At 51.2% G+C, this 57,671-nt stretch carries 53 protein-coding genes (2 of these 53 only partly in view); 45 read left to right on the forward strand and 8 right to left on the reverse strand.

Features of this window, described 5'->3' with window-relative positions:
• The 34 genes from pnp to MKX70_RS19845 form a co-directional block, all read left to right on the forward strand.
• Nucleotides 1-151, forward strand: partial view of a polyribonucleotide nucleotidyltransferase gene (pnp, locus tag MKX70_RS19680; RefSeq protein WP_042237097.1) — the 3' portion only. The gene continues 1,952 nt to the left of window position 1, outside the view; only the last 151 of its 2,103 coding nucleotides appear in the window; its start codon lies beyond the left edge, outside the window; it ends in the stop codon at nucleotides 149-151.
• A 255-nt stretch (nucleotides 152-406) separates the two neighbouring features.
• Nucleotides 407-1,393, forward strand: coding sequence for a polysaccharide deacetylase family protein (locus MKX70_RS19685; protein WP_340840535.1), 987 nt, complete (start codon nucleotides 407-409; stop codon nucleotides 1,391-1,393).
• 79 nt (nucleotides 1,394-1,472) lie between these two features.
• On the forward strand, nucleotides 1,473-2,738 hold the full coding sequence (locus tag MKX70_RS19690; protein WP_042138111.1) for a M16 family metallopeptidase: 1,266 nt from the start codon (nucleotides 1,473-1,475) through the stop codon (nucleotides 2,736-2,738).
• The gene (gene dut / locus MKX70_RS19695; protein ID WP_197072942.1) at nucleotides 2,716-3,162 is read left to right on the forward strand and encodes a dUTP diphosphatase; all 447 of its coding nucleotides are present in this window, start codon (nucleotides 2,716-2,718) and stop codon (nucleotides 3,160-3,162) included. The genes MKX70_RS19690 and dut overlap by 23 nt, the downstream gene beginning before the upstream one ends.
• Before the next feature lie 431 nt (nucleotides 3,163-3,593).
• The gene (dpsA, locus tag MKX70_RS19700; RefSeq protein ID WP_042237091.1) at nucleotides 3,594-4,490 is read left to right on the forward strand and encodes a dipicolinate synthase subunit DpsA; all 897 of its coding nucleotides are present in this window, start codon (nucleotides 3,594-3,596) and stop codon (nucleotides 4,488-4,490) included.
• Entirely contained in the window at nucleotides 4,491-5,087 is a 597-nt protein-coding gene (locus MKX70_RS19705; protein ID WP_039294817.1) for a dipicolinate synthase subunit B, read from the forward strand.
• Nucleotides 5,088-5,221: 134 nt separating this feature from the next.
• A complete protein-coding gene (gene dpsA / locus MKX70_RS19710) occupies nucleotides 5,222-6,121 on the forward strand; it encodes a dipicolinate synthase subunit DpsA (RefSeq protein ID WP_042237090.1) in 900 nt (299 codons plus the stop codon).
• Nucleotides 6,122-6,261: 140 nt separating this feature from the next.
• A complete protein-coding gene (dapG, locus tag MKX70_RS19715; protein WP_039294812.1) occupies nucleotides 6,262-7,482 on the forward strand; it encodes an aspartate kinase in 1,221 nt (406 codons plus the stop codon).
• 16 nt (nucleotides 7,483-7,498) lie between these two features.
• The gene (dapA, locus tag MKX70_RS19720; RefSeq protein WP_042237088.1) at nucleotides 7,499-8,374 is read left to right on the forward strand and encodes a 4-hydroxy-tetrahydrodipicolinate synthase; all 876 of its coding nucleotides are present in this window, start codon (nucleotides 7,499-7,501) and stop codon (nucleotides 8,372-8,374) included.
• Nucleotides 8,375-8,948: 574 nt separating this feature from the next.
• A complete protein-coding gene (locus tag MKX70_RS19725; RefSeq protein WP_039294807.1) occupies nucleotides 8,949-10,628 on the forward strand; it encodes a ribonuclease J in 1,680 nt (559 codons plus the stop codon).
• A gap of 167 nt (nucleotides 10,629-10,795) precedes the next feature.
• The gene (locus MKX70_RS19730; RefSeq protein ID WP_231637675.1) at nucleotides 10,796-11,293 is read left to right on the forward strand and encodes an RNA polymerase sigma factor; all 498 of its coding nucleotides are present in this window, start codon (nucleotides 10,796-10,798) and stop codon (nucleotides 11,291-11,293) included.
• Nucleotides 11,290-12,309 carry an anti sigma factor C-terminal domain-containing protein gene (locus tag MKX70_RS19735; protein WP_052416492.1) on the forward strand — a complete coding sequence of 340 codons (1,020 nt, stop codon included), beginning with the start codon at nucleotides 11,290-11,292 and terminating at the stop codon, nucleotides 12,307-12,309. The genes MKX70_RS19730 and MKX70_RS19735 overlap by 4 nt, the downstream gene beginning before the upstream one ends.
• 178 nt (nucleotides 12,310-12,487) lie before the next feature.
• Nucleotides 12,488-13,222, forward strand: a complete 735-nt coding sequence (locus MKX70_RS19740) for a ClpP family protease (protein WP_231637907.1) — start codon at nucleotides 12,488-12,490, stop codon at nucleotides 13,220-13,222.
• Nucleotides 13,219-13,434, forward strand: a complete 216-nt coding sequence (locus tag MKX70_RS19745; protein WP_042237086.1) for a YlzJ-like family protein — start codon at nucleotides 13,219-13,221, stop codon at nucleotides 13,432-13,434. The genes MKX70_RS19740 and MKX70_RS19745 overlap by 4 nt, the downstream gene beginning before the upstream one ends.
• A gap of 94 nt (nucleotides 13,435-13,528) precedes the next feature.
• A complete protein-coding gene (locus tag MKX70_RS19750; protein ID WP_042237084.1) occupies nucleotides 13,529-16,207 on the forward strand; it encodes an FtsK/SpoIIIE family DNA translocase in 2,679 nt (892 codons plus the stop codon).
• Between the two features lie 372 nt (nucleotides 16,208-16,579).
• Entirely contained in the window at nucleotides 16,580-17,446 is an 867-nt protein-coding gene (sleB, locus tag MKX70_RS19755; RefSeq protein WP_081956571.1) for a spore cortex-lytic enzyme, read from the forward strand.
• Between the two features lie 182 nt (nucleotides 17,447-17,628).
• Nucleotides 17,629-18,909 carry an EF-P 5-aminopentanol modification-associated protein YfmF gene (yfmF, locus tag MKX70_RS19760; protein ID WP_340840536.1) on the forward strand — a complete coding sequence of 427 codons (1,281 nt, stop codon included), beginning with the start codon at nucleotides 17,629-17,631 and terminating at the stop codon, nucleotides 18,907-18,909.
• Between the two features lie 2 nt (nucleotides 18,910-18,911).
• Nucleotides 18,912-20,192, forward strand: a complete 1,281-nt coding sequence (yfmH, locus tag MKX70_RS19765; RefSeq protein WP_042237079.1) for an EF-P 5-aminopentanol modification-associated protein YfmH — start codon at nucleotides 18,912-18,914, stop codon at nucleotides 20,190-20,192.
• Complete coding sequence (gene ymfI / locus MKX70_RS19770; RefSeq protein WP_340785474.1) at nucleotides 20,192-20,959, forward strand: elongation factor P 5-aminopentanone reductase; 768 nt, start codon at nucleotides 20,192-20,194, stop codon at nucleotides 20,957-20,959. The genes yfmH and ymfI overlap by 1 nt, the downstream gene beginning before the upstream one ends.
• 115 nt (nucleotides 20,960-21,074) lie before the next feature.
• Nucleotides 21,075-21,335, forward strand: a complete 261-nt coding sequence (locus tag MKX70_RS19775; RefSeq protein ID WP_036692667.1) for a DUF3243 domain-containing protein — start codon at nucleotides 21,075-21,077, stop codon at nucleotides 21,333-21,335.
• A 147-nt stretch (nucleotides 21,336-21,482) separates the two neighbouring features.
• Nucleotides 21,483-22,250: a DUF3388 domain-containing protein gene (locus MKX70_RS19780; RefSeq protein ID WP_039294778.1), complete on the forward strand. Its 768-nt coding sequence runs from the start codon at nucleotides 21,483-21,485 to the stop codon at nucleotides 22,248-22,250.
• Nucleotides 22,251-22,279: 29 nt separating this feature from the next.
• Nucleotides 22,280-23,239: a RodZ domain-containing protein gene (locus MKX70_RS19785; RefSeq protein ID WP_340785477.1), complete on the forward strand. Its 960-nt coding sequence runs from the start codon at nucleotides 22,280-22,282 to the stop codon at nucleotides 23,237-23,239.
• A gap of 83 nt (nucleotides 23,240-23,322) precedes the next feature.
• Nucleotides 23,323-23,484 carry a hypothetical protein gene (locus MKX70_RS19790; protein ID WP_167347618.1) on the forward strand — a complete coding sequence of 54 codons (162 nt, stop codon included), beginning with the start codon at nucleotides 23,323-23,325 and terminating at the stop codon, nucleotides 23,482-23,484.
• A 234-nt stretch (nucleotides 23,485-23,718) separates the two neighbouring features.
• Nucleotides 23,719-24,210: a YajQ family cyclic di-GMP-binding protein gene (locus MKX70_RS19795; protein WP_042138080.1), complete on the forward strand. Its 492-nt coding sequence runs from the start codon at nucleotides 23,719-23,721 to the stop codon at nucleotides 24,208-24,210.
• Between the two features lie 150 nt (nucleotides 24,211-24,360).
• Nucleotides 24,361-24,948 (forward strand): CDP-diacylglycerol--glycerol-3-phosphate 3-phosphatidyltransferase, encoded by a 588-nt coding sequence (gene pgsA, locus MKX70_RS19800; RefSeq protein WP_039294770.1) that lies wholly within the window; start codon nucleotides 24,361-24,363, stop codon nucleotides 24,946-24,948.
• A 59-nt stretch (nucleotides 24,949-25,007) separates the two neighbouring features.
• Complete coding sequence (locus tag MKX70_RS19805) at nucleotides 25,008-26,297, forward strand: competence/damage-inducible protein A (RefSeq protein WP_042237073.1); 1,290 nt, start codon at nucleotides 25,008-25,010, stop codon at nucleotides 26,295-26,297.
• A 284-nt stretch (nucleotides 26,298-26,581) separates the two neighbouring features.
• Nucleotides 26,582-27,646, forward strand: coding sequence for a recombinase RecA (gene recA / locus MKX70_RS19810; RefSeq protein ID WP_042138075.1), 1,065 nt, complete (start codon nucleotides 26,582-26,584; stop codon nucleotides 27,644-27,646).
• Nucleotides 27,647-27,780: 134 nt separating this feature from the next.
• Entirely contained in the window at nucleotides 27,781-28,515 is a 735-nt protein-coding gene (locus MKX70_RS19815) for a regulatory protein RecX (protein ID WP_042237070.1), read from the forward strand.
• 308 nt (nucleotides 28,516-28,823) lie between these two features.
• Nucleotides 28,824-30,365 (forward strand): ribonuclease Y, encoded by a 1,542-nt coding sequence (gene rny / locus MKX70_RS19820; protein ID WP_042237068.1) that lies wholly within the window; start codon nucleotides 28,824-28,826, stop codon nucleotides 30,363-30,365.
• A gap of 66 nt (nucleotides 30,366-30,431) precedes the next feature.
• Complete coding sequence (locus tag MKX70_RS19825) at nucleotides 30,432-31,226, forward strand: TIGR00282 family metallophosphoesterase (protein WP_039294761.1); 795 nt, start codon at nucleotides 30,432-30,434, stop codon at nucleotides 31,224-31,226.
• 202 nt (nucleotides 31,227-31,428) lie between these two features.
• A complete protein-coding gene (locus MKX70_RS19830; protein WP_019910496.1) occupies nucleotides 31,429-31,689 on the forward strand; it encodes a stage V sporulation protein S in 261 nt (86 codons plus the stop codon).
• Nucleotides 31,690-31,954: 265 nt separating this feature from the next.
• Complete coding sequence (locus tag MKX70_RS19835; protein ID WP_042237067.1) at nucleotides 31,955-32,953, forward strand: dipeptidase; 999 nt, start codon at nucleotides 31,955-31,957, stop codon at nucleotides 32,951-32,953.
• 157 nt (nucleotides 32,954-33,110) lie between these two features.
• Nucleotides 33,111-33,683 carry a phosphate propanoyltransferase gene (gene pduL, locus MKX70_RS19840; protein ID WP_039294751.1) on the forward strand — a complete coding sequence of 191 codons (573 nt, stop codon included), beginning with the start codon at nucleotides 33,111-33,113 and terminating at the stop codon, nucleotides 33,681-33,683.
• A gap of 275 nt (nucleotides 33,684-33,958) precedes the next feature.
• Nucleotides 33,959-35,527 carry a DEAD/DEAH box helicase gene (locus tag MKX70_RS19845; protein ID WP_042237065.1) on the forward strand — a complete coding sequence of 523 codons (1,569 nt, stop codon included), beginning with the start codon at nucleotides 33,959-33,961 and terminating at the stop codon, nucleotides 35,525-35,527.
• Between the two features lie 278 nt (nucleotides 35,528-35,805).
• Here MKX70_RS19845 and dapA (MKX70_RS19850) read toward each other — a convergent pair whose 3' ends face one another.
• Nucleotides 35,806-36,681 (reverse strand): 4-hydroxy-tetrahydrodipicolinate synthase, encoded by an 876-nt coding sequence (gene dapA / locus MKX70_RS19850; protein WP_042237063.1) that lies wholly within the window; start codon nucleotides 36,679-36,681, stop codon nucleotides 35,806-35,808.
• 120 nt (nucleotides 36,682-36,801) lie between these two features.
• On the opposite strand from dapA (MKX70_RS19850), the gene MKX70_RS19855 reads away from it, so the two are divergent.
• Both MKX70_RS19855 and MKX70_RS19860 read left to right on the forward strand, forming a co-directional pair.
• Complete coding sequence (locus tag MKX70_RS19855; RefSeq protein WP_042237062.1) at nucleotides 36,802-37,698, forward strand: LysR family transcriptional regulator; 897 nt, start codon at nucleotides 36,802-36,804, stop codon at nucleotides 37,696-37,698.
• A gap of 60 nt (nucleotides 37,699-37,758) precedes the next feature.
• Nucleotides 37,759-38,445 carry an MBL fold metallo-hydrolase gene (locus tag MKX70_RS19860; RefSeq protein WP_340840538.1) on the forward strand — a complete coding sequence of 229 codons (687 nt, stop codon included), beginning with the start codon at nucleotides 37,759-37,761 and terminating at the stop codon, nucleotides 38,443-38,445.
• A 1-nt stretch (nucleotide 38,446) separates the two neighbouring features.
• Here the strand turns inward: MKX70_RS19860 and MKX70_RS19865 are convergent, their stop codons facing one another.
• Nucleotides 38,447-38,899 carry an AraC family transcriptional regulator gene (locus MKX70_RS19865; protein WP_042237058.1) on the reverse strand — a complete coding sequence of 151 codons (453 nt, stop codon included), beginning with the start codon at nucleotides 38,897-38,899 and terminating at the stop codon, nucleotides 38,447-38,449.
• Nucleotides 38,900-39,123: 224 nt separating this feature from the next.
• On the opposite strand from MKX70_RS19865, the gene htpG reads away from it, so the two are divergent.
• Complete coding sequence (gene htpG, locus MKX70_RS19870) at nucleotides 39,124-41,007, forward strand: molecular chaperone HtpG (RefSeq protein WP_340840539.1); 1,884 nt, start codon at nucleotides 39,124-39,126, stop codon at nucleotides 41,005-41,007.
• A 468-nt stretch (nucleotides 41,008-41,475) separates the two neighbouring features.
• Here htpG and MKX70_RS19875 read toward each other — a convergent pair whose 3' ends face one another.
• The gene (locus MKX70_RS19875; protein WP_340840540.1) at nucleotides 41,476-42,345 is read right to left on the reverse strand and encodes a LysR family transcriptional regulator; all 870 of its coding nucleotides are present in this window, start codon (nucleotides 42,343-42,345) and stop codon (nucleotides 41,476-41,478) included.
• A gap of 169 nt (nucleotides 42,346-42,514) precedes the next feature.
• Between MKX70_RS19875 and MKX70_RS19880 the strand changes: the two genes are divergently transcribed.
• The 3 genes from MKX70_RS19880 to MKX70_RS19890 all read left to right on the forward strand — a co-directional run bounded on the left by MKX70_RS19880 (nucleotide 42,515) and on the right by MKX70_RS19890 (nucleotide 47,113).
• Nucleotides 42,515-44,254, forward strand: coding sequence for an ABC transporter ATP-binding protein (locus MKX70_RS19880; protein WP_340785504.1), 1,740 nt, complete (start codon nucleotides 42,515-42,517; stop codon nucleotides 44,252-44,254).
• Nucleotides 44,251-45,990 carry an ABC transporter ATP-binding protein gene (locus MKX70_RS19885; RefSeq protein ID WP_340840541.1) on the forward strand — a complete coding sequence of 580 codons (1,740 nt, stop codon included), beginning with the start codon at nucleotides 44,251-44,253 and terminating at the stop codon, nucleotides 45,988-45,990. Before MKX70_RS19880 ends, MKX70_RS19885 begins: the two co-directional genes overlap by 4 nt.
• A gap of 532 nt (nucleotides 45,991-46,522) precedes the next feature.
• Complete coding sequence (locus MKX70_RS19890) at nucleotides 46,523-47,113, forward strand: histidine phosphatase family protein (protein WP_340840542.1); 591 nt, start codon at nucleotides 46,523-46,525, stop codon at nucleotides 47,111-47,113.
• Between the two features lie 133 nt (nucleotides 47,114-47,246).
• On the opposite strand, the gene MKX70_RS19895 is transcribed toward MKX70_RS19890, so the two are convergent.
• Nucleotides 47,247-48,113, reverse strand: coding sequence for an AraC family transcriptional regulator (locus tag MKX70_RS19895; RefSeq protein ID WP_081956570.1), 867 nt, complete (start codon nucleotides 48,111-48,113; stop codon nucleotides 47,247-47,249).
• Between the two features lie 188 nt (nucleotides 48,114-48,301).
• Here MKX70_RS19895 and MKX70_RS19900 point away from each other — a divergent pair, with 188 nt between their 5' ends.
• A complete protein-coding gene (locus MKX70_RS19900; protein WP_340840543.1) occupies nucleotides 48,302-50,380 on the forward strand; it encodes a beta-galactosidase in 2,079 nt (692 codons plus the stop codon).
• A 253-nt stretch (nucleotides 50,381-50,633) separates the two neighbouring features.
• On the opposite strand, the gene MKX70_RS19905 is transcribed toward MKX70_RS19900, so the two are convergent.
• Complete coding sequence (locus tag MKX70_RS19905; protein ID WP_042237046.1) at nucleotides 50,634-51,263, reverse strand: NUDIX hydrolase; 630 nt, start codon at nucleotides 51,261-51,263, stop codon at nucleotides 50,634-50,636.
• A 152-nt stretch (nucleotides 51,264-51,415) separates the two neighbouring features.
• Between MKX70_RS19905 and MKX70_RS19910 the strand changes: the two genes are divergently transcribed.
• Both MKX70_RS19910 and MKX70_RS19915 read left to right on the forward strand, forming a co-directional pair.
• Nucleotides 51,416-51,841 (forward strand): hypothetical protein, encoded by a 426-nt coding sequence (locus MKX70_RS19910; protein ID WP_042237045.1) that lies wholly within the window; start codon nucleotides 51,416-51,418, stop codon nucleotides 51,839-51,841.
• Nucleotides 51,841-52,209 carry a hypothetical protein gene (locus tag MKX70_RS19915; RefSeq protein WP_340840544.1) on the forward strand — a complete coding sequence of 123 codons (369 nt, stop codon included), beginning with the start codon at nucleotides 51,841-51,843 and terminating at the stop codon, nucleotides 52,207-52,209. The genes MKX70_RS19910 and MKX70_RS19915 overlap by 1 nt, the downstream gene beginning before the upstream one ends.
• Before the next feature lie 212 nt (nucleotides 52,210-52,421).
• Here the strand turns inward: MKX70_RS19915 and kduD are convergent, their stop codons facing one another.
• From kduD to kduI, 3 genes are all read right to left on the reverse strand, one after another.
• On the reverse strand, nucleotides 52,422-53,177 hold the full coding sequence (gene kduD, locus MKX70_RS19920) for a 2-dehydro-3-deoxy-D-gluconate 5-dehydrogenase KduD (protein WP_042138045.1): 756 nt from the start codon (nucleotides 53,175-53,177) through the stop codon (nucleotides 52,422-52,424).
• A gap of 65 nt (nucleotides 53,178-53,242) precedes the next feature.
• Nucleotides 53,243-53,998: a DeoR/GlpR family DNA-binding transcription regulator gene (locus MKX70_RS19925; protein ID WP_340840545.1), complete on the reverse strand. Its 756-nt coding sequence runs from the start codon at nucleotides 53,996-53,998 to the stop codon at nucleotides 53,243-53,245.
• Between the two features lie 34 nt (nucleotides 53,999-54,032).
• A complete protein-coding gene (gene kduI, locus MKX70_RS19930) occupies nucleotides 54,033-54,866 on the reverse strand; it encodes a 5-dehydro-4-deoxy-D-glucuronate isomerase (RefSeq protein ID WP_042237039.1) in 834 nt (277 codons plus the stop codon).
• A gap of 294 nt (nucleotides 54,867-55,160) precedes the next feature.
• Here kduI and MKX70_RS19935 point away from each other — a divergent pair, with 294 nt between their 5' ends.
• On the forward strand, nucleotides 55,161-56,834 hold the full coding sequence (locus MKX70_RS19935; RefSeq protein WP_340840547.1) for a hypothetical protein: 1,674 nt from the start codon (nucleotides 55,161-55,163) through the stop codon (nucleotides 56,832-56,834).
• Nucleotides 56,835-57,041: 207 nt separating this feature from the next.
• Nucleotides 57,042-57,671: the beginning of an aspartate ammonia-lyase gene (aspA, locus tag MKX70_RS19940; protein WP_340840548.1), read on the forward strand. It continues 795 nt past the right edge of the window; only the first 630 of its 1,425 coding nucleotides appear in the window; it begins with the start codon at nucleotides 57,042-57,044; the stop codon falls past the right edge of the window.

The following is a 57,671-nucleotide window of genomic DNA, read 5'->3' on the forward strand; positions in this document are numbered from 1 at the left end:
CCAGCTGTCTACAGAACGTGTAGCTAAAGTGGAAGATGTTGTTGCCATCGGCGATACCATTACCGTAAAGGTAACCGAAATCGACCAGCAGGGCCGCGTCAATCTGTCGCGCAAAGCTGTGCTGACTTCGGAAAGCGGAGCGAAGGCGTAAGGATAACCTCGCCTGCGGTTTTCCGGAAATCTAATTAAATGAATGAAGAAGAGACAGAAGCAGTACCGTTCTGGCTCTTTTTTTCTAGCAATGAACCGACAGTACTCAGGTGCGGATAGTATATGGCAGTGGGCTGCACTCTTTGCGTTATGCATATTCGGCCCTTTTCATACATAGGCTGGGACAAAGCGTCCCTGCACTTCTACCCTTGTGCCGGGATGGATCAGACCGTTTCTGCCGGGGAGGAAAGACGTCATGAAGACGGACAAAGCAGCGCTTGTGCTGGCCTGCATTGCAGTAGTAATCGGGATTGGCAGCACGAATGGGCCGGTCAAAGAGATGATCGCCGGGCTTAAGCCGCAGGCCGATACGGCCGTGATGAGCTATGCGCCAAAGCAAACCAACGATGAATTGCGCGCCCAGATTGCCGGCAAGGCAGCGGAGCTGAATGCGCAGCCTGTCGATGCTGTCGTTGACCGGGTATGGAAAGCCATACCGGGGTACAATGGACTTGAAGTGGATGTGGAGGCAACCTACCGGAACGCGCTTTTGCGGGGCCCGGCGGACAGCCTCAAACTGGTGTACCGCCAGACAGAGCCGAAGGTATCGCTGAGTGATCTGGGGGCGCAGCCGATCTACCGGGGCAATCCGGCCAAGCCGATGGTGTCGCTGATGATTAATGTGGCGTGGGGGAACGAGTATATTGTGCCGATGCTGGATATTCTGGACGAGGAGAAGGTCAAGGTGACCTTTTTTCTGGATGGAAGCTGGCTTAGTCATAACAAGGAGCTTGCCGCCGAAATGCTGAAGCGGGGACATGAAGTAGAGAACCATGCCTACACACATCCCAACATGAGTACACTCAGCCGCGCGCGTGCAACGGCCGAGATTGAGAAGACACAGAAGCTGCTGAAGAATACCCTGGGGGTAACCAACCAATGGTTTGCTCCGCCTTCAGGAGATTTTAATCAGCAGACGGTGGAGATTGCAGCCTCACTGGGACTAAAAACGGTATTATGGACGCTGGATACAGTCGATTGGCGCCATCCTTCTCCGGATTCGGTTATTGCCAAGATCAGCAGCAAAGTGGAGCCCGGAACCCTGGTACTGATGCATCCTACAGACTCCTCTTCCCAGGCGCTGAGGGGAATGATCCGTGGGATTAGAGCCAAGGGCTTGCAGCTGGGAACCGTCAGTCAGACACTCTCAACAGAGCGTATTACACCTCCGGAAGTTGAGTGAACAGACTATTTCTGATAGGATAAGAGGCGCGAATAATAAATACAGACAGATACAGGGGCTGTGCCAGGAGGATTTTACATTGGACAAAATATTATTATCGAACGGACTTCGGGTGGTTACCGAGAAGATCCCTACCGGAAGATCCGTATCCTTCGGAATCTGGGTCAAGACGGGCTCACGCAATGAGAACCCGCTGAACAACGGGATTTCTCATTTCATCGAGCATATGCTCTTCAAGGGAACTGACCGGTACAGCGCGAAGGAGATCGCCGAACAGTTTGATGCGATTGGCGGTAATGTCAACGCGTTTACCTCGAAGGAATATACATGCTATTATGCCAAAGTGCTGGATGAGCATCTGCCGATTGCTGTGGATGTGCTGGCGGATATGTTTTTCCGTTCACGGATGGATGCCGAGGAGCTGGCTAAAGAGAAGAATGTCATTCTGGAGGAAATCTCCATGTGCGAGGATACGCCGGATGATCTGGTCCATGAGCTGATGTGTGCAGCTGCATACGGCGAACACCCGCTGGCTTACACGATACTCGGACTCAAGGAACGTCTGCTGGAAATGACGCCGGATGACCTGCGTGCATACATGAAAGAGCAGTATACGATCGAGAATACGGTAATCAGCGTAGCCGGAAATATTAATGACGGGCTGATTGAACTGCTGGAGCAGCATTTTGGCTCGTTCGCGAACCACGGTGAATCGCCTTCGCTGACTGAACCGGATTATCAGGGGGAGCTGGTCTTCCACAAGAAGAAAACAGAGCAGAATCACATCTGCATTTCCTTGCCCGGTGTGAAGAGCGGCGGCCCGCTGCAGTATCCTATGGCTCTGCTGAACAATGCCTTTGGCGGCGGAATGAGCTCGCGGCTGTTCCAGGAAATCCGTGAGAAGCGCGGTCTGGCGTACTCAGTATTTTCGTATCATAGTGCCCAGGCCGACAGTGGCTTGTTCACCGTATATGCCGGCACAGCGCCGAAGCAGACCAAAGAGGTTACCGAGCTGATCAAAGAAATGCTGCACGATCTTGCTGTGAACGGCCTGAGTGAGGATGAACTCCGCAAAGGCAAGGAGCAGCTGAAAGGCAGTCTGATCCTGAGTCTGGAAAGCACCAGCAGCCGGATGAACCGGATGGGCAAAAATGAGCTGATGCTCGGCAGGCAGGATACCCTCGATGAGATGATTGCCAAAATAGGGGCCGTGACCATGGAGGATATCAATGCGCTGCTGGATTTTATGTTCGCACAGCCGTTGTCTCTGGCTATGGTAGGCTCAACAGATAAAGCGATAGCCAATGTTAGGAGAGATGATCTTGTCTTATTACGTTCAAATTAACAAGCTTCCCGGGAATGAGGATGTGCTGCTGCCCTGCAAAATGTCCGAACAGGCCTCTGGGTATGACCTGTATGCCGCTGTAGCAGAGGCTGTGGTGCTTGCTCCGGGCGAGCGCACATTAATCCCCACAGGAATCTCACTCGCCATGCCGGACGGGCTGGAGGCGCAGATCCGTCCGCGCAGCGGCCTGGCCCTTAAGCACGGTATCACCTGCCTGAATACCCCGGGTACCATCGATGCGGATTACCGTGGTGAGATTAAGGTGCTGCTGATCAACCTGGGTCAGGAGCCGTTTGCGATTGCCCGCAATGAGCGGATTGCCCAAATGGTGTTCCAGGCTGTGCCATCTGTAACGCTGGTGGAAGTCGGTGAGCTCTCTGAAACGGAGCGCGGCGTCGGAGGCTTTGGACATACGGGTAAATAAGCAGCAAATTCGTATAGGATCTTATAGAAATTAGACTAAAGCTTGCGGAAACCGCACCTTCATGGTGCGTAACCGCAAGCTTTTTTATGTTTGGCATATGCGTAAATACGTTAGCCTTCTATTTGGCTGTGCCCTTAGCCTGTTTATGCCCGACTACCTCATAGAGCTTCTCCATCTGGGCATCCCGGCGGTCGATAATATCCTGAGCCGTTGTATAGACTTCGATATCAGGCATAACTGCATTGGCCGGATCACGGCTGGGATCGGGGCGGGTGAATTTACTTTTATAGCTGATTGTAGAATGAATAACACTTATTATCAGTGATTTATCTCAGCTTCACCGGAATTCATCTCCGCTCTTCACCCATCCGCACCACACGGCATAAGATGCTCTATAGTCGAATGTGTATGTTGAAAGGAGCGTCATCCCTATGCTTACTGGCATCAGGATCGTGTTCCTGGGCGGGGACGCGAGACAAATTGAAGTGATTCGGAAATGTGTGGAAATGGATGGGACGGTAAGCGCTGCCGGGTTCGACAAGTGGGATGCCCCAAGCCCGGGGGTAAACCTGGAACAAATGTCGGCAGAATTACTCAGCAGCGCAGATGTGCTGGTGCTGCCGGCTGTCGGCTGCGATGATGAGGGTTATATTAATGCGGTATTTGCTTCAGAACGCCTGCAACTGCTGGAAGAGCATATAGCTGCGCTGCCGTCCCGGGCTATCGTGTATACCGGCATGGCCAAAAGCTATTTGCGCGGCCTGTGTGTCAGACATTCACTCAAGCTGGTGGAGCTGCTGAACCGGGATGATGTGGCCATTTACAATTCTATCCCGACTGCTGAGGGTGCACTGGTTATGGCTATACAGAATACCGATTTCACCATCCATGGTTCTACCTCAATGGTACTCGGAATGGGCAGGACGGGATTCACCATGGCCAGGGCACTGCAAGGCATGGGTGCAACTGTAAAAGTAGGCGTAAGGAAACAGGAGCATTATGCAAGGGCAGAGGAAATGGGCTGGAAGCCGTTTATGACCGGAGATCTGCTGCTTCACGTACCGGAAGCGGATCTGATCTTCAATACCATTCCAAGCATGATTATTAACGCACAGGTTCTATCGCGTCTTCAGCTGCACTGCGTGATCATCGATCTGGCTTCCGCACCGGGCGGGTGTGATTTCCGCTATGCCGAGAAGCGCGGGATCAAGGCGATGCTGGCACCGGGACTTCCCGGTATTGTGGCCCCCAAGAGCGCCGGAATCATTATGGCTAATGCGCTGGTACAGTCGTTATCAGGCGAGACTTCAATCAGGGGGGACGAATAAATGGATTGGCATGGTAAAACAGTTGGTTATGCAATTACCGGCTCTCACTGCACCTTTGCTGAGGTAATGCCGCAGATTCAGCGGTTTATGGATGGCGGCGCCAACGTGGTGCCGATTGTATCGGCATCTGTGCTGAACACGGATACGCGCTTTGGCACATCGGAAAATTGGTTAAAACAGTTGAAAGATATAACGGGGAATGATATCATTTCTACAATTGTTGAAGCGGAACCGCTGGGTCCTTCGAAGCTGCTGGATGTACTTACGATTGCTCCCTGCACAGGGAACACAACAAGCAAACTGGCGAATGCCATGACGGATAGTCCGGTGCTGATGGCTGCCAAATCGCAGATGCGCAATGGGCGTCCGCTGGTGCTGGCGATCTCCACCAACGATGGCCTGGGCCTGAATGCGGCGAATATTGCTAAGCTGCTGGTAACTAAAAATATTTATTTTGTGCCATTCGGCCAGGATAATCCGGTTGCTAAGCCTAACTCACTTGTGGCCCGGATGGACCTTATTCCTGAGGCTTGTTATGCAGCCCTGCAAGGCAGCCAGCTGCAGCCTATGATTATCGAACGGTTTCATTCAGCATAGCATTACGGCTCTTCACAGCAGCCAAGCACATATGTAACCTAACTGCCGTCCTCATTCTGAGGGCGGTTCAACAATTTATTCAGCAGGGTAAGGTTGGAGCATTTTTCAGGGTGGAGGAAAGGGGCATTTTCCTTATGCTTACTGGCATCAGGATCGTATTCCTGGGCGGGGACGCAAGACAACTCGAAGTGATCCGCAGATGCGTAGAGATGAATGCGGCAGTAAGTGCCGCGGGGTTCGACCAGTGGAAGACTCCGGTTCCGGGGGTGTCTCTGGAACTGATGTCCGCAGAACTGCTTGGCACAGCTGATGTGCTAGTGCTGCCCGTGGCAGGATGCGATGAGGAAGGGAAGCTTAACGCGATGTATTCCTCCGGTCCGCTGCAACTGCTGGACGAACATATCGCGGCGCTGCGGGCAGATTGTATAGTATATACTGGTATAGCCAAAGATTATTTGCGTGCCTTGTGTACCAGGCATTCACTGAAGCTCGTGGAGCTGCTGGACAGGGATGATGTGGCGATATACAATTCCATTCCTACAGCGGAAGGCGCGCTGGTTATAGCCATTCAGAACACCGATTTCACCATACATGGCTCCAATTCAATGGTGCTGGGCATGGGAAGAACCGGCTTCACGATGGCCTGGACCCTGCAAGGCCTTGGAGCCAGGGTGTCTGTGGGGGTCAGGAAGCAGGAGCATTACGCCCGTGCGGAAGAAATGGGGTGGAAGCCTTTTATGACCGGAGCCCTGCAGCTTCATGTGGATGATGTTGACCTTATCTTCAATACCGTTCCCGGCATGTTGCTTACGGCAGAGGTTCTTTCGCGTGTGCCCCGGCAGTGTGTAATTATCGATCTGGCTTCGGCTCCGGGCGGCTGTGATTTCCGTTACGCGGAGAAGCGGGGGATCAAGGCGATTCTCGCCCCGGGCCTTCCCGGGATTGTCGCCCCGGCAAGCGCAGGGAGGATTATGGCTGGTGCATTGCTGCAGTCGATTTCGGACGAGGTTTCGCACACGCCGGGGGAAGAATGAACTGTCAGAGATTTGATTAACACATGATTCAGTATTTCAAGGTATGCACCCAGCGCAGCAAGAGCTGTTTTCTATGAAAGTAACAGCTATTCTGCGTATTTATCAGCGCTTGCTTAGAGAAGTAATTGGAGGAATTATAAATGGGTATTTTGGTGCAAAAATTCGGCGGAACCTCGCTCTCCACACCGGTGGCCAGAGAACATGTAATCCGTCATGTCAAACGGGAGCTGGCCAGCGGGTTCAGCCTGGTGGTTGTAGTCTCGGCAATGGGCCGCAAAGGTGAGCCTTATGCTACAGATACACTGCTGGATCTGGCGGCTCAAAGCGGGAACTCGCTGCCCGACCGCGAGCGTGATCTGCTGATGTGCTGCGGGGAGATTATCTCGGCGGCCAATCTGTGCGGACTGCTGGAGCAGGAAGGGATCCGTTCTACCGTGCTTACGGGGGCGCAGGCGGGATTTGTAACAGACAGCAGCTACGGCAATGCAAGAATTCTGGATGTGCGGACAGAACGCATTCTACGCGAACTGCGTGAGCATAAAGTAGTAATAGTAACAGGGTTCCAGGGCCAAACTGAGGCTGGCGACTTCACAACCCTTGGCCGCGGAGGAAGCGATACTTCGGCTACAGCGCTCGGAGCCGCACTGCGTGCGGACATGGTCGATATATATACCGATGTCGACGGCATTCTGACCGCTGATCCGCGGATTGTCGAAGATGCCAAGCAGCTTACTTATGTCAGTTATACGGAAATCTGCAATATGGCCTATCAGGGAGCCAAGGTAATTCATCCCCGGGCTGTGGAAATCGCCATGCAGGCTCAGATTCCGGTACGTGTACGGTCAACGTTCTCCGAAGCGGAAGGGACGCTTGTTACCCATCCTGAAGGCTTTAGCGATGTTTCGCACGGAGTCGTTGACCGTTTTGTCACGGGCGTTGCGTACGTCAGCAACATTACACAGATCTCCGTAGAATGTCCGGACGGCAACGGAACCGGTGTACAGCTGCAGATTTTCAAAAGCATGGCGGATAATGGAATCAGCGTAGACTTCATCAATGTGACTCCATCCGAGGCTCTGTACACTGTATTCGATGACAAATCGGAGAAGGCAATCTCTGTGCTACAGGAGCTGGGGCTGCGACCTAGGAGCTTGTCTGGCTGTGCGAAGGTATCCGTTATCGGCGGAGGCATCAACGGGGTGCCGGGAATCATGGCCCGTATTGTTGAAGCGCTCAGCTCGCAAAATATTCAGATTCTGCAATCCGCAGACTCCAATACAACCATTTGGGTTCTGGTGAAGAAGGAAGATATGGTGCAGTCGGTTCGCGCCCTGCATGCCAAGTTTGAATTGCACCGCTGACAAGGAGGAATTCAAAGTGGATTTCGGAAGACTAATAACCGCAATGGTAACCCCGTTTGACGGGGACGGAGAAATCAACTGGGAAGCAACTTCAAGGCTTGTCGATTACTTGATAGAAGAACAGAAATCCGCTGCGCTGGTAGTCTGCGGAACAACGGGTGAATCGCCTACCTTAACCGATGATGAGAAGCTGAAGCTCTTTTCTTTTGTCAAAAAGCAGGCAGGCGGACGCTGCAAAATCATCGCCGGAACCGGCAGCAACAGCACTAGACATTCCATCGAGCTCACGAAGGAAGCCGAGAAACTCGGCGTGGACGGTGTGCTTCTGGTCGTCCCTTATTACAACAAACCTAATCAGGAAGGGCTCTACCGGCATTTCTCGTCCATTGCCGCTGAGACTTCGCTGCCTTGCATTTTATACAATGTACCAAGCCGCACTACGGTGAGCCTTAGCGTCGCAACGACATTGCGTCTGGCCGCACTTCCGAACATTGTCGCTACGAAGGAATGCGTCTCGGTGGATCAGATCACCCTGATTGCCTCGGCCTGCCCGGATGATTTCCATGTCTACTCGGGGGATGATTCTGCGGGTCTGGCCACGCTTGCTGTGGGTGGCCATGGCATTATCAGCGTAGCCAGCCACATTGTCGGGGCGCAGATGCTGGAGATGATCGAAGCTTTCACTTCCGGGAACGTCCAGCGTGCCGGTGAGCTCCACCGGACGCTGTTTCCTGTGTTCAAAGGGTTGTTCGAATGCCCGCAGCCGCTGCCGAATCCTTCGGCGGTGAAATATGCGCTGGGTCTGCGCGGGATCGACGTAGGTTCCGTCCGTCTGCCGCTGGTTTCTCCGACGGAAGAGGAAGCGGCTTTCATTGCAGCTTTACTGAAATAGGCATTGCCGCTATATTTCAAGCAGATTTATACCTTTAACCGGCCGCTCTAGAGAGCGCCCGGTTTTTTAGTTTGTCAGATCGGGATAAAGACTATGTAAAAAAACGCAAGCCATAACCACTTTTTTGCTTGTCTTTTCCTCAAATAATGGCTGTTTGTTAAGGAAAGAATAGGACTGGGATCAGGATGACTTGTCTTTTGCCAAAAAAATCATGTATAATGTCCTTAAGTGATTCGGTGCGGTTAAAATAAAATATGCGGTAATCTTCCGTCAATGTGATTTTACATTGTGAGACAGGATAGGTCCTTGGATAAGTCTGTGCTAAAACTGCCGGATTTTCGCGCGAGGGGCGCGGTGGTGAAATTTTGACGGCGTTTGCCCGCTTCAAGACGATATTACTGCCCGGTTCGGGAGTTTCGCCTTGCGCAATTATACAGACTTATCGGAATTTCATTGTCGAATAAGGAAAGTTAACAGCAATTTGAAGAAAGTCTACAGCGCCGCTGAAATAATTGAAGCTCATTGTTTACAAATAAAAGTATGACGTCCAACATCATAGGAGGGTTAGATTCATTTGTCGAAAAAAAACAACAACGATAAATTGTCGATATTCGCATTAGGCGGAGTCGGCGAGATCGGAAAAAACATGTACGTTATTCAGTACGGCAATGACATTGTAGTCGTGGATGCCGGCCTGAAATTCCCGGAAGAAGATATGCTCGGTATTGATATTGTAATACCTGACATCTCGTACCTGACTGAGAACCGTGACAAAGTAAGAGGGATTGTGCTTACCCACGGACATGAGGATCACATTGGCGGATTGTCTTATGTGCTCAAGAACCTGAATGTTCCAGTCTATGGAACAAGACTTACACTTGGCCTTGTGGATAACAAGCTCAAGGAAGCGAACCTGTTGGGTGAAACCAAACGGATTCTGATCAACGAAGATTCGGAAATTGAACTGGGCACCTCGCTTAAGGTAACATTCTTCAGAACTAACCACAGTATTCCTGATTCCGTGGGTGTATGCATCGAGACTCCGGAAGGCAACGTTGTCCACACAGGTGACTTCAAATTCGACCACACGCCAGTTAACGGTCAATTTGCGAATCTGCACCGGATGGCCGAAATCGGATCGAAGGGTGTGCTTGCACTGCTGTCGGACAGTACCAATGCCGAGAAGCCGGGCTTTACACCTTCGGAGAAGAATGTCGGTATTGTTCTGGAAGATATTTTCCGTAAAGCTGAACAGCGTGTAGTTGTAGCAACCTTTGCTTCCAACGTGCACCGTATCCAGCAGGTGGTGAATGCAGCAGAATCGACAGGCCGCAAGATTACTGTCATCGGACGCAGTATGGTTAACGTAGTTTCCATTGCTTCCGAGCTCGGTTATCTGTACATTCCTGACGGTATGCTGATTGAACCGGAAGAAATGAACAGAATGGCCGGCAACCGTGTAGTTGTGCTTTGTACAGGCAGCCAGGGCGAACCTATGTCCGCGTTAACGCGTATGGCACGCTCCAGTCACCGCAAGGTTGACATTATGCCGGGCGATACCGTTATTATTGCAGCTACACCGGTACCGGGTAATGAGAAGTATGTAGGCCGTACCATTGATGAACTGTTCCGTCTTGGCGCCAATGTAATTTACAGCGGCTCCAACTCCGGTGTTCACGTATCCGGTCACGGCAGCCAGGAAGAGCTGAAGCTGATGCTCAACCTGATGAAGCCGAAATTCTTCATTCCAATTCACGGTGAGTTCCGGATGCAGCGCAGACATGCAATTCTTGCAGAGTCCGTCGGTGTAGAACCAAGTAATATCTTCATCACGGAGCTTGGCGAAGTGATTGAAATTTCCGGAGGTGCAGCACGCAGAGCCGGTAAGGTTACTGCAGGCAACGTGCTCATTGACGGACTTGGTGTCGGCGATGTCGGCAATATCGTACTGCGTGACCGTAAGCTCTTGTCCCAGGACGGAATTCTGGTTGTAGTGGTAACACTCAGCAAGCAGAATGGAGCTATTGTCTCCGGACCGGACATCATTTCCCGCGGATTTGTCTACGTGCGGGAGTCTGAAGGTCTCCTGGACGAAGCTAACCGGATTGTATCCGGTACGCTGCAGCGCCTGATGAGCGAGAAGGTCAATGAGTGGGCTTCTCTGAAGACCAGTGTCAAAGATTCGCTCGGCCGTTTCCTTTACGAGCAGACACGCCGCAGACCGATGATCCTGCCGATCATCATGGAAGTATAATTCAAAGCGTTATTTAAGAATATATGCAGGGCAATAGCCCCTTCTCCCCGGAAATATTGGACGGTTTCCTGGGGAGGAGGGGCTTTTTGTGCAGCTATAAGATTTTTTTCGACAGCGGACACAACATTTAAGGAGCTCAATCGTTATACTGCCAAGGGGGTGCGAAAGTGGGGGCTGGAAACAGAGAGCAGCTGCTCCAATCCAAAATGGCGGAAATACGCAGATATTTAATCCGGCTTGGCGCCGGCAATGCGGATGCTGAAGATATTGTGCAGGATACAGTCTACAAAGCCTTGCTGTATATTGACGGAATTGAGGAGCATAAGTTCAGTGCCTGGCTCTACAAGGTAGCGATTAACAGCTATTATGATCTATGCCGGAGGCAGACACGGTTCCGGTATTCTGATGAAATGGAGGATTATGAAGCGCCGGAGAGCGAACTTCCGGAGTCCATGCTGCTGCAGCAGGAGCAAAAAATACTTATTGAGAAGATCCTTGGCCGAATGAATCCGGCGAACCGCCAGCTAATTCTGCTGAAGTATGAAATGGATTTCTCCTATAAACAAATTGCTGCGCTTCTGGGAGTCACAGAAGGGATAGTAAAGGCTTCTCTATATCGTGCCAGACAGCAGTTTCAACATATTTATGGAGGTAAGGCTAAATGACAGCCCCATGGGAAGGACAAGAGGATCAGAATCTGGCCCTGACACTAAAAAAAGCTAAACGTAAAAGCTTAATCCGCAGTATTGTTATTTCACTGCTCGTTACCCTTCTAACATTGACCGCGATATTCTTCGGTGCGGCACAGCTGGTGGCCCACCGCTCCGCTGAGACAAAGATGAGTGAATGGAAATATCTGATGATCAGCAGTCCCAATGAATATACGTCCAGCTATAGAGACAACCGCGGATTCTTGTCAGGAGTGCTGGAAATGAACACATACAAGATCATTGAAGGCGTACCTGTTCCGTGGAATGAGAAATGGTTCAATTATAACGAGTGGTGGTTTCCGTTTGCTACCGGAGCTTACGGGGGAACATCGAATCTGGAGGAAATCCGGCCGCCGGGGAGCACAGACAGCAATGCATACAGAAGGCAGTATAACCCGCACAATGGGCAAAAGGAGATGGCCTATTACATCCCGGGCGTGGAATACGACAGTTCAATCCTCAATGACCTTAACCTGCTTACCGCGATGGAACCGGATGAATTGGCAGAGATGGCGCTGTCTTTTGATCAACCCTATTCCTTCGAGGAGGTAAACAGAATGCTTCCCAAAGAGGCCAGACCTGTATGGTATTGGGTGGATACGTATGACGATAGCTCCGGATTCTATCTGAAACCCCACGAGAGTAGGGATGGCGTAATGATAAGCCCGCAGCCTGTGTCATCTTCCTCGAGCATCTATGGATTCGGCACCGGACCCAATGACAATGGCGGTGAGGTGTCGCCGGAGGATTTTCTCGGATTGCTTCAATCCGGGTTGGAGCACAAAGACAATTATTATAGCGAATACAGCCGGATCAGCCGGTACCTAAAAAAGGATAAGGCTGAGCCTGACGCCGCAGATGTCCGGATTCTGGGAGTTGTTGTCACCGGCTCTGCCGCAGGTCTGAAAAGCTTGAATGGACAAACCTATATCCGGGGGGCTGTGCTTGGTGCCGTAGCAGATCCCTATTAACTTGAACAAACACAGACTGATATTTTATAACCGGATTTGCATAAGGGAGTCCCCCGGAATGTCATACTACCAGGAGATAGTATGGCTGCAGCGGATGGGTGCTGTAAGCAGAAAGGGAGAGCTGCGCACAATGGACTTCACAGAAGCAAGCATGAACAGCGGCAAGAACGAAGAGATTATGCCTGGAGAGATCAAACCCGGGGTCAGTGAACCTGTGCTGCCCGGACCGGTGGGGGTTCTGAAGGAGCTGGGGCAAACGGCGGTGCCTACAGGGGAGCCGGATATTTTCTGCATGACGATTATTGGCCAGATCGAAGGACATTTCGTATTGCCGCCGCATAATAAAACTACGAAATATGAACACATCATTCCCCAACTGGTTGCCGCCGAGCAGAATAAGAATATTAAAGGGCTGCTGATTATCCTGAACACCGTCGGAGGGGATGTGGAGGCCGGGCTGGCTATTGCCGAGATGATTGCCTCCTTATCCAAGCCAACTGTGACTGTGGTAATCGGCGGCGGCCATAGCATTGGCGTCCCGATCGCGGTATCCTCCAGCTACTCCATCATTGCTGAGAGTGCAACGATGACGATCCATCCAATCCGGATGAACGGTCTTGTGATCGGAGTGCCGCAAACCTTTGAATATATGGAACGGATGCAGGAACGGATGGTTAAATTTGTAACTTCGCATTCTCGCATCACTGAGTCGCAATTTAAAGATCTGATGTTCAAAACCGGAGAGCTGAACCGTGACATCGGTACCGCTGTCGGCGGACAGGATGCCGTGAAATATGGTCTTATGGATGAGGTGGGCGGTATAGGAGCCGCTCTGGCCCATTTGAACCAAATGATTGCGGGAAACGTTTCGCTTTCGCCTGATCATCTGCCGCCGGGAGGGCTGCCGCAATGACCTTTTATACGATTCTGCCGATGGAGCAGGTGTTTGAGGGGGCTTTTCATTATGCGCTGCCGGTGCAGGAGGTCAGCTATCAGGGGATGCTGATGCAGGTCGAACCGCTTGAAGGCGGTCAGGCGCGGATTGTCAGGCTGCTTCAGTGTCCGCTCCACAGGTATCTGGACGCAGCTCTGTCCCCCGGATCGGTCATTCAATTAGACAAATAAATGCGAACATACTGCCTATAGATGCATTTTCTGACAAAAGAGAACATAGGTACGCCACGCCATTATATGGTATAATATTGTGGGGGTGGCTGGCGTGGCTAAAAAAAGAAAAAAGAAAAAGAAAAAAGCGCTGCTGGGCAGCGTTTTAAAATATGAAATCTATGGAATTCTGCTAATTACCATCTCCGTCATTGCTTTGTCAGGTGAAGCGGCTGTAGGGCGCTCTCTTTCAAGTATGGCGGGATACTTACTCGGCAGATTCTATTTTGTGCTGCCGCTGGCCGGCATTTTCTATGGACTGATGGTCATGATTCACCGTAAATGGCCGTCAACCTGGAACAGCCGGTATACCGGCGGGCTGTTGCTGCTGCTGTCCATGTGCCTAATGAGTACGATTTCGGCTATGCAGCAGAAGCTGGGACCGATCGGGATGCTGCATCCGGGCAATGTGCTGGCCCAAATACATAATGACCTTTCAGGTTCACTGTCTCCGGGTGCTGGTGAGAGCAGTGTGTACATGCTCGGCAAGGACATCAGCGGAGGGTACATCGGAGCGCTGGAGTATGCAGCTCTCCTGTGGCTGTTTGGCAATCTGGGTGCGAAGCTGCTTATGATAGTTCTGCTGGCGATCAGCTTCATGCTGATTACCAATCTGTCGTATGTGGAGCTGTTTACGCTGCTCCGGGTAAGAGCGGTTAAGCTGGTGGAAGGAATTAAGCTCAGATCAGCCAACCGCCCTGCAGCGGTTCCGGTAGTGCCCAGGGCTGCAAGAAACAGCACACCTGCTGCACCACAGCCGGCAGATGATGATGACTACTACGAGGACGATGAAGAAGAGAATAATAATCAGCTGCCTAGACGTGCACAGCCGAACCTGCTGGGAAGAGTGGCCGGCTGGTTCAGCGGCTCTGCCCGTAATCAGCAGCAACCCGGGACGGAAGAATATGATGACGGGGAAATGCCGGATGTAATCCTGACAGAACCGCGGAACGGTCCGATAATATCAGGGCTTGCGGCAGGCAGGGGAATGCCGCCGGAGGATTTCTGCGAGGATGAATTCCCCGAAGAAGATCTGGAGCCGGTTACGCCTATCATCCGCGACTTCTTCGAGCACATCCGCTCGGAAGGTCTGAACGCGGAGGACCGGGAGGAGTGGAGCGAGTTCTCGCCGGCTGCACGCGGCGGTGCTGTTACAGGTGTGGGCGATGAAGCTCTCCCTGCTGCTGCCGGACATCCTGCAGCGGCGGATAAAGCTGCAGAGGACGGACTTCCTGTAGAACTGGAAGGGCTGCTGGGAACGGCAGAGAATGGTGAAGTGGTTCCGGCAATTCCGCCACCTCCGCCTCCCAAGCCGTACAAGCTTCCATCCTTCCGGCTTTTGGCCAAGCCTAATAACGGAGCTAAGGCTGGAGACCAGAATGACTACATGCAGACGGCCCGTAAGCTGGAAGCTACACTTGAGAGCTTCGGTGTCAGGGCGAAGGTGCTTGAGGTGGTCCGTGGACCGGCTGTTACCCGGTATGAGATTCAGCCGGATATCGGCGTCAAGGTCAGCCGGATTGTCAATCTTACCGATGATATCGCGCTGGCGCTGGCAGCCAAGGACATCCGGATGGAGGCGCCGATTCCGGGCAAGTCCGCCATCGGTATTGAAGTACCGAACTCCGAGGTCTCAATTGTAACCATGCGGGAAGTGATGGAAACGCAGATTTTTCAGGAGGCGGAGTCACGGTTGTCGATTGCGTTCGGGCGGGATATCTCCGGCCAGACGATTATAGGCAATCTGGCCAAGATGCCCCATCTGCTGGTAGCGGGGGCTACCGGTTCCGGTAAATCCGTCTGCATTAACGGCATTATCACCAGTATCCTGTATAAGGCGAAGCCTAATGAAGTGAAGTTCCTCATGGTTGACCCCAAGATGGTCGAGCTGAATGTATATAACGGCATTCCGCATCTGCTTGCACCGGTGGTTACCGATCCCAAGCGAGCCAGTCTTGCTTTGAAGAAGATAGTAGTGGAGATGGAGAAGCGCTATGAGCTGTTCTCCAAGTCAGGCACACGTAATATGGAAGGCTATAATACATTAATGAAAGATAATCCGGCTGCGATATTGCCCTACATTGTAGTAATTGTGGACGAGCTTGCCGATCTGATGATGGTGGCGGCGAATGATGTCGAGGATGCGATCTGCCGGCTTGCCCAGATGGCGCGGGCGGCGGGAATTCATCTGATCATCGCCACACAGCGTCCTTCCGTGGACGTCATTACCGGACTGATTAAGGCGAATATTCCTTCGCGGATTGCATTTGGAGTATCCTCGAATGTGGATTCACGGACCATTCTGGATATGCCGGGTGCAGAGAAACTGCTGGGACGCGGGGATATGCTGTTCCTGCCAATGGGGGCTTCCAAGCCGATCCGTGTTCAGGGGGCCTTCATGAGTGATCAGGAGGTCGAAACGATTGTGCATTATGTAAGCAGCCAGGGTGAAGCAAATTATGATGAATCCCTTGTTCCTGAAGTGGATGATACCCTATCGGAAGATCAGGATCCGCAGGATGAATTATATGAACAAGCTGTCCAGATTGTGCTTGAAGCCAAGCAAGCCTCGGTGTCGCTGCTTCAGCGGCGCATGCGGGTCGGTTACACCCGTGCTGCACGCTTAATCGATGCCATGGAGGCTAGAAGCGTGATCGGGCCTTACGAGGGCAGCAAGCCGCGTGAGGTGCTGATGTCACTCGAACAGTATCAGCATAACAGAATCAGTTCATAACCCCAAAAAGATGACCCGTAGAAGTAATACGGGTCATCTTTTTAAGTTAGGAAATTTGTGGTTAATCTACATTTACTATATGTACTGGCTGGAAGGCGGTACAGCAACGGAGGTTCTCCCGAAGTGAAAGGGTCTTGCGGATATCAATAACTTCTATTAAAGCGTGGTTCCACATTACAATGTGGTCCTTCAGATTCATGATTCTTCTCAACTCCTGCTGGTTCATAACCCAAGTATAGTTGATAATTGTTCTCAGTTGCAATGGATTTGGTCTTGCCAGTCTTACGGTAATGCATAGGATGTCTTGTCAGTCGTCATAATAACTTTAGCCATTCATGCAGAACTTACAAGAGAAAGGTAGAGCGAACCCCTATGACAAAACATAAGCAGTGGATCTTGGCCGTACTAACCCTTGGCTTGGCCGCCGCACCGTTTGCCGGCGTATTCTTTGAAGATCGCGGCGTGACTTACGCCCAATCGTATGCTGCAGCGCCAGTTATAACGGAAACTCCTGACGAAGGGGAAGAAGCATTGCCCGCATTTGGAACAACGCCGCTGAAGCTTGGATCTTCCGGGCAGGATGTGTATGAGCTCCAGGGGAGACTTAAGCATCTGGGCTATTATGCCGGTGCTATTGACAGCCAGTTCGGGGCCAAAACGAAAAATGCCGTCACCTGGTTCCAGTGGAAATTCGGCTTGAAGTCCGACGGAGTCGTTGGTGCCAAAACAAAGCTCAAACTGTACAATGCAACAACAGCCTGGAAACCTACCGCCTCCAAGACATCAACCGCCACAAAGGATACACCATCCGGCACAGCGGCAAAAAAGAATGATACAGCAAAAACGAATACAGCAGAGCTGTCTTCCGGCAATACGATGGGGCTATCCGAAAATGATCTGAAAATCATGGCTAATGCCGTATACGGTGAATCACGCGGGGAACCGTTTGAAGGACAGGTAGCCGTAGCGGCGGTCATTCTCAACCGGGTGAAATCACCAAGCTTTCCCAATACGCCTTCGGGGGTGATTTTTCAACCGGGGGCCTTCACGGCTGTTGCTGACGGGCAAATTTATCTGGAGCCTAATGAACAGGCGCGAAAAGCTGTACAACAGGCGCTGAATGGCTGGGACCCCTCCGGTGGCTGCATCTATTATTTCAATCCCAAGACGGCCACCTCCAAGTGGATCTGGAGCCGGCCGCAGGTGAAGACGATCGGTGAGCATATTTTCTGTATGTAGCTGTAGGAATGTTTTTGCACCAAGGCATTAAAGGCAGCATGACAGCGTCCGTATAAATCTTTTCTGAGAGCAACCGGTACGCTGTCTTCCGGTTGCTTCCTTACTTTGGAATGGTTTAGAATGGATAATACTTCATAAAGTTGTTGTATAGCATCTACCCTCGCCGCAAAGGAGTTTTGGACTTGACAAATAATGGATTTCAACATGGCAGTGCCGCAGGCATGCGCATACACGTTCTGCCTACCAAGGCGTTCAAGACGTTCGCCATCTCACTTTATGCCGGCGTTCCGCTTGACGAAAGTACCGTCACCTCTACAGCGCTGGTTCCTTTTGTGCTCCGCCGGGGCACAGCCTCCTACCCTGAAACCACACAGTTCCGCGAACGCCTTGAAGAGCTTTATGGTGCCGGTTTCGGCTTCGATATTTATAAACGCGGCGATTATCAGATTGTGCAATTCCGGATGGACACGATCAATGACGCCTTCGTTCAGAGCAAGGAGAGCCTGCTTGGAGAATCTTTTGCTTTTCTCGGAGAAGTATTGACCCGGCCTTTGCTAGAGGATGGAAGCTTCCGCGCATCTTATGTGGCGACTGAACGCGAGACCGTCCGCAAGAAGCTGGAAGCGATTGTGAACGATAAAATCCGTTACGCGGCAGAACGCTGCATTGAGGAAATGTGCCGCCTTGAACCCTACCGTCTGCATCCGCTCGGACAAAGAGCCGATCTGGATACCATCACCCCTGAATCGCTGTACCAGTCCTATAATTCCTGGCTGAATGGAGCGACCCTTGATCTGTACGTGGTAGGTGATACTACACCGGAAGAAGTAGAGAAGCTGATCATTGCCAATTTCGGACGTGCCCATCATTCCGAATCTGCGCCGTACACCTCAGACTTCACCCCGGTAACGGTTACGGAAGTGCGGACGGTGGAGGAGAAGCTGGATGTCAATCAAGGCAAGCTGAATATGGGTCTGCGCACCTCAATCACGTACAAGGATGACAGATACGCTTCTGCGCTCATGTACAACGGCATTCTGGGCGGATATCCGCATTCGAAGCTGTTCGTCAACGTGCGCGAGAAAGAGAGCCTGGCCTATTATGCTTCCTCACGCTACGACGGGCATAAGGGCATCGGGACGATTCAATCGGGAATCGAAACCCAGAATTACGGTAAGGCCGTTGATATTATCCGCAAGCAGCTGGATGAGCTGAAGGCCGGGAATATCAGTGATCTGGAGCTGAGCCAGACCAAAGCGATGATCCGCAACCTTTTGTCCGAAATTCAAGATTCAGCATTTGAGATGATTTCGTTTGATTTCAACCGCCAGTTATCCGGCAAAGACCGTTCTGCACAGGAACTGATGGACCAGGTTGACCACATCGGGGCGGAAGAAGTGAAGGCAGCGGCAGACACCTTCCAGCTTGATACGATTTATTTCCTGACAGGGAAGGAGGAATAGCGGTGGAAAAGCTTCATTACGAAAGGCTTCAAGAAACACTCTATCATGAGGTTATGGATAACGGTCTGCAGGTGTATGTGCTGCCGAAGCCGTCTTTTCTCAAAACCTACGCTACCTTTGCGACCAAATATGGTTCGGTAGACAATCACTTTAAGGTAGCTGGCGGAGAAGAAACCACAGTGCCTGACGGTATCGCTCACTTCCTGGAGCACAAAATGTTCGAAGAGCCGGAAGGCGATATCTTTGCCACCTTTGCTTCAAACGGCGCTTCTGCGAATGCATTCACCAGCTTTGACCAGACGGTATACCTTTTCTCAGCGACGGAGAATATTGAGCAGAATCTCAGTACCCTCGTTGATTTTGTGCAGCGTCCTTATTTCACGGATGAGAATGTGGAGAAGGAAAAAGGAATCATCGGCCAGGAGATTAACATGTATGCGGATAACCCGGACTGGCGTGTGTATTTCGGGCTCATTGAAGCGATGTATGCCAAACATCCGGTTCATATTGACATTGCCGGAACCATTGAGTCGATCGCTACCATTACCAAAGAAACGTTGTATACCTGTTACAACTCCTTCTACCATCCCAGTAACATGCTGCTGTTCATTGTCGGCGGTGTCGATCCTGAGCAGGTAATTGAACTGATCCGCAACAATCAAAAGGGTAAAAACTATGAGAAACAGGGTGAAATCACCCGTATCTTCGAGCAGGAGCCGCATGAGGTGGCATCGAAGCATGTGGAGAGCCGCCTCGCGGTCTCCATTCCCAAAATGATGTTCGGGTTCAAGGAAAAGGTAGATGGCCTCACAGGTGAGGCGGCAGTTCGCCGTGATCTGACCACCAGACTGATGCTGGATCTGCTGCTCGGCAGCAGTACGGCGCTGTATCAGAAGCTCTATGATGAGGAGTTGATCTCGGACAGCTTCGGCCATGAATTCAACAGCTCCCCGCAGTATGCGTTCTCGGCAATCGGTGGCGATACCAAAGATCCGGGCCTGCTGCTTGACCGGATCAAAGAAGAGATTGGACATATCCAGGAGACGGGCTTCGCCGAGAAGGATTTCGAGCGTGCCCGCAAAAAGAAAATCGGCGGCTATCTGCGTATGCTGAATTCGCCGGAGAGCATTGCCCATGAGTTCACCCGCTACCAGTTCCGCGGCGGAGATCTGTTCGAAGTGCTTCCCCTATATGAATCGATCACACTGGAGGAAGTGAATGACCGGCTGCGTAATCATGTGGACTGGGAGCAGTTGGCCGTATCGCTTGTGGTGAGTCCTTAATGGCATTACCGGGAGAGGACAGCAAAGCGATTGGAGAAATGACAGTGCTTATTACCGGAGGCAGCGGGGGAATCGGCGGAGCCATCGCCGAGCGATTTGCTTCGGTAGGCATGAACATTGTGATTCATTATATGAATTCGCATGAAGCGGCGAATGATGTTGCCCGGCGGTGCATGGCGCTGGGGGCAAAGGTGATGACTGTGGCTGCGGACATGAAGGACCGCAGCCAGCTTGTGCGTATGGCCGAGCGGCTTGAGGCCAGCGGCATGATGCCGGATATCCTTGTCAACAATGCCGGGAAGGCGCATTATGGCATGCTGGCCGATGTAACGGAGGAAGAGTGGGACGATATTATGGCGGTGAATCTGAAGGGCACCTTTTTGTGTAGCCAGATTTTTATGCCTTATATGGTCTCCCAGCGTTACGGGCGGATTATTAATGTATCTTCCGTATGGGGGATTTCGGGCGCCTCCTGTGAAGTGGCGTATTCGGCCAGCAAGGGCGGAGTAAATGCCTTTACCAAGGCGCTGGCGAAGGAGCTGGCACCTTCCAAGGTCACAGTGAATGCTGTTGCACCGGGAGCGGTCCACACGGCCATGCTAGCCAATCTGCAGGCGGATGAGGTAAAGATGCTGGAGGATGAGATCCCTGCGGGGAGGCTTGCATCTCCTGAAGATATTTCATCGCTGGTTTATTTTCTTGCGCTGCCTGAATCGGGCTATATTACCGGCCAGATCATCAGTCCGAACGGCGGCTGGATTACTTAAGGCCAGGCAGCATGAGTTCTGGAGAAATGCTCCAGCATAAGAACTTCCGGCTTGAGACATATTATAACTGTTGCTTTTAAATCTCAATATCATTACAACTTGAGGAGGATTTAAGATGTCAACAGATTCCGTAGTGAAGAACTTTGATACCTGGAAAAGCTTTTTGGGAGACCGGGTCATTCAGGCTGAAAAAATGGGGATGAGCGACGAGACCATCACCAAGCTGGCTTTTGAAATCGGGGAATTCCTCGATAAGAAGGTCGATCCGGGCAACTATTCCAACCGGGCCATCAAAGAGCTCTGGGATGTCGGAACGGATGATGAGAAGCATACCATTGCTGGACTCATGGTCAAACTGGCAAAGAAAAACGCATAAGCACGCGGAAGAAGCTCCCCTTGCGGGAGCTTTTCTGCAATTATTACAACAGTGTCCTTGCCTTTCAAAATTTTTTTATATATCATTAACATGACCCGTGTAGCGAAAGTGACATGCAGGGAAAAGGAATCTATGAGGTGCGCAAAAGTGGAATATAAACAATGGTATATGGAGTACAAGATACATAAGAACAGACCCGGTCTCCTTGGAGATATCGCTTCAATGCTGGGAATGCTGGAAGTCAATATCCTGACGATTAACGGTGTTGAAGGCAAAACCCGCGGGATGCTGCTGGAAACAAGTGACGATGAGAAGATTATGCTGATGGGCGAGATGCTCAAAAAAGTTGATAATATAACGGTTACGGCACTGCGTTCTCCGCGCCTTGTGGATAAGCTTGCCGTCCGTCATGGACGATATATTGACCGCGATTCGGATGACCGTAAGACCTTCCGCTTCACCCGAGATGAGCTCGGACTGCTGGTGGATTTCCTCGGGGAATTGTTTAAGCGGGAAGGGAATCAGGTTATAGGTCTACGAGGCATGCCGCGTGTAGGGAAGACGGAATCTATTATTGCCGGAAGTGTATGTGCCATGAAGCGCTGGACCTTTGTCTCGTCCACGCTGCTGCGGCAGACGGTACGGAGCCAATTGGCGGATGATGAGCTGAACCCGAATAATGTGTTCATCATTGACGGAATTGTCAGCACCATACGTTCGAATGAGAAGCATTATAACCTGCTGCAGAATGTTATGAGTATGCCGAGCACCAAGGTGATTGAACATCCGGATATTTTTGTGCGGGAATCCGAGTACACCTTTGATGATTTCGATATCATTATCGAGCTGCGCAATATGCCGAACGAAGAGATATTGTACGAGTCGTTTACGACAAGCTACAGTGATGATCTTTAATATATACTATATTTTTAGGGGGTGATGGTATGTCGGAACTGGGCCGGCATTTGAAGGAGGCGCGTCTGCAAAAAGGGATGAGTCTTGATGATGTCCAGGAAGTAACAAAGATCCGCAAAAAATATTTGGAAGCCATCGAAGCTGGTGATTATAAAGTGCTTCCGGGAAGTTTCTATGTCCGGGCCTTTATCAAAACCTATGCTGAAGCAGTCGGGGTAAACCCGGATGAACTGATGGAGGAGCACGGCAATGTGCCTGCGGCTCCGGTTGATACCACCATGGAGACAGTGATCCAGAAGCGGAGCCGCAAGCCTGAAACGGAACGGAATGCCAAGTGGCTGCCTACCTTGCTGATGTGGACCTTTCCAGTCTTAATCCTAGTGGTCATTTATCTGTATGCATCTTCAACGATGAATAAAGAAGATGCGGACAAAACGGATTCGGGGAGTTTGACTACCGCTACGCAAGACCCGGCGAAGGTTCAGCCTTCGGCCACAGCGGCCGGCGGCGGTGCAGCAGCTACAGCTACTACGGATACTGGAGCAACTGCGACTGTTGCACCTACTGCAACTCCGGTGCCATCCCCGACTCCATCCACGCAGTCCATAACGGTTACAGAGGACCGCAAGTCGGGCAAAACGACAATCTATAAGGTTACGGCACCTGCGGGAAGCTCGGTTCAGGTAGAGATTGCCGCAACGGGAGTCAGCTGGCTTGAAGTCTACCAGGGCGAGAACTCCAAGGGGGAGAAGCTAAGCTTCGGGAACACTAAGGCTGGCGATAATATGAGCTTTACACTCGGAAGTGCAGGAATGTACATCAAATCCGGATATTCCCCGGCCACCACAATTTCAGTGAACGGACAAGTTATTACCGATGGCAAAACATCGTCCCGGCTGCTACTGGAGCTGGATGACGGAACTTCTGTCTCCGGCAGTGATGGTGCAGATAATGCGACTGCTGACGGTGAGAGTACCACTACCGAATAGCAAATCCAATGTATAGGTTTCGGCGGATTGGAGAACCTAGGAATGATTTACAGTTCATACTCCAAAGTGAGGTGTATTCTCTCATGACCGTCAGCTGGATCGTAACAGGGCTTGGCATTATTGTCAGTCTCCTCGGATATTATCTGACACCGAGTGCCTGGGGCTATGGTATTCTGGGCTTCGGACTGGCACATATTGTGCTCGGGATTCTGGATATGTTCCGGGCTCCTGCACGTAGCAGATAATGCCTGGATTGAGCGTCTCCCGGAGTTTGCTTCGGGAGACGTGTTTTTTATTATGTAATCCTTAATACATAGTTATACGCTCTGTCTCTTATATGTTCTATCTCTGGAAGCCAAGGCCCCACATTGTGGGGTTATTTTGTAATGCCGGCGCTGCTTTTCTTTCCAGTATTAGACTTAAGAGTCCCTTTCTCATATAATAGGAACAGACTAAATGTAAGCAAAGGACGTGGAATCATGAGTTCGGAAAGTTCATTCGACATTGTATCCAAAATGGATATGCAGGAATTGACCAATGCGGTTCACCAGACGGAGAAGGAAATTGATAACCGCTTCGATTTCAAGAACAGCAAAAGCAGTCTAAAGCTGGAAAAAGATGCGTTGATCATTGCTTCAGAGGATGAATACAAGCTTAATGCGGTTATCGATATCCTGCAGTCGAAAATGGTTAAGCGCGGAATTACATTGAAAAATATGGATTTCGGCAAAGTAGAACCCGCCTCACTGGGCACTGTACGCCAGCGTCTGGGCCTGAAGCAGGGAATTGATCAGGAGAACGCGAAGAAGATTAACATCTTGATCCGCGACTCCAAGCTGAAGGTGAAGAGCACCATTCAGGGTGATCAGATCCGTGTTACCGGCAAAAGCCGCGATGATCTCCAGCAAATTATCCAGCTCCTGCGCAAAGCTGATTTGCCGCTCGATCTGCAGTTTAACAATTTAAAGTAAGCTTACGTACCCCGCAGTGTATACGCATCTTACTTTGCGGGGTGTTTTATGTTTTTTTGACACTTATTTATGGCTATAATATACTAGCTAAAGCAGTTTTGAAGGAAATTGTGGAATATCGGATTCGTATGGATCAGGGGAGGAACTTCAGTGAATTTGCCCAACCGCATCACGCTTGCACGTATTTGTCTTATCCCGATTATGATGTTTTTTCTGCTGGTGGATTTCAGCTTCTATCCGGAACCGATACATTGGGGCTCATTTCAGCTTTCAATTAATCATTTGATTGCAGCTGTTATTTTCCTGCTTGCCGCCAGTACAGATGGAATAGACGGGTACATAGCCAGAAAGTATAACATGGTCACCAATCTCGGCAAACTGCTGGACCCGCTTGCAGACAAGCTGCTGGTCTCTGCAGTATTGATCTCGCTGGTTGAGCTGGGAAGATGCGATTCCTGGATTGCCATTGTCATCATCAGCCGCGAATTTGCCGTGACCGGCCTGCGCCAGGTGGCACTGCTTGAAGGCAAAGTAGTGGCCGCTAGCAAATGGGGCAAGATAAAGACTGTCACTCAGATTGTCGCAATATCGCTGCTTCTGCTCAACAATTTCCCGTTCCAGTTCGTCAGCATCCCGGTGGATGATATTGCAATTTGGGCTGCAGCGATTATCACCATCTATTCGGGGATTGATTATTTTGTGAAGAACAAGGACTTGCTGCAGCTACATAATGCCTGAAGTTTGCCGAGCTGCTTGATTTTTGCATGATTTCTACAATCAGGAGGAGAACGCCAGCTATGAAAGCGGAAATTATTGCCGTTGGAACAGAACTTTTGCTTGGACAGATTGTAAACAGCAATGCCCAGTTTCTTTCAATAGAGCTGGCTGCGTTAGGGATTGATGTATATTTTCAGACCGTAGTTGGTGACAACAAGAACCGTCTTCTGGAAGCGATTGAGATTGCACAGAACCGTGCGGATATTATATTGTTCACCGGTGGAATCGGACCGACAGAAGATGATCTGACCAAAGATGCACTGGCTGCGGCGCTTGGCCGTACCCTTCATATCGACCAGCTTGCTATGGATCATGTGCAGCGCTTCTTCGATGACCGCAAGATTATCATGACTGAGAATAACCGCAAGCAGGCGCTGGTGATTGAAGGGACGACACCGTTGTCTAATGAAATCGGCCTTGCGGTAGGTATTGCTTTTGCAGAAGATAACAAGTATTACATCGTGCTGCCGGGTCCTCCCCGGGAGATGAAGCCGATGTTCACAGATAAAGCCAAGCCTTGGCTGCAGCAGCATGCACTGACCAGCGAAATGCCGATCTACTCCAAGATGCTTAAGTTTGCAGGCATTGGCGAATCGCTGCTGGAGGACAAGCTGATTGACCTGATCCGCGGCCAGAGCGATCCTACGATTGCTCCTTACGCCAAGGAAGGCGAGGTGACAGTGCGTATTTCCACCAAAGCCCCGTCCGAGCGTGAGGCTATGGTTAAGCTTGATGTGCTGGAGAAGAAGATTGCCGAAATTCTGCCAGAGAATCTGTATGCCAATATTGATGTGCCGCTGGAACAGCTGATTGTCGACTGGATGGCGGATGCAGGCCTGACGCTTAGTGCTGCTGAGAGCTGCACGGGCGGACTGCTTATGGAGAGCATTACGAACATCCCGGGCAGTGCATCCATGTTCGCCGGGGGAATCGTCTGTTATTCGAACGATTTGAAGAAGAAGCTGCTGAATGTGCCTTCAGCTATGCTGGAGGGTCCTGATGCACCCGGAGCGGTCAGCCGTGAGGTAGCCGAAGTGCTGGCAGAGCAGGTGCGGATGATCGGGGATTGTGACTTTGGCTTGTCTGTTACCGGTGTAGCCGGGCCGGGCTATTCCGAACGGAAGCCTGTGGGGCTTGTGTTCGTCGGACTGGCCGAACGCGGCCGGAAGACGGAAGTATACGAGCTGAATCTCAAGGGAACCCGTGAGAACATCCGCCTGCGTACAGTCAAGGCTTTGCTGTACCGCCTCTGGCGCCGGCTGGAGGAACGCAAAGTGGCAACCCCGCTTGAAGGATCGGCCTTGCAATAATCAACCGGGCCGGTATATAATTTGTTCATACGGAAGAACCGTGGCATAGAAATTCTCTGCTGCGGTTCTTTGTTTATATTCCCCGCTGGCGTGACCTCTATGATCCACCGCGTGAGACCTTTTGAGGATTAAGCTTGTGTGTCTATCATCCGGAAGGAGGCTTACAATAAAAGGGAGTATTAACCCGGGAGACAAAAAAAACGAATGTATGTTCGAAAAAAAGCTTGGCAAGACCTCCAAAACACGTTATTATAATACTATAAACAGTGAAGGAAGTGGTCTGATTGTCAGATCGTCGTGCAGCGCTTGATATGGCGCTTCGTCAAATAGAAAAACAATTCGGTAAAGGTTCGATCATGAAACTGGGAGAATCCACTCACATGAAAGTGGAAGTAGTACCTAGCGGATCTTTGGCACTTGATATTGCACTAGGTATTGGCGGACTTCCCAAAGGACGCATTATTGAAGTATACGGACCGGAATCATCCGGTAAGACGACCGTTGCACTTCATGCTATCGCAGAAGTACAAAAGCTTGGCGGACAAGCTGCTTTCATCGATGCGGAGCATGCCCTTGACCCTAAGTATGCGAATGCGCTTGGCGTTAACATTGATGAATTGCTGCTATCCCAGCCGGATACGGGCGAACAGGCACTGGAAATTGCTGAAGCACTCGTTCGCAGTGGGGCTGTAGACATCATCGTTGTGGACTCCGTTGCCGCATTGGTACCGAAGGCCGAAATCGAAGGCGACATGGGAGATTCCCATGTAGGTTTGCAGGCACGTCTGATGTCCCAGGCCTTGCGTAAGCTTTCGGGTGCCATTAACAAATCCAACACGATTGCCATCTTCATTAACCAGCTTCGTGAGAAGATCGGAGTTATGTTCGGTAACCCTGAGACCACTCCGGGTGGACGCGCTCTGAAATTCTACTCCTCCGTTCGTCTCGACGTACGCCGGGTAGAGAGCATTAAGATGGGGAACGATGTTGTGGGTAACCGCACCAAGATCAAAGTCGTGAAGAACAAGGTGGCGCCTCCGTTTAAGCAAGCGGATGTGGATATCATGTACGGCGAAGGGATTTCCAGAGAGGGAAGCCTTGTGGATATCGGTACTGAGATGGATATCGTTAACAAGAGCGGTGCCTGGTATTCTTATGAAGGTGAGCGTCTTGGCCAAGGTCGTGAGAACTCCAAGCAGTTCCTGAAAGAACATCAGGATATTGCCCTGTTGATCGAGAATAAGATCCGCGAAGCAAGTAACTTATCTACTCTGGTAGCTGCACCAACAGAAGCTGATGTGGTTGCAGAACAAGAGGAAGAAGAGAAATTGCTGCTTGAGATTGAATAAGGTAAGTTGCAGGTCCTTAGCAATTTAATTTTAATAATGAAGATAAGATATAAGGCGCCCTGTGATGAATGAGCAGGGCGCTTTTTCGTAAATTAAACGGCATTATGTCTATGTTAACGAGGTGAATGACAATTATGGTGATACAATTGGATTCTGAGCCGGATGAACAGGATGTACAGATTCTGGCCGATTTTCCCGAAGATGAAGAGCTCATAATCACGCGCGTAGAGCGGCTGAAGAAGTCGAACTACCGTTATTTGATTCATTTCGGTGCCTATAAGATGACTGTTCATGAAGATGTCATGATTAAATACCGGATGATTTCCGGAAGCTCGTTTGTGAAGGCGGATCTGGAGGAAATTGTTGCTGCTGATGAACGCCAGCGGGCCTACGTAGAAGGTCTGAGATATCTGGAACGTAAGCCCAGAACGGCACAGGAAATGGCCCGCCGTTTACGGGAGAAGGAAATAGGGGAGACTGTTATTGCCGAAGTTCTGCTGCGGCTGCAGGAGGAGCGGCTTCTGGATGACCCCCTGTATGCCAAGCAGTGGGCGGAACAGCGCATAACGAACCAGCGCAAGGGCAAAATGTGGATCCGCCAGGAGCTCCGCGAGAAGGGGATTGATAAATCGCTGATCTCTGAAGCACTCGATCAGATCACCCCTGAGCAGGAAATGGAGGGCGCACTGCAGACCGGGCGGAAGAAATGGAATTTGCTCCGCGGAGATATAAATGAGAAGCGGCGCAAGACGGGCGCCTTTCTGATGCGCAGAGGTTTCTCCGGTGAAATGGTACGCCAGGTGATCCAGATTCTACGTGCGGAAGAGGATTCTGCGGGGGAAGAAGAGGAGATTTTCGATCTGGATTGATTCTCTTGACTTTAATGCGTTTATCGACTCTCTTGACAATGTCTTTTTATAAATAATAAAATATAACATGAATCGGCATAAACTAAGAATCCTTTTTCCTTCCCAAAAAGCAGACTCTTATGTTCCGGTTCGCGTACAACTCATATGAAATGTAATCGCCGGATAAGGCGGGCAGTGTGCATGTGCAGCATGTGCAGTATGGCAATCGGTGTATTACCGGTTTTTTGTATGGTGATGAACGGATAGTTTAACAACTGCACAAATACCCAAGGGTAAGCCTTGGAGGATATCAACGAGGAGGTGAACAGATGGAAACAGTGATCTGGGTCATTATCGTTCTCGTTGTAGCTGCAGCATTCTTTGGATTCGGTTATTTTATTCGTAAATCCCTTGCAGAAGCTAAGATTTCAAGCGCAGAGAAAGAAGCCGTAGTCATCGTGGAGAACGCGAAGAAAGAGGCGGAGGCGCTGAAGAAGGAAACGGTACTCGAGGCTAAGGACGAAGTTCATAGAATCCGTACCGAAGCTGAGAAAGAAACTCGTGAACGTCGGAATGAAATCCAACGGCAAGAGAGACGTTTGCTGCAAAAGGAAGAATCGCTGGATAAAAAAATGGAATCGCTTGAACGAAAAGAAGAACAAGTAGCTAACAAAGAGAAACGAATTGATGAAACCCAACAGCAGATTGATGTTATTTACAAGAATCAGGTTACTGAGCTGGAACGTATCTCCAATCTGAGCATCGATGATGCCAGAAGTATCATTCTCAGCAATGTTGAACAGGAAGTTCGCCATGAAACTGCTCAGATGATTAAGGAAATAGAACAGCAGGCCAAGGAAGAAGCGGACAAGAAAGCCCGCGAGATTATTACACTGGCTATTCAACGCTGTGCAGCTGATCATGTGGCAGAAACCACGGTTTCTGTTGTTACATTGCCGAATGAAGAGATGAAAGGCCGGATTATTGGCCGCGAAGGCCGTAACATCCGCGCCCTGGAAACTCTTACGGGGATTGATCTTATTATTGATGATACGCCGGAAGCGGTTATACTGTCAGGATTTGATCCGATCCGCCGTGAGGTGGCCCGTACAGCACTTGAGAAACTGGTAGCTGATGGACGTATCCATCCGGCACGGATTGAAGAAATGGTGGAGAAATCCCGTAAAGAAGTGGATGAGCGGATTCGTGAATACGGTGAACAAGCTACCTTCGAGGTTGGCGTTCACGGCTTGCATCCGGATCTGATCAAAATTCTGGGCCGTCTGAAATTCCGTACGAGCTACGGTCAAAACGTACTTAAGCACTCCATGGAGGTTGCTTATTTGACTGGACTTATGGCCGGTGAGCTTGGGGAAGACATCGTGCTTGCAAAACGTGCCGGACTGCTGCATGATATCGGCAAAGCGCTTGATCATGAAGTAGAAGGCTCGCATGTTGAAATCGGCGTCGAACTGGCGAAGAAGTACAAAGAACATCCGGTGGTTATCAACAGTATCGCGTCCCATCACGGAGATTGCGAAGCTACCTCGGTGATTGCTATGCTGGTCGGAGCTGCTGATGCATTGTCAGCTGCACGTCCCGGCGCACGCCGCGAAACCCTGGAAACGTACATCAAACGTCTGGAGAAGCTGGAGGAGATCTCGGAGTCCTTCGAAGGCGTTGAGAAATCCTACGCTATCCAAGCAGGCCGCGAGGTCCGCGTAATGGTACAGCCAGAGAAGATTGATGATGCGGAAGCATTCCGTCTGGCTCGTGACATTACGAAGATGATCGAGAGTGAGCTGGATTATCCGGGTCATATCAAGGTTACCGTTATTCGTGAGACACGTGCTGTAGAATATGCTAAATAAGCAAGGAAATCGGCCCCCCTGCGGGGCCTTTTTTCTTTCATACAAAACTTTTAGGAGGAGAAAATCATTAAAGTTTTATTTATCGGTGACATCGTTGGCAATACGGGCAGAAAGGCACTGCGTGAAATGCTGCCATCTCTGAAAAGTAAATATCAGCCGCATATTATTATTGCCAATGGTGAGAATGCAGCAGCCGGAAGAGGCATCACAGCGGCTATTGCCAATGAATTCTTCAACTGGGGTGTGCACGGGATTACGATGGGCAATCACACCTGGGACAACAAGGATATCTTTGAGTTCATTGATGACGAGCCGCGGATCATCCGTCCGGCTAATTTTCCGCCGGGGACTCCGGGCAGAGGGTACACAGTCGTTAAAGGCAACGGCAAACAGCTGGCAATTGTGAACCTGCAGGGCCGCACCTTCCTTCCGGCAATTGATGATCCTTTCCGCATTGGCGAGGAGATTGTGGAAGAGCTGCGCAGAGAGCATAAATGTATTCTGGTTGATTTCCATGCTGAAGCTACCTCCGAAAAAATTGCAATGGGCTATTTCATGGACGGCCTCGCCTCGATCGTTGTTGGTACGCACACTCATGTACAGAGCAATGATGATGTAATCCTGCCTGGAGGCACGGCTTATTTAACAGATGCGGGCATGGTTGGTTCAAGAGAAGGAATTCTGGGTATGGAAAAGGATGCGATCATCTATAAATTTACAACTCAGCTTCCCTCCCGGTTTGTAGTCGACGAAGGCAAATGGCAGCTGCACGGTTTATTTGCAGAACTTGATGAAGCTACAGGTAAGGCGACACGACTGGAGAAGATCCGGCTGCGTGAAGATGAATGGGTGATGAGCTAGAGGATTTACAAAAAATCAGGGTTTTCGGGAAAAGTCGCTTGTTTTGGGTGAAGTGTGATATTTATTATATCGAAAAAGAGTATCTTTTGAACTAATTTCTCCAGAGAGGTCCGCAAAAAGAAGGAATTAAATCTTCTCTCGCGAATAACATCTACTGTAGTGGAAGAAGAACACCATCATTTTCCCAGGGGAGGTACTTACTATGGATGTATTAAAAGTATCAGCTAAATCCAATCCGAATTCCGTTGCTGGCGCACTAGCAGGTGTTCTTCGCGAACGTGGATCGGCCGAGCTACAAGCTATTGGAGCAGGAGCACTGAACCAGGCAGTCAAAGCAGTTGCCATCGCCCGGGGATTTGTCGCACCTAGCGGAGTCGACTTGATCTGTATCCCGGCTTTTACGGATATAGTGATTGATGGGGAAGACCGGACGGCGATCAAACTTATTGTTGAACCCAGATAATTATATGACCTTTTTAGATTGAGCCTGTTTACACTGTAAACAGGTTTTTGTATTTTTGGGGTGCCCCACTTTGTGGGGTTATTTTGATATATAGAATTTATAAGCTCTGCCTGATAACTTATCCTTCTATTTCTCGCTTAGACACCCCGTTCCTTGAAGGATGGCGTAGCCGTGTTCACTTACTGTCCCGTCTCTTCCCTGATGCTGTGGCATACACTTATAAATAAGAGATTCCACCGTTATTCTGTTCTTCAAGAGAAGGGAGATGATCTTTACAGTGAGTGTCAAGAAGCTGAGAGTGGCGGATTTCCACTGCGATGCTTTAAGCAAGCTGCAGGCCAGTCCGGAGATAGATTTCAAGAATGACCCTCGTCTGGACGTGACGGCAGAACGGCTGGTGGAGGGGAATGTCGAACTTCAGGTTTTTGCGGTTTATTTGTCGGCGGACCGCGGAAGAGCGAAGTTTGAGGATGTTCTCGGGCAAATTGAATTATTCCGGCAGAAGGTAGTTGGTCCAGGGGGCCTGCAGTGGCTCCGCTGGAAGGAAGAGGCAGATGAACAGATACTTACAGCCCCTGCCTTCGGGATGCTCTCTCTGGAGGGTGTGGACGGTCTGGAGGGCAATCTGTTCTATGCACAGCTATGCTTTGAGTTGGGAGTGCGTTTCCTGGGGGTAACCTGGAATTACGCCAACTGGGCTGCGGATGGTGTGCTGGAGCAGCGCAATGGCGGTTTCACGGAGAAGGGGAGGAGGCTGATCGAGTGGTGCAACGGAAGCGGCATGCTGCTGGATGTGTCCCATCTGGCACCGGCAGGCTTCTGGGAGCTGGCGGAGCGCAGTAAGCGCCCGTTCATAGCTTCACATTCCAATAGCGCGGCCATCTGCGGCCATCCGCGGAATTTGAGTGACGGGCAGATTCAGGCGCTGATTGCGATGGACGGGCGGATGGGATTAACCTTTGTCCCCTGGTTTGTACGCGACGGGGGAGGGGCGAAGGTGGATGATGTGCGGAGGCATATTGAACATGTCTGCGCGCTGGGAGGCTCGAAGCAGCTCATGTTCGGCTCAGATTTTGACGGCATTGAGATGTGGGTCGAGGGCCTTGAGCATCCGGGGAAATATGCGGAGTTTACCGACTTGCTGCTGAGGTACTACCCTGAGGATGAGGTGAAAGGCTGGTTGTGCGGGAATGCGCTGACTTTCCTAAGAACGCATCTGCCTTCTTCTGCGGGAGCGAATCCGCTGTCCCCACCAGAGGGATAATAAAATGGCAAAACTATGACAATCCATTTATCGAATCGTAAAATGTCGAAAAAAAGGCGCTCATTGTGATGAGGGTCTTTTTTTTTATGAGTAATAAGATGTATAATGTTCAGTGGCTTGTACAGATACTAGAGAAAATACAAGGAGTGACTTAAAAATGAGCAAGACTGTATCCGTAGGTGTGTCGGCCCGACATATTCACCTTACGCAGGAGCATGTGGAAGCATTGTTTGGAGCAGGTTACCAATTGACTGAGTTCAAACCCCTTTCCCAACCAGGACAATTCGCAGCAAATGAGCAAGTAGCAGTAATCGGTACCAAAGGTAAGTTCGACAAAGTGAGAATTCTCGGCCCGGCCCGTCCGGCTTCCCAGCTGGAAGTATCGCGCACAGACGCATTCAGCCTCGGCGTGAAGGCACCTGTACGTGAATCCGGCCATATTGAAGGAACACCAGGCATTACTATCAAAGGTCCAGCCGGTGAAGTTGAACTGGAGACTGGTGTCATCGTGGCTGCCCGTCACATCCACTTCCACACTTCTGAAGCAGAAGCTTGGGGCATTGCCGACAAGCAGCTCCTGAAGGTACGCCTTGGCGGCGAACGCGGCCTTGTGCTGGAGAACGTAATCGCCCGTGTATCCGACAATTTCAAGCTTGATATGCATATCGACACCGACGAAGCTAACGCTGCAGGTGCCAATAACGGCGATACTGCTGAAATCGTAGATTAGTCTTATAATAGTATTGCAAGGCAACGGGCAGGGGAGAAATCCTCTGCTTTTTTTCTTGTTTTTTCGAAAAGCATTAAAGAACAACTGAAAAAAGTCCGGCGTATATTGGTTTTGAAGAGGGGAGATGAAAGTATCGCTTCTTTTTAATGGCAAAACGTGTTATCATTATGTGTTATGACTTTGACGAGCGCTATGTGGAGACGCCGCAGAAGGTATATACAGTGATTGTGATTAATGACTTACTAAATATATGTACTCAAAATTAAGGAGATAAAATGACATTTAACGATTTGAACTTGATTCCCCCGATTCTCAAGGCACTGAGCCTGGAAAACTATACATCCCCGACTCCAATTCAGGAGGAATCCATCCCTGCGGCCTTGGCCGGCAGAGATATTCTGGGCTGCGCCCAGACGGGTACCGGAAAAACCGCAGCTTTTTCATTGCCGATTATTCAGCTGCTCAGCCAGCAGCCGGCCAGAACCGGCGGAGCGAAACGTATCCGTTCCCTGATTCTGACCCCGACCAGAGAGCTAGCTCTGCAGATCTCCGAGAATATTCAGGCGTACAGCAAGTTCACAACGATCCGCTCGACAGCGATTGTCGGAGGGGTATCCCAGAAGGCCCAGGAACGGGCGCTTAGCCAGGGTGCAGATATTCTGATTGCTACACCGGGCAGATTGATCGATCTGATCAGCCAGAGACATGTGGATCTGCAGCATGTGCAGATTCTCGTGCTGGATGAAGCGGACCGCATGCTGGACATGGGCTTCATTCATGACGTGAAGCGGATTATTGCCAAAATGCCGGCCAAGAAGCAAACGCTGTTCTTCTCGGCAACGATGCCGGCGGAGATCTCACAGCTGGTGAAGACATTGCTAGTGGACCCGGTGAAAATTGAGATTACTCCGGTATCTTCGACCGTAGACAGAATTGAGCAATCGATTTATTTGCTGGAGAATGGTAATAAGCAGAATCAGCTGAACCGTTTGCTGCAGGATCCTTCGATCGTGTCAGCGCTCGTCTTCACCCGCACCAAGCGCGGAGCTGACCGGGTAACCCGCGATTTGACCCGAATTAATATTACCGCCCAGGCTATTCACGGCAACAAATCGCAGAATGACCGCCAGAATGCGCTGAGAAACTTCAAGAGCGGCGCGACACGTGTGCTGGTAGCTACAGATATCGCCGCCCGCGGGATTGATATTGATGAGCTATCCCATGTCATCAACTTCAACCTGCCGAATATTCCGGAAACCTACGTTCACCGTATTGGCCGGACCGGCCGTGCGGGAATGAGCGGAGTTGCCATCTCGCTGTGCGAAGCTGAGGAAATTCCATACCTGAAGGATATCCAGAAGCTGATCGGCAAGGTGATTCCGGAAGTGAAGGATCATGCTTATCCGATGTCCAAGAGCAATCTGGCATTGCTGGCAGACCGTCCAGGCAAAGCACCGGCCAAACCGTCGCAGAAAGCTAAAACGAATCCGGCACGCAAGCCGAAATCGGAATGGTTCACGCAAGGCAAGCAAGGCGCCGGTAACGGCGGAGCGAAAAGCGCGTCGGGCAGTGGCTATGCAGGCAACGGAGCGAAAAGCGCATCGGGCAGTAGCTATGCGGGCAGCGGGGCTGGCAGCAGCCGGCCTGCTGGCGAGTCCGGCAACAGAGCAGGCTCCGGCAGCAGGCCGGGCGAAAAATCTGCGTCCCGTCCAGGGGGCGGTTCAAACAATAAACCGGGTGGTGGACAGTTTAACCGGTCCAGCCAATCTGGCAGCAGACCCGGCAGCAGCCAGAACGTACGCCCCAGCAGCCGTCCTGCGGCCAAAGCAGGCAGATCTCAATAACTCTTTGAGATGAATAATGTAAGATAAACTGCAGCCTTCCCTTGGGAGGCTGCTTTATTTGATTTGAGGTAGAACCTTTGCGGATGTATTCGGTTTATCGCATACAATGGGCTCTTATGCTTGTGAGAAATGTAAGGAAGCGTCTAGTCAAACATCATTTACTCGTCAAACATTACTTGGTAGAAGAACAAGCAAAAACCGCCGCTTTCCAGTCCCTGACTGAGAAGCGGCGGTTTCGCCGATGTTACCTTTATCGTTACCATTCTGAGTAGAAGAAGTTACCCGGCGAGATAAGCACCCAGCTCTTCGCGCAGCGCAGCGCTGATGGAGGTCATCGGCAGGCGGAGCGTGTCGGAGGAGATCTCACCTCGTGCGCTGAGCAGCCATTTGATCGGCGCCGGATTGGATTCCTTGAACAGCAGCTTCATCAGCGGCACGAGCTGATCAAAGGCAGCCTGTGCGGCGTCAACCTGGCCGGCTCTGTACTGTTCGTAGATGCTGAGATAGGAGGCAGTATATACATTGGCCGAGGCCAGCATACCACCGGCGGCTCCGCAGCCCAGCATATCGAAGAAGTTCAAGTCATCGCCGCAGAGAACCGGCTTGGAGCCGTGGCGGGACAGCTCGGAGACCAGCACCGGAGAGCCTGAGCAGTCTTTTAACCCGACAACGTTGTTCATCTCCAGGATCGTACGGGCGGTGTCTACGGACATGCCGACACCGGCGCGGCCGGGAATATCATACGCGATGACCGGGAGACCGACCTCAGCCGCTTTGCGGAAATGGGCGATGATGCCTTCCTGTGAAGGACGGCTGTAATAAGGGACAACAACCAGTGCGGCATCGGCACCGGAGTTCGCGGCAAGCTCTGTGCGGGCTACAGTAGAAGCGGTATCGTTCGTACCCGTACCTACCACGAGCGGGATCGGACTGGACTTCAAAAGCTCGCGTGATGCATCCACGAGTGTCTGCAATTCCTGTATGTTGACTGTCGGCGATTCTCCAGTGGTTCCATTAACGACCAGACCATGAATACTGTTCTTGATGATGTTGTTCACATACCGCTGATACGACTCCAGATCAATCTCGCCGGCGGCATGGAACGGGGTTACCACGGGAACATAGATTCCATAAATCTGTTCTTCTGTTAACATGAATATCGTCCTCCAAAATTGTAAAATCCTTTTATCCTACTGTACCATGGATTATTGCATCGTCGTTAGCTATAATAAATGATGTAGGTTATCAATAATATTGATGTTAGGGTGGATGATATGGACTTAACCTATATGCGGACCTTCCGCGAGGTTGCTAAGCGGCAGAGCTTCACCCGTGCGGCTGAAGAACTGGGCTATGCCCAGTCCAGTGTAACGATGCAGATTCAGAAGATCGAGAAGGAATACGGCGTACCGCTGATAGAGCGGCATGGCCGGGCCTTGCGTCTGACTCCGCCGGGGGAAGAGCTGCTGAAGCTGTTCGTGGAGATTCTTGATCTGTACGACCGCTCCAAAGAAACAATTGCCCAGCAGATTGGCGGCACACTGACGATCGGGACGATTGATTCACTTGCCGCCTTTTATTTGCCGCCGTTCCTGCAGCAGCTGCGGACCATGTTCCCCGGGCTGAACATTCATCTGCAAACGGAGCAGGAGGCCAATCTGGTCTCCAAAATCAGGGACGGCGAGGTCGATATTGGCCTCCTCCTGGACCGCAGCACAGCGGATACCCTGCTTGAGCGTACAATCATCCGGGAGGAGCCGCTCGTTCTCGTGGCGCCTGCCAGTCATCCGCTGGCAAGCCTGGCGCGGGTTACGCTGCAGGATCTCAACAACTGTGAGCTGATTGTCTCGGAGGAGAGCTGTATCTACCGCAGCCTGTTCGAGAACCTGCTCCGGGAGCACGGGATTGTGTTCCGGATCGGTTTTGAGCTGTCGAATCTGGAAGCGATCAAGCGCTGTGTGCGGAACGGCTTGGGCATTGCGCTGCTGCCGAGAATTGTGGCTGAGGAGGAGATCGAGCGGGGGAATCTCGCCGAGCTGTCTTTTGCCCATCCGGAGATTCATTTCGATCTGCAGCTCCTGCTCCATCCAAAGAAGTGGAAGTCGCTGCCGCTCCAGTCACTGATCCAGATGCTGCGTGAGGATGCGAAGGCTAAAGCCGCTGTACTGTGAGGGTGGAAGCCTGAGCAAGCGAAGTATGCAATGTTCTAATATAGACATGCGGAGGATCATATGAATATCATTGAGCTACCTATTCAGTTTGAGTATGAAGGACAGCCATATTACATTTACCCGAGCCTCATTGTATCCGGGGAAGAGTTAACCCTGGTCGATACCGGTTATCCCGCTTTCATGCCTTTGATAGAGAAGGAGATCCTGAGGCTGGGGTACGACCCCTTGAATCTGAAGAATATCATTATTACCCATTACGACGATGACCATATCGGCGCCTTGTATGAGTTCGTGGAGAAATACCCGTCCGTTACGGTCATCGCGAGCGAAGTGGAGAGCCCATCGATCTTAGGCCTGATGAAATCTGAGCGGCTGATCCAGGCAGAAGCTCTGCTAGTGGAGATGCCTGAAGAAGAACAGGCGTCCGGTGAAGAGTTTGTACAGCTATTGAAGAATTTGCGGCATGTTCCGGTGAATCAGACGGTCCGGGATGGCGAGTGCATTCTGGATGGTAAGTGTCAGGTCCTTGCCACCCCGGGGCATACGTCTGGTCATATTTCTTTGTATTTTCCGGCACTGGGCGTTGTCATAACCGGGGATGCGGCAGTGAATGAGGGGAGTGCATTGGCTGTTGCGAATCCGCAGTATTGTATCGACTTGGAGAGTGCAGAGCAGTCGTTGAACCGATTAAAAGCTCTTAACGCACAATCCTACTACTGCTACCATGGCGGAAAACTCAGCTTCTAACTTAGTGCACAGGAAAACACAACTGGCAAAGATGATTGCTGATCATATCACCTGTATATCTCTCCATGACTGGCCGCTGGTAATCGAGCAGATGTCCGCTGCTGTAGAGGGCGGGGAGGATCTCCGTCCATGCTTTTTGAACAGCCTCTGCGGTATGTTGTATAGTAACAACCGCATAGGTCCCGCCGGGAATTTCACCGTAGTGAATAGACTTATCCGCTGGGGCGTTCTCTGGCACGCTGATACAGGCATCATATCTGCAGTGTTCAGGCAGGGTGGTGTCCGGGTTGTCCTGGGGAATCCCGAAGAGGATGGCTGATCCGGTAAGCAGCTGGTGTGCACGTGCCCATTCCTTTAAGGCCTCCATAGCCTTACTGTTACCGGGACCATAGGGGCCTGTCTGGCGCATATAAGCAATACGTGTTGCTGGAAGCGTTTCGAGCTGGATTTTCATCGTTTCATTGTCCTTTCTTTCGCTGTAATGAGTACATTCCGAATGCTAACATGGACTAAAATAGAATTCATTTCTTTTTTGAGCGGAGCTCTATATGCAGCAAGATATTGACATCAAAAACGAGAATATGTTATATAAAAGGTAGTGTTAGCACTCAGGTGAGTGGAGTGCTAAACGATGATCCGCAATCCGAAGGTTATTTTTGAAAGGAGATTTATTTATTCATGGCCAAAAAAGAGTTTAAAGCCGAATCCAAAAGACTGCTGGAAATGATGATTAACTCCATTTATACGCAGCGGGAGATTTTTCTGCGGGAACTGATCTCCAATGCAAGCGATGCCATCGACAAAATCTATTACAAGGCACTGGCCGATGAAGGCATGGTGTTCAATAAAGAGGATTACTACATTAAAGTGACCGCCGATAAGGCAAGCCGTACGTTAACCATTTCCGATACCGGAATCGGGATGACGCAGGAAGAGCTGGAGAACAATCTGGGGATTATCGCGAACAGCGGCTCGTTTGCTTTTAAGAAGGATAATGAAGCCAAGGACGGACACAACATCATCGGACAATTCGGGGTAGGTTTCTATTCCGCGTTCATGGTGGCTGACGATGTTACAGTGATCAGTAAAGCGCTGGGCAGCGACCAGGCGTTCAAATGGGAATCCCAGGGTGCGGACGGTTACACGATTGAGCCTTGTGAGAAGGATGCTGTCGGAACCGAAATCACGCTGAAGATCAAAGAGAACACCGAAGACGATAACTACGATGAGTTCCTGGAAGAGTACCGCCTGAAGTCGATCATCAAGAAATATTCGGACTTCATCCGCTTCCCGATCAAGATGGACATTACCGGCAGACAGCCCAAAGAAGGCGCTGAGAATGAGTTCGTCGATGTAACGGAAGAGCAGACGGTGAACAGCATGGTGCCGATCTGGCGCAAGAACAAAAACGAGCTGACGGAAGAAGACTACAACAACTTCTATGCGGAGAAACGCTACGGCTTCGACAAGCCGCTGAAGCATATCCATATCAGTGCCGACGGCGCTGTGGTCTATAACGCAATCCTGTTCATTCCGGAGAATACGCCATTCGATTACTACACCAAGGAATATGAAAAAGGCCTGGAGCTCTACTCCAACGGCGTGCTGATTATGAACAAATGCGGGGATCTGCTGCCGGATTATTTCAGCTTCGTCAAGGGGATGGTGGATTCCGAGGATCTGTCGCTGAACATCTCCCGTGAGCTGCTGCAGCATGACCGCCAGCTGACGCTGATTGCGAAGAACATCAAGAGCAAGATCAAGAGCCAGCTCCTGAGCCTGCTGAAGGATGAGCGTGAGAAGTATGAGACGTTCTATAAATCTTTTGGCAGACAGCTGAAGTTCGGGGTCTACAATGACTATGGCATGGAAAAAGAAACGCTGCAGGACCTCCTGATGTTCCACTCCTCCAAGGAGAAGAAGCTGGTTACACTGGCTGAATATGTGGAAAGAATGCCGGAAGACCAGAAGTATATCTACTATGCCTCCGGTGAATCGGTGGAACGCATCGAGAAGCTGCCGCAGACAGAAATGGTGCTGGACAAGGGGTACGAAATCCTCTACTTCACCGACGATATCGATGAATTCGCAATCAAGATGATCATGTCCTACAAAGAGAAGGAATTCAAGAACGTCTCCAGCGGTGACTTAGGGATTGAAGAAAGTGCTGAGGATAAGCCTTCTGAAGCGGAAGAGAATGAGAACAAGGGATTGTTCGAAGCGATGCAGGGCATCCTGTCCGGCAAAGTAAAGGCAGTCAAAGCCTCGAAGCGGCTGAAATCCCATCCGGTCTGCCTGTCTACTGAAGGCGAGCTGACCATCGAGATGGAGAAAATCCTAAAGGCTATGCCTAATGGCGGCCAAGATGTACAAGCTGACAAGGTGCTGGAAATCAACATTCACCATGATGTCTTCAAATCGCTGAAGGCTGCTGCTGAAGGGGACAAGGAGAAGCTGGGTCTTTACACTAACCTCTTGTATAACCAGGCGCTCTTGATTGAAGGTCTGCAGGTTAACGATCCGGTGCAGTTCACGAACGATATTTGCAAAATCATGGTCTAAACCGGCGTTCGCACCGGCCAGAGGACCTGCGATACAAGAATACCCCGCTACTGGTGCAGACCAGTGCGGGGTATTTTTTTGTTGAAGGGTAGAGTTTATATAAAATCCTGCCCAAAATACAACAATTTCACTATAATCCCGGCTATATTTCAAGATTGTTGTATAAAGGCAGCATTTTTACTCCTCCGGGCCGATTAGCGGGACAAATCTTGTATTGCATACAACAATCTGTCTGAACACCCAGGTATCCAGGTAATCAAGTTGTAAGATGTACAACATTTAGTCCATGCGGTGTTGAAACGTCAGAATCTTGGGTTCTTCCAGCGTGATGGCAGGGTTAGAGGCGGCCTGAAGGACAGGGTGAAGGAAGCAGAGATTGGACATCCTTCAGAATGTCCGGGCCGGATAACTGCACTGCTGCCGGGAGCCGGAATGGTATGTTCTTGTTCAGGGTTCAGCGTTTGGCGTTTAGCGTACCTGGAAAGTCTCGATAAACTTGGTAGCTAGCGACGACAAATACTTGTCCTTGATCCAGACGGCGGCTACACGGGTATGCAATGCTTCGCACCGGATCTCCTTATAGATCAGATGCCCGTGATTCGCCAGCTCAAAAGCAGATTTGGGAATTATCCCGATGCCAAGACCGGCGTTGGCCCAGAGCAGGGTCGTCCGCGCATCATCGTTCATGCAGAAAATTTGGGGTTCGAAGCCATGCTCCAGGCAGGTCTCACGAATAAGCTGCTCAAAGCGGCGGTAAATGATAAGCGGCTTATGCTGAAGCTCCCCGAGTGAAATAGCCGCCTCGCCGGAATTCCAATCATAATAAGAGGTCATAACGGCAATCATCGGCTCCGAATTGAGATACAGACATTCCAGATTGCTGGTATTAAAAGGAGTGCGGATAATGCCGATTTCGACGATGCCTTTGTTCAGCAGATCGATGATCATAAACGTATTGCCTTCATGGATTTCAAAAGTAACCCCCAGATAGTTCTTGTGGAATTCGCCCAGCCGGTCATGCAGCAGGGTGGCTCCGGAAGAGGAGACGGTGCCGATCGAGAGGCTGCCCTTCAGTCCTTTGGCAAAATCATTGATTTCTCTCGTGGTCGAATCCGTTAATTCAAGAATTTGCTGTGCCCGGTTACGCAAAATAATTCCTGCATCGGTTAACTGGATGCTGCGCGGACCGCGTTCAACCAGCTTGACCCCGAGCTCCTCCTCCAGCAGCTTCAGCTGCTGGCTGAGCGGGGGCTGGGCCATTTGCAGTTTCCTGGCAGCTGAGGTGATTTGACCTTCCTCGGCAATCGCAAGGAAATATTTCAATTGTCGGATATCCAAGTTATTACAGCCTCCCGTCCCGCGTCTTCAATCATATCCATATGAAGATCATATGGCAAAGATACGAAACCAATATTATTAATATGTAAGCAGGTATGACATAATCATAACGGGTCTTTTGTTTTTTTCAAGAGTGAATACATACTACGTAGGTTAGGTGAGGATTACTGTGTTCAAAATTGCTGTTTTTCTAAAGCCATACAGGAAAGAAGTGATCATCGGGCCGATCTTCAAGCTGCTGGAGGCAATTCTGGAGCTGCTGCTGCCGACGATTGTGGCCCTGATTATCAACAACGGGATTGGCAGGCAGGACAGTGCCTATGTCTACCGTATGGGCTCCCTGATGGTGCTGATGGCCATCCTCGGCTTCGGCTGCTCCATGATCTGCCAGTATTATGCAGCCAGGGCATCACAGGGCTTCGGCACATCGCTGCGCAACAAAATGTTCAAGCATATTTCATCGTTATCCTACGCAGAGCTTGATATTATAGGCACGCCATCACTGATCAACCGGATCACGAATGATGTCAATCAGCTCCAACTGGCCGTAGCCATGCTGATCCGGCTGGTTATCCGTGCGCCATTCATCTGCATCGGGGCGATCATCATGTCGATGATTCTGGATTTCCGGCTGTCGCTGATCCTGATTGCGGCTACACCGGTATTCGGAGTCATTCTGTATTTCATCATTACGCGCAGCTCGCCGCTCTACCGCAAATATCAGGTCAAGCTGGACCGTCTGGCGCTGGTGCTTAGCGAGAATCTGTCCGGTATCCGGGTCATCCGCGCTTTTGCCGAGAGCCGCCGCGAGAAGCAGCGCTTCAATGAAGCTTCTGAGGATTTGACGCAGACCGCAATCCGGGTCGGACGGATATCCGCCTGGCTGGGCCCGATAACCACGCTGGTGGTTAACGCGGCGATTATCGCCATTCTGTGGGCAGGCGGCATTCATATCGATGCCGGGCGGCTGTCACAGGGGGAGATCATTGCATTCATCAACTATGTGACACAGATCCTGCTGGCGCTGATTGTGGTATCCAATCTCGTTATTCTGTTCACCAAAGCCTCGTCATCTGCCAACCGTGTCAACGAGGTACTGGCAATGACGGCAACGGTTGCCGAGGTTGCGGCAGACGCGCCGGCGGCCAAGCGTGATGATTCAGCGCCGGTGATTTCCTTCCGCAATGTTTCGTTCGGGTATAACACAACCGGTGAGCTTGCGCTGGAGAATATCACGGTCGACATTCACCGGGGGGAGACGGTCGGACTAATCGGCAGTACCGGCTCCGGTAAATCGACCTTCGTGAACCTCATTCCGCGGTTCTATGATGCAGTAGAGGGTGAAATTCTGGTGGAAGGTGTAAATGTGCGGCAGTACCGGCTGGAGCAGCTGCGGAGCAGGATTGGCATTGTGCCGCAGAAGGCCATGTTGTTCACCGGATCAATTGCCGATAACATCCGCTGGGGCAAGGCCTCTGCAACCCGGGATGAGATTATGTCTGCAGCAGCGGTGGCTCAGGCGGAAGAGTTCATTGCCAAGCTGCCGCAGGGACTGGATACTCTTGTCGCACGCGGAGGGCATAATTTGTCCGGAGGACAGAAGCAGCGGCTGACAATTGCCCGGGCGGTTGTAGGGCGTCCGCCTATACTCATCCTGGATGATTCCTCCAGTGCGCTGGATTTTGCCACGGATGCAGCTTTGCGCCGTGCACTGAACAAGAACAGCGGAGATAGGACGGTTCTGCTTGTATCCCAGCGGGTGAGTACCGTAAGACAGGCGGATCAGATTATTGTATTCGATGAAGGGCGGATTGCCGGTATCGGCAGGCATGAAGAATTGCTGAAGAGCTGCGGGGTCTATCAGGAAATCTGCATGTCCCAGCTCTCGAGCGAGGAGGCTGTACAATGAATAGCAGGGCGACCTGGAAACGGCTGTTTAGATATACAAGCCAATACCGGAAGATTACTATCGGGGCAGTCATCTGCGCCATTCTGAGTGTGATTGCCAGCCTGATCGGACCGCTGCTGATCGGCCGCGCGGTTGACCGTATGATCGGGCCGGATCAGGTGGACTTCCCGGGGATTTTACGCCTGCTGCTGATCCTGGGAGCCATATATCTGATTGGCAGCTTCTTCGGCTGGCTGCTCACTTACTATACGAACAAGCTGGCCTACCGGACAGTTTACGATCTCCGCCGCGAGCTGTTTGACAAGCTGGACGCACTGCCGCTGAAGTTTCATGATAATCATCCGCAAGGCGACAGCATCAGCCGGTTCGTGAACGATATGGATGCTGTCTCTGACGGGCTGCTGCAGGGCTTCTCCACGCTGCTGACGGGGATTGTGACCATTGCCGGGGCTATCGGGCTAATGCTCTATATCAGCCCTGTGATGACGCTGGTGGTGCTGTTGTCTGCACCGGCGACCTTCTTCGTCGCCCGTTTCATTACAATGCGTTCACAGCAGATGTTCCGGGAGCAGGCCAAAATCCTCGGCGGGCTGAACGGTTATGTGGAAGAACTCGTCGGCGGACAAAAGGTAGTGCAGGCCTATCACTACGAGGACCGTTCTTTTGCAGGCTTCGCGGAGCGGAATAATGAGCTGTACAAGACAGGGATCAAATCACAGTTCTACGGCTCTCTGTCTAATCCGACTACACGTCTGGTGAACAACATCACCTTCTCGGTGATCGCGATGATAGGCAGTGCACTTGTGATCGGCGGACACTTCTCCGTCGGGGATCTGTCCAGCTTCCTGATCTATTCGAATCTGTTCGCGAAGCCGTTCAATGAGATTACCGGGGTCATTACCCAGCTGCAGTCGGCGACGGCGTCGGCGCAGCGTATATTCAACATTCTGGATCTGCCCCAGGAGAATCCGGATGCTCCGGGTGCTGTAGTGATGAAGGGAAGCCAGGGCACGCTTACCTTCGACAAGGTAAGCTTTGCCTATACCCCGGAACGGCCGCTGATCCGGAACTTCAGTCTGGAGGTGAAGCCGGGCACGCGCGTGGCGATTGTCGGCCAGACCGGAGCGGGGAAGACCACACTGGTGAACCTGCTGATGCGCTTCTATGAAGTCGACAGCGGCACCATCCGGATTGATGGTACGGACATTACTTCGATTACCCGGGACAGTCTGCGGCGTAACTTCGGGATGGTGCTGCAGGATACCTGGCTGTACGGAGGTTCGATCCGCGATAATATCGCTTACGGTAAGCCGGAAGCAACGGAAGCGGAGGTCATTGCCGCCGCCAAAGCCGCGAATGCACACAGCTTCATCAAACGGCTGCCCGAGGGCTATAATACGAAAATAAGCGGCTCGGGAGATAATCTCTCTCAAGGCCAGAAGCAGCTGCTTACCATCGCCCGTGTGATGCTCGTCGATCCGCCGATGCTTATTCTGGATGAGGCTACGAGCAGTATTGATACGCTGACGGAGGTGCGGATTCAGAAGGCTTTTCTGGCGATGATCTCCGGCCGTACCAGCTTCGTGATTGCCCACCGGCTGTCCACGATCCGTGAGTCGGACCTGATTCTGTTCATGAAGGACGGCGACATTGTCGAGAGCGGAACGCATGAGGAGCTGGTGGAGAGCGGGGGCTATTACGCCCGTTTGTACAATAGCCAGTTTACGGCGGTTTAGATAGGGTGATATGCAGAAAGACAGCTGTGGTCAGGACCTCTTCGGAAGAGGCTGACTGCGCTGTCTTTTTTGCAGCGGGATAAACTGAACTTATTAGGAGATTTACATAAGAATGAGCTGTGACTTTGGTGATCCCTGGACTTCAGGCCGCTGATGGGTGTTGCTGTTGCCAAGATCCTTCGGTTAACTCTCTGATCGTGGTGGAGATCCGGCGAACCGGTGACTTTTTGAAAATCCTGCACATAATACAACATTCTCTTCATTATTTCGGGCCAAATCGGAAATTGTTGTATAAAAAGCAGGATTTCGCAACCACCGAGCGGCTGAGCGGGACAATTCTTGTATTTCGTATTTCGTACAACAATCCTCCTGAACACCCGGATATTAAGAGATTAAAGTTGCAATTCGACCAACAATAGTACCCCATGCAAAAGTGAGTAAGTAACTCAATCTGCTGTGCCACAGCTAACGAGAGATTTCGGTGATTTAAATTGCAGTGATCAATAGACGATAACAATGGAGGTTCATTCGAGTGGCAAAAATCGGTTTAATCAGGCATGGGATCACAGAATGGAATATCGCAGGAAGGGCTCAGGGACTGTCGGATATCCCGCTTAACGGGGAAGGCAGAGAGCAGGCGCTTAGACTTGCCGGACGGCTGAGTAAAGAACCGTGGGACCTCATGATTTCCAGCCATTTGTGCCGGGCTAGGGAGACTGCAGAGATTATTGCTGCAGCCTCAGGGATTGAGGAGCACCTGATTGACGAACGGATATGTGAAATGGATTGCGGACAGCTGGAAGGGCTGAATGAGGCAGAATGGCTCGGAAGATGGGGGCCGGACTGGCGCAGCCTGGAGCTCGGGATGAAGAAGGCAGAGGATGTATCACGCAGAGGCGCGCTTGTTCTGGAGGAGCTGTATACCCGTTATTCGGATAAAAAAGTACTCGTTGTCAGCCACGGTGCCTTAATCGGCTTGACGCTCCGGCACCTGCTGCCGCAAGTGTTCACCACCACTTACATAGATAATACTTCGCTGACCCTGCTTACCAAAACCAATAGTAAATGGGATTGCCTGCTGTACAACTGCGTGGAGCATTTGGCTGAAGTATTTGCGGGCTGAACTAATCCGTGAAAATAACTCCATCCTCCCAAGCATACCTTCGGGTCACAGATGAATTGGCTATTCTACATACGTTTGGGGGTTCTGGACGTCTTATGCAGTTGGCGAAATGGATGGAGCAAGAATACGTTGCTCACTCGTCACTCCCGTGCAGCCTGCTCCGCATCACCCCCGGAGTCACTCCGTGCGCCTTGCGGAAGACGCGGATGAAATAATTGGTGTCCATGCCAAGGTTGAGGGCGATATCCTGCACAGGACGCTCAGGGTCCTCGGTGATCATCTGCAGCGCGCGCTGCAGCCGCAGGTTCTGCAGATATTTATGCGGAGTCACGCCGTATTCCTGCAGGAACAGACGCTGGAAATGCTGGACAGAATAACCGACGGCAGCGGCCAGATTCGTAATCAGCAGCGGCTCCGTGAAATGCTCGTTGATCAGGCTGACGGCTTTATTCAGAGCTTCGTTGCGTACATTTTCGTTCTCCAGGCGGGTCGCTGTACCGGCGGAGCATTCGCTCCTGCGCAGCATCAGCAGCAGCCTGTAGAGGGTTACCGACAGATCCTGCATCGACTGCTCCTCCTGGCGGCCGGTGCTGTTTCCGTTTACCGTATGCCAGATTCCGCCGATCATATCCCAGCAATCCTCGAATCGTTCAGGATGGAACAGCGCAGACGGCAGCAGGCCGAGTCCCTCCAGCACAGTTGCTGACTGGCTTCCATGGAAGCCGATGAAACCTACATGCCACGGCTCATGTGACAACGGATAATACTCGTGCCCGCGGTCGGGTGGAAAAGCATAGGCCATTCCCGGTGTCAGCACCGTCTCAGTGCCGTTCTCAAGGTCGCGGAACCGTCCGCTACCGCTGCGGATCAGGAATATCTGATGCACCGGGAATCCGGCCGGACGCACATGGTGATACTGGATATGGCGGCCGACCGAATAAGGGTATAAGGGGAACGCATTCAGGTCGCGCGGCATTTCGATCAGGGAGAAGGGGAGCATGTAAACACCTCATATTCATTTTGTGCTATGGAAACGCTATTATTATACTACCATTGGCAACTGATTATCCTTTATTATAAATAGTATAAATGGTTACAAGCTAAAGGGATAGAGCTGACGAAAAACTTATATCAGTGAAAAGTCCCATTCTAACATCGAACCCTATACGAGAGGATGAATGTAATAATATGAACAGCAAAGTTCCTGCAATCAGCAGCAAGGCTCCTGTAATGCTGCATGGTGCCGACTATAATCCCGAGCAATGGCTGAAATACCCTGAGGTGCTGAAAGAAGATATCCGGATGATGAAGCTGGCAGGCTGCAATGTAATGTCCGTGGGCATTTTCTCCTGGGTTTCGTTGGAGCGGGAAGAAGGCGTGTTTACGTTCGAGTGGCTGGATCAGCTGCTGGATACCTTTAAGGAAAATGGAATTTATGCCTTCCTGGCTACGCCAAGCGGAGCACGCCCGGCCTGGATGTCGGAGAAATATCCGGAAGTACTTCGGGTTGAACGGAACCGGGTGCGCAATCTGCACGGGGTCCGCCATAATCACTGCTTCACTTCCCCGGTCTACCGTGAAAAAACCGCGCTGATGAACTCCAAGCTGGCGGAGCGTTATGCTCATCATCCGGCAGTCATCGGCTGGCATATTTCCAACGAATTCGGCGGCGAATGCCACTGTGATTACTGTCAGAATGCCTTCAGAGAGTGGCTTAAGGTTAAATACAAGGGAGATTTGGACGAGCTGAACCATGCCTGGTGGGCGACCTTCTGGAGCCATACGTACACCTCCTGGGAACAGATTGAATCCCCGGCTCCGCACGGAGAGACTCAGGTGCATGGTCTTAACCTGGACTGGCGCCGTTTCGTAAGTGACCAGACGATTAACTTCTGCCAGCATGAGATTGACTCGGTGCGCAGCTTCAATCCTGAACTGCCGGTGACGACCAACATGCATATGATCGACGGTATTGACTATCGTAACCTGGCGAAGATCCTTGATGTGGTCTCCTGGGATGCTTATCCGGACTGGGGGTATACCGAGGATGATGATGATGCCCGGCTGGCGGCTTGGACGGCGATGCATCACGATATGTACCGCAGCTTCAAAAAGAAACCGTTCCTGCTGATGGAAAGCACACCTTCGCTCACGAACTGGCAGATTGTCAGCAAGCTGAAGCGTCCGGGTATGCACAAGCTGTCCTCCCTGCAGGCGGTAGCCCATGGTTCGGACTCCGTACAATACTTCCAGTGGCGCAAAAGCCGCGGCTCCAGCGAGAAGTTCCACGGCGCAGTTGTCGATCACAGCGGACATGCGGAGACCCGTGTATTCAGAGATGTGGCTGAGGTTGGGCGTACGCTGGCAGGATTAACGGATGTAGTGGGTACAACCACTCCTGCCGAAACAGCCATCCTGTTCGACTGGGACAACCGCTGGGCGGTTAAGGATGCCCAGGGTATCCGAAATTCCGGGCTGAAATATGAAGAGACTGTGCTTCAGCATTACCGCGGACTGTGGGAGCTGGGGATTCCGGTGGATGTGGTCGGCTCCGGTGATGATCTGTCCGGCTACAAGCTGGTCATTGCGCCAATGCTATACTTGATCAGCGAAGAAAATGGCAAGCGGATTGAGAAGTACGTGGAGCAGGGCGGCACATTCCTGGCTACCTATTGGTCGGGAGTCGTAGGCGAGACGGACCTGTGCCACCTGGGCGGCTTCCCTGGACCGCTGCGCAGAACCCTGGGGATCTGGGCAGAAGAGACAGAAGGGCTGCACAGCCGCGATCTGAACGGCCTCGTGATGGACCCTGGCAACACCCTGAAGCTGACCGGAGACTATGATGCGCATGAAATCGCTGAGTTGATCCATCTGGAGGGTGCTGAAGCGCTGGGTCATTACCGCAGCGACTTCTACGCCGGACGTCCGGCACTGACCGTGAACAAGCTGGGGGCAGGCAAAGCCTATCATCTGGCCACACGGGTGAAGGACCCGCAGTTCTATGTGGATCTATACGCCGCCATTGCCGGAAAAGAACGCATCAGCCGCTCCCTGAACACCGAGCTTCCTACAGGAGTAACGGCTCAGCTGCGCAGTGACGGCGAGCATGATTATGTATTTGTGCAGAATTTCAGCGGCAACGAGCAAGTGGTAACGCTGGATGGTCAGGAGTATACGGACCTCGAATCCGGTGCTGCTGCACCCACAGAGCTGAAGCTGCCGGTCAACGGGCTGGTTATGCTGAAACGGCAAGCTGCTAAGTCATAAAGCAGGCTGAAAATATAAGCAATGAGTTCAAAAAGGCAGGACCCGCTAAAAATCGGGTTCTGCCTTTTTGAATGATATGATAAGCCTCTAAAATGCAGTGAAGCAGATGCTGTTTATCCACGTAATGCCAGGAATCAATTCGTTCGACGAAAAATAAATGTATTAAATCCATCTAAAGGATTTGTTTGAGCATTACGCCTGACATTTTGCCGTGGAAGCAGCTGAGTAAGCAAATAGGTTTGAAATCTGGACGTCATTCCCTGCTGTAAAGAGCTTCGATTCCCTCAATCACCCGCAAATAGTAAGCTGGCTCATGCGGTACGAGCTGTGCATGGTTTACCCGTTCATTAATTTCGGCCCATTCACTGTCATCGGTTACCCGGAAGCCTTGCACATGTAGAGTGCTGCTTGCCCCAGCGATGAAGCTGCGGAACTCGGCGAAGCGGGCCTGGACGATCCCTGCAACCTCTTCCTGCTGCAGCGAGAAGTCACTGAGAGCATAATTGTTCTCGTAAACAAAAACATTCGCCCGCTCCCGGTCCATAAACCCGGCTGTATCCATCTGGTAGGGGATAATCCCCAAAGGTTTTAATTCGTCAAAAGCAAGCCTAAGGCCCAGCTCCTCCTGTACCTCCCGGACCCCATCCTCCACCGTCTCATCAGCCATCAGATGGCCGGCGGCAGTGATATCGAGCAGTCCGGCATAATCTCTTTTGTGCCGGCTGCGCAGCTGGAGGTAAATCATCAGTCCATTGTCAGCCTGACGGACAAACCAGCAATGAAAGGTCTCGTGCCAGAGACCGTGGCGGTGTACCTCATCGCGGGGAGCGGTTCCGGTTCTATTACCTTGCTCATCAAATGTAGTTAGTATCTCTTCGGTCATACAGAAGCTCCTTCACCAATTGCGTCAAAGCAGGATGCGGAATGCAGCAGGTCTTGACGATTATATTTTTTACAGCTTACCATAGATACAGAAATACAGTAATATCCAAATGAAGGTGTGGTAGAGGGAATGTACGGCCCAGGAGGAGAACGATGAAATATTTGGTTAAGCTAAATCTGGCCAGCATCATCTTGGCTCTGCCGGTCTTTGCAGCCATTGAGCTGATTGGAAATGCACTGAGGATTAGCCGGATCACCGGATGGGAGTACGGGAAGGTTGAGCGTTCGGTCACACTAATCAATATCGCAGGCTTTTTGCTGACCGGAATTCTGATCGTGTATGTAACCCGGCGAATACTGGACAACCGGAGAATAGCTATGATTACGAGTTTGCTCTGGTTTGCCTATTTCAGCTTATTCGTCTACCTGTTCGCTGCGCTCTTTCCCATGACAGTACATGAGGACGAGCCGGCACCGGTTACCGGACTAATCTTCATAGGGATACTTATCCTGCATTTCTTGTATGTAGCCATTGTTCAGGCATGCTCTATATTCTTGACTGTCAGGGAGGACGAATAATGCAGCCAGTACCCATGGAGCTTACTACATTCAACTCGCTTAGTGACGAACGGCTCGGCTATGCCTGCATGGAACCCACGTTCATGAAGATCCGCGCGAAATCTCCGGCGGTGAAGAATGAAGCAATTGCACAGCTAAGCAGGGGACAGAGGGCGCTCTGTATGTTCCGGATTCTATATGACCACAGCTCTAAGTCTGCGGAAGAATACTACGGGTGGCTCAGTTATCTGCTGGATCAGCCGGGATACTGGAGCAGTGTGCTGGAGGGATTGCAGTTTTTTGAAGATGCTCCGCTTACAGCACATAGTCTGCGGATCATCGCTGGTTACATCCATGCCAATCCTGACGAGTTCATCGTGTTCCGATAAGGGATGGGTCGGATTAAGCATACAAAGAACCCCGGTGCATAAGAAGCATCCGGGGTTTGATGTGTTTAGCAGTTGCTCTGAACAGCCGCCGCTAAACTACGAACAATCCTATCTATACGCGCTCAGTTTGTATATACGGCGCTTATTATCTCTATAGTTGGAGCAAGCCGAATCAATTTATGGTGCTGTTATTCAAAAATTCCAAGCCGGAATTATCTGGCCAGCCATCCGCCGTCTACATTAAGGATATGTCCGTTCAGGTAGTCGGAAGCCGCAGATGCCAGGAACACAGCAGGGCCCTTAACATCTTCAGCAGTTCCCCAGCGTCCGGCTGGAATGCGGTCAAGAATTGAATCGGAACGGCTCTGATCGGCACGGATTGGAGCTGTGTTCTCAGTAGCCATATATCCTGGAGCGATGGCGTTGATGTTCAGACCGGAACCAGCCCATTCGTTAGCGAATGCTTTAGTCAGACCTGCTACGGCATGCTTACTTGCAGTGTAGCCTGGTACGTTGATGCCGCCCTGGTAGGAGAGCATGGAGCAGATGTTGATGATTTTTCCGTTGCCTCTTTCAAGGAAGTGGCGGCCGGCGATCTGGGACAGCAGGAATACAGTGTTCTGGTTGAGGTTGATGACGTCGAACCAGTCTTTTTCACTGTGATCCTTGGCTGGCGTACGGCGGATCATACCTGCGCAGTTCACGAGGATGTCAACTTTGCCTGTGAAGGCAACAGCTTCGTCGAACATGCCCTGAAGCTTGGAATGATCGCTCAGATCAGTAGCAATGCTAAGTGCCTTGACGCCAAAAGCTTCAGCTGCTGCAACAGTCTCTTCACTCCCATTAAGGGAAGCGGAGATTACATCTGCGCCAGCTTCTGCGAAGGCAAGGGCGATCCCTTGTCCAAGACCCTGGGCGGCACCCGTTACGATTGCTGTTTTACCTGCCAAACTGAATAAAGATGACATATTATAATTCTCTCCTTTAAGTTGCATAATTGAGTATCGCTTATAAGGCATAAATGGGTATTAAACTACCCGCACTCGATGTTGACGCCTGCCTTGCGGAACAGCTCCACCGTCTCGGGCGCAAGCCCGCTGTCTGTAAGCAGCACATCGACTTCCTGCAGTGAAGCAAAGGTGCGCAGAGCGGTATGCCCGAATTTGTGATGATCGCAAGCGGCGAATACCTGGCGGGCCGTGGATACTAAGGCTTGTTTGAAATCGATTAAATCTCCGGTATAGATGGACAGGCCATGCTCAATATGAACGGCTGTCGCCGAGAGAAAGGCTTTTTGAATATTAAGCTTCTGTACATAGGAGACAGCTTCGGGGCCGGCCAGCATGTTGCGGACACGGTACCCTCCGGGAACGACCAGACGTATGTTGTCTTTGGGAACCAGCTCGCTGATGATATACACATCGTTGGTAATGACTGTCAGGGGCATATTCTCCAGCCGCCGGGCAATCTCAAGCGTGGTGCTCCCGCCGTCGAGTGCAATAATGTCATCCTTGGAGATATGTGCCAGCGCACGCAGGGCAATCTCCGATTTCTCCTCGGAATATTTATCCAGCGGGTCTTTGGAGGGCAGAATCCCGAATTGATCGCTCTGTGCCAGCACAGCTCCGCCGTGTACACGCATGATCAGTCCTTGTTCCTCCAGCTTGCTTAAGTCCTCGCGGATTGTTTTTCCCGTTACCTGGAGCTTGTCGCTCAGCTCGTTCACTGTTACATCCTTCTGGTTCAGCATAACTTCCATAATCATCTCGTGCCGCCGTATCGGGTTCATCCGCCTGCCTCATCTTTCCGTAGTTGATTTGCTTCTATTGTAATTCTTTCATGCCTACGGGGTCCATATCATCGTAACGTTTGTTGTCTCCGGCCATACTCCAGATGAAGGTGTAGTTATGTGTACCCACACCGCTGTGAATGGACCAGCTTGGGGAAATAACTGCCTGTTCATTGTGCATTACAATGTGGCGGGTTTCTGTAGGCTCGCCCATCAGGTGGAAGACGATGGAGTCATCCGGCAGATCGAAGTAGAAGTAAGCTTCCATCCGGCGCGGGTGAGTGTGGGATGGCATGGTGTTCCACATGCTGCCCGGTTTCAGCTGAGTCATTCCCATCACAAGCTGTGCGCTCTGCACGCCGTTCGTGTGAATGAAGCGGTGAATCGTACGTTCGTTGGAATTCTCAAGTCCGCCCATGGCTCCGGATTCGGATTCAGCCAGCGTGGTCTTGGTAGTAGGGTAGGACTGGTGAGCCGGAGCGGAATTCAGGTAGAATTTCGCTGGTTTGGCGCTGTCGGCGCTTTTGAAAATAACATCTTTGGAGCCTTGGCCTACATACAGGCATTCCTTGAAGTCAACTTCATATTCAGTTCCGTCTACAACAACCGAACCTTTGCCGCCGACATTGATAATACCCAGCTCACGGCGTTCCAGGAAGTAAGTCACTCCAAGCTCCTTGAGGTCCGTTGTAAGTACAACATCCCCATTGACCGGATTAGCCCCGCCAACGATCATGCGATCTTCATGGGTCAGGACAAGCTTCAGTTCATCCGGAGCAAAAATAACCGGAATATGGAACTCCTTGCGCAGGCGCTCAGTGTCAAACTGCTTAACTTCATTCGGATGTGATGCAAAACGTCTTTCCATTGAATATTCAATCTCCTTAAGAAAAATGTATTTTCGTTCGTATAGGTACAATTTAATCCAATTACGTTCATTTGGCAAGTGATAATCTTTTTTAGTACGTTTATTTTAGTTCGTTTGTTAGGATTAGAGATTGCCATCTGAACTGAAAGCGTGCACAATAGAGCTGGAAAGCAGTGAGTTCCCAAGGTGAAGTCTACCTAATTGAAGAGGGATAGTTGTTCTATGTATACACACGCGGCATGACTCCCGGATTAGGGGCTCGTGATACAGAATATATAATGGAGGGTGAGGGAAATGGCAGACAGGCTTCAGAATCAGACTTCTTATAAAGTACGCCAGCAGGAAATTATCAGTTCAATCGCACTGGAGGCGGAGCGGCGTCCGCTGCTTGCGAGCGGCCTCTGGTTCCATGATGATGTGCGGAATAACTTCTATTATGCTTCTTATTTATTTGCTGCTGCGGTAGATGATACGCTGGATCTGCCTTTCGATAAGGAGGAAGCCAAACGGAAGGCGGAAGCCGTCATGCTGGAAACGGTCCTGCTGCAGAACCGCCAGCCCGGTACAGAACTCTATGGCCACTGGCCGCTGGGCTTGAATCCGCAGCCCAGAGAAGCGCCGCCGCATGAGCTGCCGGTGGAGATCATGGGCAGCCTGATGGTCTGGTTCTGCAAGCAATATTCCAGCCAGTTCAGCGCAGGGCTGCGTATTGCCTACCACACGGCCATCGGTCATGTGTACCGCAGCGGCTTCTTCCGTAAGCCGGTAACGACGTTCAGCCACCATGAAGCAAAATATACGGCAGCCAAGCTGATCTTCGGCAGCTTCTTCGAGGATGACGAGCTGCTGGAAGACGGACAGCGGAGTCTGGACATCACGCTGGCGCATATCCGGGAGACAGGAATGCCGGAGTACGGCAGCCTCCCGTGGTTCTGGCACTGGGTGCAGGCATTCACCTGTGCCTGGGAGCTGGAGACAGACAGCGGCATTAAGCGTACCCTTGGCGAGATGCTTGATTATCTCTGGAACGAGCGGAGCCAGTGGTATCTGCAGGGCGCCTGGGCAGGTGCCCATTCCAGAGGCTGGCCGCATGATGTGCCGGCTGACAGCAATGTGCTGCACGACTATGTGCAGTTCGGAGACTTCAAGCTGCCGGCGGAGATGCCGCGCACCGAATATGCCGGTTTCCTGTTCTATGAAGCGTCGGAGCAGGTGCGTTCGAATGCGCTGAACCGCGAGGCAGCGGTAGAGGTCAAGAAGCAAACCGAGAAGGTGGTTGCCGGTGATCCGGACCGCCAGCCGCCGCTCCATTCCTATGCCTACCTCACAGAGGATTATGCGGCAGGCGGCATGTGGGAGCGGGTAGAGGAGTTCGACAATGAGCAGCTGCGCTGGGCGTATTCGCTCCCGGTGGGTGCAGCTGAAGGCGTGAACCGGCTGTACTTCTTCCATCCGGGCCAGGGGTATAACGCGGGCGATCCGCGGCACCAAAGCCCTTATATGGAAGTGCTGTACCATAAGAACACCGTCATATCTCTGTTCCCGGTACCCGAAAGTGAGAACAAGCTGGTTGTGGGTGTTCTTCCTAAGGGGCAGTGGAGTAAACAGCCTGCAGCGCTGTTCGGTTATGCAGGCAATGTGTATTTTGCAGTCTACTTATCGCATGGCTATGAGCTGCTGGAACGCCCGGATTATCTTGAGGTGATCTCCGAAGGGATGCCGGGCGGAGTCATTGTTGAAGCGCTAAGCGTTAGCCAGGCTGCGGAGCTGGGAATAAGCGGGTTTGATGAGTTTGCCGCAGCCGCCGCACAGCGGGCGCCTAAGTTTGGAGCGGGAGAAATTCTGTCTGCGGAATACACTACATGGCTCGGCCATGAGTATTTACAGCTCAGCACAGGCAATGGCCTGACAGAGTTCAAAGCAGAGATTAACGGCAAACCGGTTTCTTTTGACAGTTATTCTGTCTAAGCTTGTAAATAATTAATGAACCTATAGAGGACCCGGGGATGCTGAAGCGTCTGCCGGGTTCTTATATTGTCTGCGGCTGCTTCGCCTAGCAGGATTGGGCTGGAGCATGATATGTTAAGAATGGTAATATCTTAGTAGATCATAGGAAACAATAAGATCACTATTTTGGCAGCGAAGCATCTACTATGGAGACATGGGGGGAGCAGTATGACAGAGATAGAATACCGGCTGGAGAAGGATTTCTTAGGAAGTAAACAGGTGGAGAAACACGCCTACTACGGGATACAGACGCTGCGTGCAGTAGAGAATTTCCCGATAACCGGGTACCGGGTGCATCAGGAGCTGATTAAAGCTATGGGCATCGTCAAAAAATCTGCGGCACTGGCCAATATGGAAATCGGTAGACTCTACAAGGGACTGGGGGAAGTTATCGTTGAGGCGGCGGATGAGGTGATTGCCGGAAAGTGGCATGACCAATTCATCGTGGACCCGATTCAAGGCGGGGCCGGCACCTCGCTGAATATGAATGCGAATGAAGTGATTGCGAACCGCGCGCTGGAGCTGCTGGGCCGGGCCAAAGGCGATTATCTGCAGCTCAGTCCCAACACGCATGTGAATATGGCACAGTCCACGAACGATGCTTTTCCGACGGCAATTCATATTGCCACGCTCTCCCTGCTGGAGCAGCTGCTGGTGACTATGCGGAGCATGCATGGCGTATTTGTGCTGAAAGCGGCGGAGTTTGATCCGGTTATCAAAATGGGACGGACCCATCTTCAGGATGCGGTACCGATCCGTCTGGGCCAGGAATTCGAGGCGTACAGCCGGGTGCTGGAG

The sequence above is a fragment of the Paenibacillus sp. FSL R7-0312 genome (genome assembly GCF_038004445.1).
GTDB lineage: Bacteria > Bacillota > Bacilli > Paenibacillales > Paenibacillaceae > Paenibacillus_AQ.

Coding starts and splice junctions, on each gene's coding strand:
- MKX70_RS19685 (WP_340840535.1), top strand. CDS start 407: ATGAAGACGGACAAAGCAGCGCTTGTGCTGGCCTGCATTGCAGTAGTA.
- dpsA (WP_042237091.1), top strand. CDS start 3,594: ATGCTTACTGGCATCAGGATCGTGTTCCTGGGCGGGGACGCGAGACAA.
- MKX70_RS19705 (WP_039294817.1), top strand. CDS start 4,491: ATGGATTGGCATGGTAAAACAGTTGGTTATGCAATTACCGGCTCTCAC.
- dpsA (WP_042237090.1), top strand. CDS start 5,222: ATGCTTACTGGCATCAGGATCGTATTCCTGGGCGGGGACGCAAGACAA.
- dapG (WP_039294812.1), top strand. CDS start 6,262: ATGGGTATTTTGGTGCAAAAATTCGGCGGAACCTCGCTCTCCACACCG.
- MKX70_RS19735 (WP_052416492.1), top strand. CDS start 11,290: ATGACAGCCCCATGGGAAGGACAAGAGGATCAGAATCTGGCCCTGACA.
- MKX70_RS19740 (WP_231637907.1), top strand. CDS start 12,488: ATGCCTGGAGAGATCAAACCCGGGGTCAGTGAACCTGTGCTGCCCGGA.
- MKX70_RS19745 (WP_042237086.1), top strand. CDS start 13,219: ATGACCTTTTATACGATTCTGCCGATGGAGCAGGTGTTTGAGGGGGCT.
- sleB (WP_081956571.1), top strand. CDS start 16,580: ATGACAAAACATAAGCAGTGGATCTTGGCCGTACTAACCCTTGGCTTG.
- ymfI (WP_340785474.1), top strand. CDS start 20,192: ATGGCATTACCGGGAGAGGACAGCAAAGCGATTGGAGAAATGACAGTG.
- MKX70_RS19775 (WP_036692667.1), top strand. CDS start 21,075: ATGTCAACAGATTCCGTAGTGAAGAACTTTGATACCTGGAAAAGCTTT.
- MKX70_RS19785 (WP_340785477.1), top strand. CDS start 22,280: ATGTCGGAACTGGGCCGGCATTTGAAGGAGGCGCGTCTGCAAAAAGGG.
- MKX70_RS19790 (WP_167347618.1), top strand. CDS start 23,323: ATGACCGTCAGCTGGATCGTAACAGGGCTTGGCATTATTGTCAGTCTC.
- MKX70_RS19795 (WP_042138080.1), top strand. CDS start 23,719: ATGAGTTCGGAAAGTTCATTCGACATTGTATCCAAAATGGATATGCAG.
- MKX70_RS19805 (WP_042237073.1), top strand. CDS start 25,008: ATGAAAGCGGAAATTATTGCCGTTGGAACAGAACTTTTGCTTGGACAG.
- MKX70_RS19815 (WP_042237070.1), top strand. CDS start 27,781: ATGGTGATACAATTGGATTCTGAGCCGGATGAACAGGATGTACAGATT.
- rny (WP_042237068.1), top strand. CDS start 28,824: ATGGAAACAGTGATCTGGGTCATTATCGTTCTCGTTGTAGCTGCAGCA.
- MKX70_RS19830 (WP_019910496.1), top strand. CDS start 31,429: ATGGATGTATTAAAAGTATCAGCTAAATCCAATCCGAATTCCGTTGCT.
- MKX70_RS19835 (WP_042237067.1), top strand. CDS start 31,955: ATGATCTTTACAGTGAGTGTCAAGAAGCTGAGAGTGGCGGATTTCCAC.
- pduL (WP_039294751.1), top strand. CDS start 33,111: ATGAGCAAGACTGTATCCGTAGGTGTGTCGGCCCGACATATTCACCTT.
- MKX70_RS19845 (WP_042237065.1), top strand. CDS start 33,959: ATGACATTTAACGATTTGAACTTGATTCCCCCGATTCTCAAGGCACTG.
- dapA (WP_042237063.1), bottom strand. CDS start 36,681: ATGTTAACAGAAGAACAGATTTATGGAATCTATGTTCCCGTGGTAACC.
- MKX70_RS19855 (WP_042237062.1), top strand. CDS start 36,802: ATGGACTTAACCTATATGCGGACCTTCCGCGAGGTTGCTAAGCGGCAG.
- MKX70_RS19860 (WP_340840538.1), top strand. CDS start 37,759: ATGAATATCATTGAGCTACCTATTCAGTTTGAGTATGAAGGACAGCCA.
- MKX70_RS19865 (WP_042237058.1), bottom strand. CDS start 38,899: ATGAAAATCCAGCTCGAAACGCTTCCAGCAACACGTATTGCTTATATG.
- htpG (WP_340840539.1), top strand. CDS start 39,124: ATGGCCAAAAAAGAGTTTAAAGCCGAATCCAAAAGACTGCTGGAAATG.
- MKX70_RS19885 (WP_340840541.1), top strand. CDS start 44,251: ATGAATAGCAGGGCGACCTGGAAACGGCTGTTTAGATATACAAGCCAA.
- MKX70_RS19895 (WP_081956570.1), bottom strand. CDS start 48,113: ATGCTCCCCTTCTCCCTGATCGAAATGCCGCGCGACCTGAATGCGTTC.
- MKX70_RS19900 (WP_340840543.1), top strand. CDS start 48,302: ATGAACAGCAAAGTTCCTGCAATCAGCAGCAAGGCTCCTGTAATGCTG.
- MKX70_RS19905 (WP_042237046.1), bottom strand. CDS start 51,263: ATGACCGAAGAGATACTAACTACATTTGATGAGCAAGGTAATAGAACC.
- MKX70_RS19910 (WP_042237045.1), top strand. CDS start 51,416: ATGAAATATTTGGTTAAGCTAAATCTGGCCAGCATCATCTTGGCTCTG.
- MKX70_RS19915 (WP_340840544.1), top strand. CDS start 51,841: ATGCAGCCAGTACCCATGGAGCTTACTACATTCAACTCGCTTAGTGAC.
- kduD (WP_042138045.1), bottom strand. CDS start 53,177: ATGTCATCTTTATTCAGTTTGGCAGGTAAAACAGCAATCGTAACGGGT.
- MKX70_RS19925 (WP_340840545.1), bottom strand. CDS start 53,998: ATGAACCCGATACGGCGGCACGAGATGATTATGGAAGTTATGCTGAAC.
- kduI (WP_042237039.1), bottom strand. CDS start 54,866: ATGGAAAGACGTTTTGCATCACATCCGAATGAAGTTAAGCAGTTTGAC.
- MKX70_RS19935 (WP_340840547.1), top strand. CDS start 55,161: ATGGCAGACAGGCTTCAGAATCAGACTTCTTATAAAGTACGCCAGCAG.